General features: G+C 39.0%; 60 protein-coding genes, 2 pseudogenes and 2 riboswitches (1 of these 64 only partly in view). Of the genes and pseudogenes, 19 read left to right on the plus strand and 43 right to left on the minus strand.

Annotation, left to right across the window (positions count from 1 at the left end; all coding sequences use genetic code 11):
* Window positions 1-170 precede the first annotated feature (170 nt).
* Window positions 171-249, minus strand: a riboswitch (ZMP/ZTP riboswitch).
* A gap of 99 nt (window positions 250-348) precedes the next feature.
* From BDR01S_RS10170 to BDR01S_RS10180, 3 genes are read right to left on the minus strand one after another with little or no spacing between them, the layout of a single operon-like run.
* A complete protein-coding gene (locus tag BDR01S_RS10170; protein ID WP_066253829.1) occupies window positions 349-1374 on the minus strand; it encodes a threonine aldolase family protein in 1026 nt (341 codons plus the stop codon).
* Between the two features lie 46 nt (window positions 1375-1420).
* Entirely contained in the window at window positions 1421-2242 is an 822-nt protein-coding gene (locus BDR01S_RS10175; protein ID WP_066253826.1) for a class I SAM-dependent methyltransferase, read from the minus strand.
* A 1-nt stretch (window position 2243) separates the two neighbouring features.
* The gene (locus BDR01S_RS10180) at window positions 2244-2675 is read right to left on the minus strand and encodes a MarR family winged helix-turn-helix transcriptional regulator (protein ID WP_066253823.1); all 432 of its coding nucleotides are present in this window, start codon (window positions 2673-2675) and stop codon (window positions 2244-2246) included.
* 228 nt (window positions 2676-2903) lie between these two features.
* On the opposite strand from BDR01S_RS10180, the gene acpP reads away from it, so the two are divergent.
* Window positions 2904-3134, plus strand: a complete 231-nt coding sequence (acpP, locus tag BDR01S_RS10185) for an acyl carrier protein (RefSeq protein ID WP_066253820.1) — start codon at window positions 2904-2906, stop codon at window positions 3132-3134.
* A gap of 234 nt (window positions 3135-3368) precedes the next feature.
* Here the strand turns inward: acpP and htpG are convergent, their stop codons facing one another.
* The gene (gene htpG, locus BDR01S_RS10190; RefSeq protein WP_066253818.1) at window positions 3369-5249 is read right to left on the minus strand and encodes a molecular chaperone HtpG; all 1881 of its coding nucleotides are present in this window, start codon (window positions 5247-5249) and stop codon (window positions 3369-3371) included.
* A 288-nt stretch (window positions 5250-5537) separates the two neighbouring features.
* On the opposite strand from htpG, the gene BDR01S_RS10195 reads away from it, so the two are divergent.
* Entirely contained in the window at window positions 5538-5723 is a 186-nt protein-coding gene (locus tag BDR01S_RS10195; RefSeq protein WP_066253812.1) for a hypothetical protein, read from the plus strand.
* Between the two features lie 96 nt (window positions 5724-5819).
* On the opposite strand, the gene BDR01S_RS10200 is transcribed toward BDR01S_RS10195, so the two are convergent.
* The 5 genes from BDR01S_RS10200 to BDR01S_RS10220 form a co-directional block, all read right to left on the minus strand.
* Window positions 5820-6251, minus strand: a complete 432-nt coding sequence (locus tag BDR01S_RS10200; RefSeq protein ID WP_066253809.1) for a GtrA family protein — start codon at window positions 6249-6251, stop codon at window positions 5820-5822.
* Between the two features lie 9 nt (window positions 6252-6260).
* A complete protein-coding gene (locus BDR01S_RS10205; RefSeq protein WP_066253808.1) occupies window positions 6261-7253 on the minus strand; it encodes a glycosyltransferase family 2 protein in 993 nt (330 codons plus the stop codon).
* A 22-nt stretch (window positions 7254-7275) separates the two neighbouring features.
* On the minus strand, window positions 7276-8964 hold the full coding sequence (locus BDR01S_RS10210) for a DUF6044 family protein (protein ID WP_066253804.1): 1689 nt from the start codon (window positions 8962-8964) through the stop codon (window positions 7276-7278).
* Between the two features lie 392 nt (window positions 8965-9356).
* A complete protein-coding gene (locus BDR01S_RS10215; RefSeq protein WP_066253802.1) occupies window positions 9357-9599 on the minus strand; it encodes a hypothetical protein in 243 nt (80 codons plus the stop codon).
* 206 nt (window positions 9600-9805) lie between these two features.
* Window positions 9806-11326, minus strand: coding sequence for an amino acid permease (locus BDR01S_RS10220; RefSeq protein WP_082797380.1), 1521 nt, complete (start codon window positions 11324-11326; stop codon window positions 9806-9808).
* 252 nt (window positions 11327-11578) lie between these two features.
* Between BDR01S_RS10220 and BDR01S_RS10225 the strand changes: the two genes are divergently transcribed.
* The 3 genes from BDR01S_RS10225 to BDR01S_RS10235 all read left to right on the plus strand — a co-directional run bounded on the left by BDR01S_RS10225 (window position 11579) and on the right by BDR01S_RS10235 (window position 14190).
* The gene (locus BDR01S_RS10225; RefSeq protein ID WP_066259946.1) at window positions 11579-12433 is read left to right on the plus strand and encodes an MBL fold metallo-hydrolase; all 855 of its coding nucleotides are present in this window, start codon (window positions 11579-11581) and stop codon (window positions 12431-12433) included.
* A 119-nt stretch (window positions 12434-12552) separates the two neighbouring features.
* Entirely contained in the window at window positions 12553-13233 is a 681-nt protein-coding gene (locus tag BDR01S_RS10230) for a YhcN/YlaJ family sporulation lipoprotein (RefSeq protein WP_218007869.1), read from the plus strand.
* A gap of 138 nt (window positions 13234-13371) precedes the next feature.
* Complete coding sequence (locus tag BDR01S_RS10235; protein WP_066253797.1) at window positions 13372-14190, plus strand: GDSL-type esterase/lipase family protein; 819 nt, start codon at window positions 13372-13374, stop codon at window positions 14188-14190.
* Between the two features lie 197 nt (window positions 14191-14387).
* Here the strand turns inward: BDR01S_RS10235 and BDR01S_RS10240 are convergent, their stop codons facing one another.
* Both BDR01S_RS10240 and BDR01S_RS10245 read right to left on the minus strand, forming a co-directional pair.
* Window positions 14388-15206 (minus strand): histidinol-phosphatase, encoded by an 819-nt coding sequence (locus BDR01S_RS10240; protein ID WP_066259943.1) that lies wholly within the window; start codon window positions 15204-15206, stop codon window positions 14388-14390.
* A gap of 114 nt (window positions 15207-15320) precedes the next feature.
* Window positions 15321-15884 carry a DUF2062 domain-containing protein gene (locus BDR01S_RS10245; RefSeq protein WP_066253794.1) on the minus strand — a complete coding sequence of 188 codons (564 nt, stop codon included), beginning with the start codon at window positions 15882-15884 and terminating at the stop codon, window positions 15321-15323.
* A 184-nt stretch (window positions 15885-16068) separates the two neighbouring features.
* Between BDR01S_RS10245 and BDR01S_RS10250 the strand changes: the two genes are divergently transcribed.
* Window positions 16069-17331, plus strand: coding sequence for an MFS transporter (locus BDR01S_RS10250; protein ID WP_066253791.1), 1263 nt, complete (start codon window positions 16069-16071; stop codon window positions 17329-17331).
* 66 nt (window positions 17332-17397) lie between these two features.
* On the opposite strand, the gene BDR01S_RS10255 is transcribed toward BDR01S_RS10250, so the two are convergent.
* Complete coding sequence (locus BDR01S_RS10255) at window positions 17398-17910, minus strand: hypothetical protein (RefSeq protein ID WP_066253788.1); 513 nt, start codon at window positions 17908-17910, stop codon at window positions 17398-17400.
* Window positions 17911-18315: 405 nt separating this feature from the next.
* Here BDR01S_RS10255 and BDR01S_RS10260 point away from each other — a divergent pair, with 405 nt between their 5' ends.
* From BDR01S_RS10260 to BDR01S_RS10270, 3 genes are all read left to right on the plus strand, one after another.
* The gene (locus BDR01S_RS10260; RefSeq protein WP_066253785.1) at window positions 18316-19053 is read left to right on the plus strand and encodes a metallophosphoesterase family protein; all 738 of its coding nucleotides are present in this window, start codon (window positions 18316-18318) and stop codon (window positions 19051-19053) included.
* Window positions 19054-19236: 183 nt separating this feature from the next.
* The gene (locus BDR01S_RS10265) at window positions 19237-19554 is read left to right on the plus strand and encodes a hypothetical protein (protein WP_066253783.1); all 318 of its coding nucleotides are present in this window, start codon (window positions 19237-19239) and stop codon (window positions 19552-19554) included.
* A gap of 25 nt (window positions 19555-19579) precedes the next feature.
* On the plus strand, window positions 19580-19801 hold the full coding sequence (locus BDR01S_RS10270) for a hypothetical protein (protein ID WP_066253780.1): 222 nt from the start codon (window positions 19580-19582) through the stop codon (window positions 19799-19801).
* A 146-nt stretch (window positions 19802-19947) separates the two neighbouring features.
* On the opposite strand, the pseudogene BDR01S_RS24870 reads toward BDR01S_RS10270, so the two are convergent.
* The 3 genes and pseudogenes from BDR01S_RS24870 to BDR01S_RS10280 all read right to left on the minus strand — a co-directional run.
* Window positions 19948-20171 (minus strand): annotated as a pseudogene (locus BDR01S_RS24870) (EamA family transporter); the annotation flags it as partial.
* A 149-nt stretch (window positions 20172-20320) separates the two neighbouring features.
* Window positions 20321-21595 carry an RNA-guided endonuclease InsQ/TnpB family protein gene (locus BDR01S_RS10275; RefSeq protein ID WP_066253777.1) on the minus strand — a complete coding sequence of 425 codons (1275 nt, stop codon included), beginning with the start codon at window positions 21593-21595 and terminating at the stop codon, window positions 20321-20323.
* Window positions 21596-21731: 136 nt separating this feature from the next.
* Window positions 21732-22063: pseudogene (locus BDR01S_RS10280) on the minus strand (EamA family transporter); the annotation flags it as partial.
* Window positions 22064-22285: 222 nt separating this feature from the next.
* Between BDR01S_RS10280 and BDR01S_RS10285 the strand changes: the two are divergent.
* Entirely contained in the window at window positions 22286-22504 is a 219-nt protein-coding gene (locus BDR01S_RS10285) for a hypothetical protein (RefSeq protein ID WP_066253775.1), read from the plus strand.
* 158 nt (window positions 22505-22662) lie between these two features.
* Here the strand turns inward: BDR01S_RS10285 and BDR01S_RS25320 are convergent, their stop codons facing one another.
* Window positions 22663-22878, minus strand: a complete 216-nt coding sequence (locus tag BDR01S_RS25320) for a hypothetical protein (protein WP_066253773.1) — start codon at window positions 22876-22878, stop codon at window positions 22663-22665.
* Between the two features lie 313 nt (window positions 22879-23191).
* Here BDR01S_RS25320 and BDR01S_RS10295 point away from each other — a divergent pair, with 313 nt between their 5' ends.
* Window positions 23192-23512: a BC1872 family protein gene (locus tag BDR01S_RS10295; RefSeq protein ID WP_066253770.1), complete on the plus strand. Its 321-nt coding sequence runs from the start codon at window positions 23192-23194 to the stop codon at window positions 23510-23512.
* 73 nt (window positions 23513-23585) lie between these two features.
* Here the strand turns inward: BDR01S_RS10295 and BDR01S_RS10300 are convergent, their stop codons facing one another.
* Window positions 23586-23975, minus strand: a complete 390-nt coding sequence (locus tag BDR01S_RS10300) for a YybH family protein (RefSeq protein WP_066253767.1) — start codon at window positions 23973-23975, stop codon at window positions 23586-23588.
* Window positions 23976-24148: 173 nt separating this feature from the next.
* On the opposite strand from BDR01S_RS10300, the gene BDR01S_RS10305 reads away from it, so the two are divergent.
* Window positions 24149-24346 (plus strand): hypothetical protein, encoded by a 198-nt coding sequence (locus tag BDR01S_RS10305; protein ID WP_066253763.1) that lies wholly within the window; start codon window positions 24149-24151, stop codon window positions 24344-24346.
* Between the two features lie 118 nt (window positions 24347-24464).
* Complete coding sequence (locus BDR01S_RS10310; protein WP_066253759.1) at window positions 24465-24662, plus strand: hypothetical protein; 198 nt, start codon at window positions 24465-24467, stop codon at window positions 24660-24662.
* A gap of 33 nt (window positions 24663-24695) precedes the next feature.
* Here BDR01S_RS10310 and BDR01S_RS10315 read toward each other — a convergent pair whose 3' ends face one another.
* The 4 genes from BDR01S_RS10315 to BDR01S_RS10330 form a co-directional block, all read right to left on the minus strand.
* Window positions 24696-25064 carry a hypothetical protein gene (locus tag BDR01S_RS10315; protein ID WP_066253757.1) on the minus strand — a complete coding sequence of 123 codons (369 nt, stop codon included), beginning with the start codon at window positions 25062-25064 and terminating at the stop codon, window positions 24696-24698.
* A gap of 80 nt (window positions 25065-25144) precedes the next feature.
* On the minus strand, window positions 25145-26506 hold the full coding sequence (locus tag BDR01S_RS10320) for an MATE family efflux transporter (protein ID WP_066253754.1): 1362 nt from the start codon (window positions 26504-26506) through the stop codon (window positions 25145-25147).
* Window positions 26507-26811: 305 nt separating this feature from the next.
* Window positions 26812-27642 carry a hypothetical protein gene (locus BDR01S_RS10325; protein ID WP_066253752.1) on the minus strand — a complete coding sequence of 277 codons (831 nt, stop codon included), beginning with the start codon at window positions 27640-27642 and terminating at the stop codon, window positions 26812-26814.
* 160 nt (window positions 27643-27802) lie between these two features.
* Entirely contained in the window at window positions 27803-28003 is a 201-nt protein-coding gene (locus BDR01S_RS10330) for a cold-shock protein (RefSeq protein WP_066253749.1), read from the minus strand.
* A 390-nt stretch (window positions 28004-28393) separates the two neighbouring features.
* Here BDR01S_RS10330 and BDR01S_RS10335 point away from each other — a divergent pair, with 390 nt between their 5' ends.
* Complete coding sequence (locus tag BDR01S_RS10335) at window positions 28394-29614, plus strand: MFS transporter (protein ID WP_066253747.1); 1221 nt, start codon at window positions 28394-28396, stop codon at window positions 29612-29614.
* An 82-nt stretch (window positions 29615-29696) separates the two neighbouring features.
* Window positions 29697-30446 (plus strand): spore coat transglutaminase TGL, encoded by a 750-nt coding sequence (gene tgl, locus BDR01S_RS10340; protein WP_235846540.1) that lies wholly within the window; start codon window positions 29697-29699, stop codon window positions 30444-30446.
* A 126-nt stretch (window positions 30447-30572) separates the two neighbouring features.
* Here tgl and BDR01S_RS10345 read toward each other — a convergent pair whose 3' ends face one another.
* The 14 genes from BDR01S_RS10345 to BDR01S_RS10410 all read right to left on the minus strand — a co-directional run bounded on the left by BDR01S_RS10345 (window position 30573) and on the right by BDR01S_RS10410 (window position 44147).
* Window positions 30573-31568: an ABC transporter substrate-binding protein gene (locus BDR01S_RS10345; RefSeq protein ID WP_066253745.1), complete on the minus strand. Its 996-nt coding sequence runs from the start codon at window positions 31566-31568 to the stop codon at window positions 30573-30575.
* 189 nt (window positions 31569-31757) lie between these two features.
* A complete protein-coding gene (locus BDR01S_RS10350) occupies window positions 31758-32537 on the minus strand; it encodes an ABC transporter permease (protein WP_066253744.1) in 780 nt (259 codons plus the stop codon).
* Window positions 32527-33261: an ABC transporter ATP-binding protein gene (locus tag BDR01S_RS10355; protein WP_082797386.1), complete on the minus strand. Its 735-nt coding sequence runs from the start codon at window positions 33259-33261 to the stop codon at window positions 32527-32529. Before BDR01S_RS10355 ends, BDR01S_RS10350 begins: the two co-directional genes overlap by 11 nt.
* 7 nt (window positions 33262-33268) lie before the next feature.
* Entirely contained in the window at window positions 33269-33940 is a 672-nt protein-coding gene (tenA, locus tag BDR01S_RS10360; RefSeq protein ID WP_066253739.1) for a thiaminase II, read from the minus strand.
* A 122-nt stretch (window positions 33941-34062) separates the two neighbouring features.
* Window positions 34063-34722, minus strand: coding sequence for a thiamine phosphate synthase (gene thiE / locus BDR01S_RS10365; protein ID WP_066253736.1), 660 nt, complete (start codon window positions 34720-34722; stop codon window positions 34063-34065).
* Window positions 34719-35537, minus strand: a complete 819-nt coding sequence (gene thiD / locus BDR01S_RS10370; RefSeq protein ID WP_082797382.1) for a bifunctional hydroxymethylpyrimidine kinase/phosphomethylpyrimidine kinase — start codon at window positions 35535-35537, stop codon at window positions 34719-34721. Before thiD ends, thiE begins: the two co-directional genes overlap by 4 nt.
* A gap of 15 nt (window positions 35538-35552) precedes the next feature.
* The gene (gene thiM / locus BDR01S_RS10375; RefSeq protein WP_066253732.1) at window positions 35553-36368 is read right to left on the minus strand and encodes a hydroxyethylthiazole kinase; all 816 of its coding nucleotides are present in this window, start codon (window positions 36366-36368) and stop codon (window positions 35553-35555) included.
* An 83-nt stretch (window positions 36369-36451) separates the two neighbouring features.
* Window positions 36452-36560: riboswitch (TPP riboswitch) on the minus strand.
* Window positions 36561-36629: 69 nt separating this feature from the next.
* Window positions 36630-36869, minus strand: coding sequence for a glutaredoxin family protein (locus BDR01S_RS10380; RefSeq protein WP_066253729.1), 240 nt, complete (start codon window positions 36867-36869; stop codon window positions 36630-36632).
* Between the two features lie 320 nt (window positions 36870-37189).
* Window positions 37190-38185: an agmatinase family protein gene (locus tag BDR01S_RS10385; RefSeq protein ID WP_066253727.1), complete on the minus strand. Its 996-nt coding sequence runs from the start codon at window positions 38183-38185 to the stop codon at window positions 37190-37192.
* Window positions 38163-39455, minus strand: a complete 1293-nt coding sequence (gene hutI / locus BDR01S_RS10390) for an imidazolonepropionase (RefSeq protein ID WP_066253725.1) — start codon at window positions 39453-39455, stop codon at window positions 38163-38165. The genes BDR01S_RS10385 and hutI overlap by 23 nt, the downstream gene beginning before the upstream one ends.
* Before the next feature lie 21 nt (window positions 39456-39476).
* Entirely contained in the window at window positions 39477-41150 is a 1674-nt protein-coding gene (gene hutU / locus BDR01S_RS10395; protein ID WP_066253722.1) for a urocanate hydratase, read from the minus strand.
* Between the two features lie 293 nt (window positions 41151-41443).
* Complete coding sequence (locus BDR01S_RS10400) at window positions 41444-42949, minus strand: helix-turn-helix domain-containing protein (RefSeq protein ID WP_066253720.1); 1506 nt, start codon at window positions 42947-42949, stop codon at window positions 41444-41446.
* Between the two features lie 78 nt (window positions 42950-43027).
* Complete coding sequence (locus tag BDR01S_RS10405; protein WP_066253718.1) at window positions 43028-43423, minus strand: hypothetical protein; 396 nt, start codon at window positions 43421-43423, stop codon at window positions 43028-43030.
* Between the two features lie 142 nt (window positions 43424-43565).
* On the minus strand, window positions 43566-44147 hold the full coding sequence (locus BDR01S_RS10410) for a TerD family protein (protein ID WP_066253715.1): 582 nt from the start codon (window positions 44145-44147) through the stop codon (window positions 43566-43568).
* Window positions 44148-44424: 277 nt separating this feature from the next.
* Between BDR01S_RS10410 and BDR01S_RS10415 the strand changes: the two genes are divergently transcribed.
* Window positions 44425-44799: a nucleotide excision repair endonuclease gene (locus BDR01S_RS10415; protein WP_066253712.1), complete on the plus strand. Its 375-nt coding sequence runs from the start codon at window positions 44425-44427 to the stop codon at window positions 44797-44799.
* A 44-nt stretch (window positions 44800-44843) separates the two neighbouring features.
* On the opposite strand, the gene BDR01S_RS10420 is transcribed toward BDR01S_RS10415, so the two are convergent.
* A complete protein-coding gene (locus BDR01S_RS10420; RefSeq protein ID WP_066253709.1) occupies window positions 44844-45875 on the minus strand; it encodes an ATP-grasp domain-containing protein in 1032 nt (343 codons plus the stop codon).
* A gap of 196 nt (window positions 45876-46071) precedes the next feature.
* Window positions 46072-46566 (minus strand): flavodoxin domain-containing protein, encoded by a 495-nt coding sequence (locus BDR01S_RS10425; RefSeq protein WP_066253706.1) that lies wholly within the window; start codon window positions 46564-46566, stop codon window positions 46072-46074.
* A 204-nt stretch (window positions 46567-46770) separates the two neighbouring features.
* On the opposite strand from BDR01S_RS10425, the gene BDR01S_RS10430 reads away from it, so the two are divergent.
* Window positions 46771-48849, plus strand: a complete 2079-nt coding sequence (locus BDR01S_RS10430) for a metallophosphoesterase family protein (protein ID WP_066253702.1) — start codon at window positions 46771-46773, stop codon at window positions 48847-48849.
* 28 nt (window positions 48850-48877) lie between these two features.
* Here the strand turns inward: BDR01S_RS10430 and BDR01S_RS10435 are convergent, their stop codons facing one another.
* The 6 genes from BDR01S_RS10435 to BDR01S_RS10460 all read right to left on the minus strand — a co-directional run bounded on the left by BDR01S_RS10435 (window position 48878) and on the right by BDR01S_RS10460 (window position 55527).
* On the minus strand, window positions 48878-49606 hold the full coding sequence (locus tag BDR01S_RS10435) for a response regulator (RefSeq protein ID WP_066253700.1): 729 nt from the start codon (window positions 49604-49606) through the stop codon (window positions 48878-48880).
* Window positions 49569-51194, minus strand: coding sequence for an ATP-binding protein (locus tag BDR01S_RS10440; protein WP_066253697.1), 1626 nt, complete (start codon window positions 51192-51194; stop codon window positions 49569-49571). The genes BDR01S_RS10435 and BDR01S_RS10440 overlap by 38 nt, the downstream gene beginning before the upstream one ends.
* Before the next feature lie 81 nt (window positions 51195-51275).
* Window positions 51276-52802 (minus strand): tripartite tricarboxylate transporter permease, encoded by a 1527-nt coding sequence (locus tag BDR01S_RS10445; RefSeq protein WP_066253696.1) that lies wholly within the window; start codon window positions 52800-52802, stop codon window positions 51276-51278.
* A gap of 57 nt (window positions 52803-52859) precedes the next feature.
* The gene (locus BDR01S_RS10450; RefSeq protein ID WP_066253692.1) at window positions 52860-53312 is read right to left on the minus strand and encodes a tripartite tricarboxylate transporter TctB family protein; all 453 of its coding nucleotides are present in this window, start codon (window positions 53310-53312) and stop codon (window positions 52860-52862) included.
* A 76-nt stretch (window positions 53313-53388) separates the two neighbouring features.
* Window positions 53389-54417 carry a Bug family tripartite tricarboxylate transporter substrate binding protein gene (locus BDR01S_RS10455; RefSeq protein ID WP_066253689.1) on the minus strand — a complete coding sequence of 343 codons (1029 nt, stop codon included), beginning with the start codon at window positions 54415-54417 and terminating at the stop codon, window positions 53389-53391.
* 192 nt (window positions 54418-54609) lie between these two features.
* Complete coding sequence (locus BDR01S_RS10460; RefSeq protein ID WP_066253686.1) at window positions 54610-55527, minus strand: alpha/beta hydrolase; 918 nt, start codon at window positions 55525-55527, stop codon at window positions 54610-54612.
* Between the two features lie 170 nt (window positions 55528-55697).
* Here BDR01S_RS10460 and BDR01S_RS10465 point away from each other — a divergent pair, with 170 nt between their 5' ends.
* On the plus strand, window positions 55698-57023 hold the full coding sequence (locus BDR01S_RS10465) for an alkaline phosphatase family protein (protein ID WP_066253682.1): 1326 nt from the start codon (window positions 55698-55700) through the stop codon (window positions 57021-57023).
* Window positions 57020-57671: the 5' portion of an MFS transporter gene (locus tag BDR01S_RS10470; protein WP_066253678.1), read on the plus strand. The gene runs 623 nt beyond the window's last position; the window shows 652 of its 1275 coding nt (coding positions 1-652); it begins with the start codon at window positions 57020-57022; its stop codon lies off the right edge, out of view. Before BDR01S_RS10465 ends, BDR01S_RS10470 begins: the two co-directional genes overlap by 4 nt.

Genomic DNA, 57671 nt, shown 5'->3' on the forward strand with positions numbered 1-57671 from the left:
TCCTCTATTCTTTTAGGATTGTTTGAAATTTCAAAAATTTTAAACGGGGACATGATCAAATTTTCTCAATATCGGCATCTACTAATATATGAAATATAAAGTAGTCTCGGCTACAAGCCAATTAATCTATCCCCTCCTAATATACAGAAAGAGGTAAGGAACAATTCCCTTACCTCTGCCCAGGCGAACGGCTTCGACATTATGTGCTCCCTCACGGTACTCCGTGTTTCGCCAGTTACACATCGTCTTTTCATTTATCTTACAATATCAAATTTTCTAAAAATATTCAAGCGCTAAGTGTCATAAAAAAAGCTTTTTTAAAATATAATTTTCGGCATTTCTTTCTTCCTACTTAAACTTTTTAAAATCCTCAATAAATGCTAATACCTCTTCCTCTTTTGTTGCCCAAGAGGTTACCAGGCGAATAGCTGAGTGATCTGAATCCACCTTTTCCCAAAGATGAAACAAATACTTTTTCTCCAGCTCCGTAATCAGCGCATTCGGTAGAATCGGAAAGATTTGGTTCGATGGAGAATGGGTTAGAAATGGAATATTTTCTTTGCCGATTTCATGTCTGAGTGTGGCTGCCATCTTATTGGCATGCGCGGCCAACTCAAAGAACAAATTGTCTCGGAACAGTTCAAGAAACTGAGTACCCAGCAGCCTGCCTTTTGCAAGCAGAGCACCCTTTTGCTTCATATGGTATCGAAAATCCTCTTTCAGAGAATCATTGCAAATCACTAAGGCCTCACCAAGAAGCGCCCCATTTTTTGTTCCCCCAATATAGAATGCATCGACAAGTCCAGGGAGATCGCTTAACTGAAGGTCATTCCCTTCCGAACAAAGGGCGGAACCTAGTCTTGCACCATCCATATACAAAAAGAGTTGGTTCTTTTTACAATAATCACTTAACTGGATGAGCTCGCTCCGGTTATAAATGGAACCTATTTCGGTGGAGTTAGATATGTACACCAGCTTCGGTTTGACCATATGCTCATCAGGATGACCTTCAAGGACCGCTTTCACGTCAGATGGCGTTAGCTTCCCGTTCTTAGCTTCAATCGATAGAACTTTATGTCCAGTGGCTTCGATTGCACCTGTTTCATGACCCAAAATATGACCGGTACTGGCAGCCATTGCTGCTTCATGAGGTCTTAAGAAAGCTGAAATGGCAATTAGATTGGTTTGTGTTCCGCCTGATAATAAATGAATATCTACATCTGGGCGTCCCAATTTTTCCTTTAGCAGGTCAACTGCTTTTCGTGAAAATTGGTCCTCCCCATATCCATCCGCCTGAATAAGGTTGGATTCCAATAATGCATTCAAAATTCTAGGATGTGCGCCTTCGCTGTAATCGTTTTTAAAGCTGTACATCAGATTTCCCCCGTCTACTTTTTTAAATTGTAACTACATGTCCATCCTAACATATTTTTTCAAAACGCAAATGAACAAACTTCATCAGCTTAAATAAATCAACAACCTTCATCATTAGCTGAGTTCCACTTTCCCACAACTTATTTGTGGGCATTCCTTTAAAATATGGTTCACTGGAAAGTACCTTGATTCTTGTCGACCAGCCTTCAAGAACTTTGGGATTGTTGACGTAGAAATACATTTTCGCGCCTTTGTTCCCCGTTTTTTCCACCGTACGATTGGAAGTCTTTAACATTAATTTGGATTCCGCATCGAAGAAAAGCTCTCCTCCTGGAAAGCGAAGCGCCATCTCCTGAAATACTTCTCTTAGCTGATTCTCCTGAAAATAGTAGAAAACACCGGCAGAAATAAAAAGAATGCCATCTCCCTCATTAAAGATCACGTCATCAAACCAAGAAACATCAAAGAATGATTTGGCAATACTGAAGTTCCTAGGTGAGTCCGGAATAAGGCTTTGCCGGAAAGCAATCGCATCAGGTAGATCCAGGTTGTACCAGTTTAGTGTGCCATTATCCACCCTTGAAAAACTCGTATCTAGTCCAGCACCGATGTTTACAATTGTGGCCCGAGGGTGTTTTTCTATAAACGCTCGTATAGTATCATCGATCTTTCGTGCTCGAACGATATAGCTAATCCCGCCGTATTCACCAAATGTCTTAGCTATTTCCGTAAAATCAAAATCACAACCTTTAATGATCTCGATCGCTTCATTGTCATTCAGTATTTCCGGATTCTTCTCACTTGCAGTTGCGCGTCCCCAAAGAGGAATTAACATGGTGCCTTGAACGGATTGTAAATTTAATGACATCTTAGCTTTCCTCCATTTTTTTTAGTAGATAGTTCACTTTATGCAAAGCATAGCGAAGATCGAGTTGCTCTTCATGATTTAATTTTGTTAGGTCATTGATGAAATTCTGATAAATTTTCGTCCATTTTTCTTGTTGAGAAAATTTGCCTTGCTCTGTTAATTCAATTACAAACGACCTCTTATCTACCCTATTTTGACTTTTAGTAATATAACCTTGATCCATTAATCGCTTAATCAAGTCGGTCATTTGCTGCTTGGGTACATTTAAGGCTTCGCTTATTTGCTTGATTGTCAGAGGTTGCTGATTCATAAACAAAAATTCTAAGATTTGATTCTGCAGGTGCGTTAAGCAACTAGATTTTTGATTAAGCCGTTGAAAATTTTTAAACAAATTAGGGATTAACTCGATATATTCCTTACTAATTTCAGACATAGTGTTTGCTCAACTCCTAATATAGTAATAAATTATATACCAAATTCCCTAAAATTCAAGCTGATTATTGGATTTAGTAAATAAATTATATACTATATTTAAATTTACTTATTTTTATAAAAACAAAATCTCTGGGTATGTTCGCAGAGAATTGGCAATACTTTTATGTTTTACGTTCCAAAATAGGTTGTTATAATGGTGGGTATGAAATATTAGGAGGATGTTACAATGACTACATTTGAAAAGTTAAAGCCTATTATTGCAGACCAACTAGGTGTCAAAATGGACCATATCAAACCTGAAGCATCATTCAAAGATGACTTTGAAGCTGATTCACTTGATATGGTGAACCTGACGATGGAAATAGAAGATGAATTTGCGATCGAAATTAGTGAAAAAGTTGCAGAGACTCTTCAAACCGTCGCTGATGTTGTAAACTTTATTGAAAATTCTCGTTAATTAATAAAGTGTATCTCCCCTTAAAATTAAAATGAAGCAAAATGGCATTGCAGTAGATGAAATGTTGCGCTTACCATTCGGAAATATGTTCAACTTTAAAGACCAGGATGGTAATGATTATTTAATTAGAGAGGATAAATAAGGATACATATTCAGATTTCACGCATTAATGAAAGAAGAGTTATTTTGAATTAATATCAAAATAACTCTTCTTTTTTTATCTCATCAAAAAAGTTACACCATTATTTTACAGATATCATTTGTAAATTCTACAGGATCCTGGATTGGTAATCCTTCAATTAATAGTGCTTGATTGTATAGTAACTTGGTGTATAGATCCAATTTACCTTTATCATTTTCAAAAGCCTCTTTTAGTGTTTGGAAAACCTCGTGATTATTATTGATTTCTAAAACCTTATCCGCTTTTACATTTTGGTTATTCGGCATCATCGCAAGAATTTTTTCCATTTCAATCGATATTTCCCCTTCAGTTGCCAAGCAAACCGGGTGGGATTTTAATCGTTTTGAAATCCTAACATCCTTTACTTTATCCGCTAAAATATTTTTCATAAAGTCAAAAAGTTCTTTGTTTTCCTTCTCTGTTGTTTCGGATTCGTCTTTAGTGTCTTCTCCTTCGATTCCTAAATCGCCGCTTGAGATGGATTTGAATTCTTTTTCTTTGTAGTTCATTAACATTTTGATCGCGAACTCATCGATATCCTCTGTGAAATAAAGAATTTCGTAGCCCTTTTCAGAGACGAATTCTGCCTGAGGCAATTTTTCAATACGATCAATCGATTCACCTGAAGCGTAATAAATATATTTTTGGTCTTCAGGCATTCCAGACACATATTCATCTAGGGTAACCAGTTTCTTCTCTTTAGATGAATAGAACATGATTAAATCTTGTAATAATTCTTTATTTGCCCCGAAGTCATTATAAACTCCGTACTTTAACTGACGACCAAACGATTGATAAAATTCTTCATACTTTTCTCGTTCTTTCCTTTGAAGGCTCAGTAATTCGCTTTTGATATTCTTATTAATATTTTTCGCGATCAGCTTCAATTGGCGATCATGCTGAAGCATTTCTCTTGAAATGTTAAGCGATAAATCTTCAGAATCGACCATCCCTTTTACGAAACTGAAATGGTCCGGAAGCAGGTCAGCACATTTTTCCATAATCAGAACTCCATTGGAATAGAGTTCTAAGCCCTTTTCAAATTCTTTCGAATAGAAATCAAACGGCGTTTTTTCAGGGATATATAGGATTGCATTATATCTAATCGACCCTTCAACGCTGATATGAATATGTTTAATTGGTTTGTCAAAACCGTATCGTTTTTCGCTATAGAAGTTCTCATAATCGGCATCGGTTAGTTCGCTCTTATTCTTTTTCCATATCGGAACCATGCTATTGATGATCTGTTCTTCTTGATAATCCTCGTATTCGGACTCACTGCCTTCTTTCAGCCTATTGCTAGTGACATCCATTTTGATAGGATAACGAATGAAATCCGAGTATTTCTTAATAATCGACTTCAAGCGATATTCTTGTAAATACTCATCATAATTTTCATCTTCGGTATTCTCTTTAATTTTTAAAATAACTTCAGTGCCAACTGAATCTTTTTCTACCGGCTCAATCGTATACCCATCAGCACCTGTCGATTCCCATTTATAGGCTTCATCACTGCCTAATGCTTTACTAATCACAGTTACCACGTCAGCTACCATGAATGCAGCATAAAAACCTACCCCGAACTGACCGATAATGTCATAGCCATCTTTAATCTCATTTTCCTTTTTAAATGCCAGGGACCCACTTTTGGCAATCGTCCCAAGGTTATTTTCCAATTCTTCTTTCGTCATTCCGATTCCAGTGTCCAGAATCTTCAATGATCTGTTTGCTTGGTCTGGGATCAATTTAATGAAATAGTTGTCTTTGTTGAAACTTAAAGCATCGTCCGTTAACGCTTTATAATAAATTTTATCAATGGCATCGCTGGCATTCGAAAGTAACTCTCTTAAAAATACCTCTTTGTGTGTATAAATGGAGTTAATCATCATTTCTAGCAATCGTTTAGATTCTGCTTTAAACTGTTTCTTCGACATGAAAAATCCCCTTTCTATCCTTAATATGTAAGAACTGATTTAGATTGTCTAAATCGTAAATCAGCAATTCTTAGCACTCTAACCACAAGAGTGCTAATCCATATATTTAAATATCATATTCTTAGTCATCCTGTCAATATGTAGACGGATTTCAGCCTCGAAAACAATCGTTGGAAAAATAAAAACCTTACCTCTTCTCTAGTGTTAGATTAAATTTTTACACAACTGTCATATTCGTAACAATATTGACATATATTTTATCAATCGCATAGGAAGGAGGGTGAACCAATGGATAATCGAATTTTCTTATTTCTTGCTACGATATTATCTGGTTTTGCACTTATTAGAGTTCCTTTAGCTGATTCATTTCTTGAAAGCGTTTCCCCAGTCACTGATATTATCGGCATACTAACTATTCTCATCTTCTCACTCGTGTTAATTTATAAAGGAGTAAAAAGTTTGTTCACAAAGTAAATACAATATGAAAAGCACTCTTTTAGAGTGCTTTTCTCTTTTGAATAGTGGTATAGATGGAGTGTTTGGAATTTAAAATTCCCCTATTTTTCTTATTTATTTTGAATCAGCGCTATCTAGGGCTGAATGCTTTTTTGAAAACACAAACCGCTTTTGCCCAAAATAGTTTAACAGCGTGTATAAACAGGTACCTATCAGGACGGAGATATCGGTTTTAACAACTGGACTGAAGAACTCATAATTCTTTAGAATCCAATCAACAAAGCTTCTTCCAATTTCATAAGAAATGAAATAGCAGCTTAAGATCACAACAATAAAGCGGACAGCACTCTTTGAAACTGAATCTTTACTTTTAAATGTAAAATTTCTATTCAACAGAAAACTGACACATGCCCCTATCGAATTGCCTAAGAAAGTAGCTATCCAATAGGATTGTCCAAGAGCATGTAAAAGGAGATACATGACCGATAACCCAACGACAGTATTAACAACTCCTACCATAATAAATCGAACGAATGAATATCTCATAACCGACTCCTACTTTAACACTGCTTCACTCTGTTGCTTTACTTCTAATAAATTTGTGTACAAATCTTTTTCAACAGCATATCTTGGCCGTCTTTTAACCTCATGATAGATTTTACCGATATACTCCCCAATTATACCGATACCCAACATTTGTAACCCCCCAACAAACCAAATGGAAATAATTAAAGAAGTCCATCCGGATTCGGTGTGACCTAATAAGTCTTGGGTTAACGCATAGCCTCCTGCTATGGCACTTATTAACACAGCCAAAAATCCAATAAATGTGACAAATCGAATAGGGGCGACACTAAAGGATGTCATTCCATCAAATGCGAAAGCAAGCATTTTCTTAAGTGGGTATTTGGACTCTCCGGCAAACCTCTCTTTTCTGTCATAGTAGACCTTTGTAGATTTAAAACCTACAAGTGGTACAAGCCCACGAAGAAATAAGTTAGTTTCTTTATATTTTAATAGCTCATCTAAAGCACGTTTACTCATCAGGCGAAAATCTGCATGGTTTGGGACAAGCTTAATCCCGATTCTTTCCATGATGCGATAAAATCCTAAAGCAGTTGTTCGCTTAAAATAAGTATCCGTCTCTCGGCTATCCCTAACACCATAGACAATATCCTGTCCTTCCCAGAACTTTTCAATAAATTGATGGATCACCGTTATGTCATCCTGCAAATCTGCATCGATTGAAATGACACAATCTGAATGTTTAGCGGCTATTTCTAATCCGGCTAGGAGTGCATTTTGATGTCCAACATTTCTAGCAAGCTTCAATCCTCTTATATTTGGATTTCTTTCAATCTCCACTTCAATTAATTCCCAGGTCCGATCCCTACTGCCATCGTCCACAAAGAGGACCTTACTGTCTAAAGAAATCAGCAACTCCTCCATTAATTCACTTAAAACAGAAGATAATTGTGCCGACGTTTCAGCTAATACTTCCTCTTCATTAAAACAAGGGACCACAATCGTTAATAACGGTTTATTCATATGGAATCACTCCTTTACAACATTATTTGACTTGGTAAAGGTAAATTTTCCAAGCAGAATCTCTATGCTCAAAGGTTTTTTTGAATACAAGCCCATTTTCGTCTGCATTTAAGATAGGGACTGCTGAGATGATATATTGTCCGCCCATCTTTTTAAGTACATTTGTATTAATTTCTAAATGGTCAAGCTTTACCTTTGAATCTTTTTTGAAATCATATTTTTTCCCTAATTTTGCGACAAAAAGATAACATCTGCCGCCCCATTTATCGAAGTATTCCTTCAATGCAGGACTTTTATCTAATTCTTTCGAAATAATTTTTCGAAACTCTTGTTTATAAGCTAAGGGATAGAAATTATTATACGTATCAAGTGTATAAAAACCATTGTATTGGGCAATTGCCGGATGGAGTCCGATACTTGCCACCCTGTAACTACTTTGGGGTTTACCGATATATTTTTCAATTTCATGAAATTGGCTTGTCGCATAGAATTGCTTTACAGAGGGCTTTCCGGCTACTCTGTAGACAATTTCATCATTTGCTGCAAACAAGACTAAAATTTGAAGAATGAGACATATTTTAACAAATTTCCGCCAGTTCTTTCCTAACCTCCAAAGTAAATAGGAACCAACTGCAAAGATGAGATAAATGATTAACGGTCTCAGGAAATGAAATCTTGCAAAGTTGAATGTATTTAGGAGAGAAACACGCTCCTTTAGCGGCTCCCAACCTTTATAAAACCAAAAAGCATACCAAACTGATAAAACGATATTAAACATGAAAAGATAAAGATAGCGCTTTTCTAACCAGTCTCTCTTTCTATTTTTCAACATCCATAAAACCAGAAAAGAAAGAGGGACAATTACAAAGGTGTGAAGTGTTAATACATGTGTATGTCCTAAAAAATAGTTTTTAAAAACTAACCGGATGGTGTGCCAAAAGCTAAGTTTTGAACTAACAAATTCATTTCTGCTGGTTGGTGCATCTGGAAACACTAACGAGTAAACTAGGCGATACTCAATCAGTAAATAAATACCTGTCATTAGTGCGATACTGAAAAAGAAGCACCAATTGCTTTTTCTTTTCACAAAAAAATCTCTTAGCCACAATAACCCCATGAAACATAAAAAAAAGAAAAATCCTAACACAAAACTCGAATAGAAAGGTAACAATATAAGAGTGAGCCATTCTTTCCAGGTATGACTACCCTCTCTTATATTCAAAAATGCCCATAAGGCGAGTGGCATTCCCAGCGTACTTAGCATACCTGACGGCCAAAAAGGGGTAAGGGCAAAAGCCACCGATACCCATACACGGATAAGGTACGCTTCATCATCTCTTACAAAATGTTTCTTAAGGAGGATATACATACCTAGAAAGGCAAACACTCTGGTAATTGCTTGACTTACAGAATACGCGAGCATGGATGGAAACAAGTTATGTAACCACTCGATCCCGCTGAACTCAGTTCCAAAAGCATTTCGCGGCAGACCATTAATAATTTGCGGGAGTGTACTGTTAATCCCGCCAAATAATTGACCGCTATTTTTCAACACTTTGTACCAGGCAATGTTAGAATCTAAATTATCATGAACCCTTATATGTGCGTTTTCCCCTAAAATAAATAAGGGCGAAACGTATACGATCAATAGAAGTGTTGCAAAGTATAAATTCTTTTTCTCTTGATTAGCGTTTTTCCAAAAATTAAACATTTTTTCACCGCATTATATAAATTTCTTTATAAACTACTTTCTACATTAATCTATTTTCTACACAACTATTTATAAACACATTGTGGATTTCTTTTTGATTACTCCTTTACTCTATATTTTTCTAAAAATGCAAAATCTCTTAACAAACAGTTTCAATATAATGAGTACAGGTAAAGTATAGCGTAACAACCTAAAAATAGTATGAATGAAATATTAAAAATTAGTTAAAAAATCCATTTTGTACTCTTTTTATGAAAGTGTTCATTTTTGAGGAAAATTCTCAAGTATATCCTATGGAAAAGTGTCGGATCTCGAATTGTCTAATGAATTCCATAATTGCCTTAACCATTGTTTCAACAACAAAAAAAATCGTGAATAATAAGAATTCACGATTACGCGTACTTTATGCCAGCAAGCTTAATATTATTTTTATCGTGTGACCCACAAGGTGTGACCACATAAGTCATTTCACAGCTTGGGCAGTTCATAATAACTGTTTCTAATGTAAAGGTCTCTCCGCATTCACAACGAATCACGTGTGCAACTGTAGGAGCGATATGATCTTTCCCTTTACTTTTCACATGATCAACCAATTCTTTCCCATCTTTTATATCCGGATTACAACCACAGCTCATTGAATACCCCTCCAGAAATATCATCATCTAAATAAAGAATAGCATAAAAACATATCCATCCATGTCTCTAAAAGTAAACATATTATGAACGAAATTGTTATAACCCCTTCATTTACCGTAGATGCTTATTTTTTATTTCTCAGCTGCTTATAAAAAGGAAAGGCGATGCTTCTCCAATTGAAGCATCGCATCCCGGACATTTCCTATCATCCATCGTAACGTTCTCTTTTTCTCTCTTCTTCTTCAAACATTTCGTCATTGTCCTTGATTGGATTGCGTTTGAGCACATCCTGTGATTGGTTTGATTGGTTATTTTTGTCCAGTTCCTCTGAGAATTCAGTCAAAAAACTCGGTTGATTTTTCATCATAGGATTTCCTTTTCTTAATGTATTTTGCACTTTGGTCCTTGAGGTGATTCTCATCACATAATAAATCAACGAATATACCACTACCATTACAATCCCTGCTACCAGCCCTACTCCCTGCCCGGGAATAAACGGCATACACATGAGGACAATAATCATGCTGATTAATGCAGTCCAAGAAGTGTACGGATACCCGCGCATTTGACAAACACCATCGGGAGGACAGCCGTTTCTTTTGCGGAAGCGAATATGACTCGCCATAATCACGGCGTAAGTAAAGATCAATGCGAAGCCGCCAGTCGTGATAAGCACCAAATACACTCTTGGAAACAAAAGGCCAAATCCGAGTCCAACAAGCATCGCAAATCCAGAAAAAAGAATGCCGCGATACGGTACATCCGTTTTATCCCTTAGCACATTTGGCGCATGCCCCTCGTCACTAAGCGACCTAATCATTCTCCCAAGCCCAAACATACAAGCAAGCATAGCGGATAGGATGGCAGATATTAACACAATATTTATCGCTTTCCCTGCCCAGCCAATTCCCCATCTTTCCAAGGAAGCCACCATAGGACTTACGTTTTCGTTAAGAGTTGCTGTAGGAATCAGTGGTAAAAGAACGGCAGCATAAAGGATGTATAATCCAACAAGTGAAAACACTGTGTATCGAATCGCTTTAGGAATCGTATCCCGTGGATTCTCAGCTTCAGAGGCCGCAAGTCCGATGATTTCAAAACCTGCATAGGCAAAAATCACCAGCAGCATACTTCCAGCGATCCCCTTTATCCCACCTGGCATGATCGGCTCAGTTTTTAACTCACCCGCACCGATGGGCGGATTTCCCGGGAGCACGCCAATAATTAATACAATAGCAGTGATGATGAAAAAAATAATTGCGAATATTTTTATTGCTGATAAGCCGCTTGCCAGCTTGCCAATTTTATCAGCACCTAATAGGTTAAGGAGTGTAACACCGATAATAATCGCACTTCCCAATAACCCAATGGATACATTCGGAAACCACTCACGGATTAGAATGGAGATAGCTGTCGCTTCACTCGACATGGACAAAACGGTTCCTGTCCAATAAAGCCAACCCACAACAAATCCCGTTCCCTCACCAAGTTCTCGAGCAGCAAAAGTACTAAAGGATCCTGTGGTTGGACTAGCGACGGTCATTTCAGATAAGGCATAAAGAATTAAATATACTAATCCACCTGCCAAAATGTAGGATATTAAAATGGATGGCCCTGCTGCATGTATTGCGACGGATGAACCTAGGAAAAAGGACCCTCCAATTACACTTCCTAAGGCCATCATGGTTAACTGCCATGCGGAAAGCCCTTTCCGTATTTTCTCCATTTATATAGTTCTCCCATATCAGTTATTTTGTAATATGACATTACTCGTATTATTCACTCGTCACTTCAAAATGATTCTGACAAGAACAAAAGTACTCACCTCATTTGATGATATTATTTTTTTTAAACACTAAATCATGCTATTCTGTACTAAACTATTCAGTAATATTGGTTGAGCAGAAAATCAGGGGGAGTATTATTGAAGATCTATACGAATTTGGATAATATCACAAGCTACAAAACGTTTAAGGATATGAGGAAATGGCAGAAGGAACGCAGAAAGAAAGTGAAAGATTTAACCGTAAACATTGAACAGTGTCCTTCTAAAATGGTCCGAGAACTAAATGAAAACAGAAGTAAGACTTCCTATACATGGGTTGGTCATTCCACCTTTTTCATTCAAATGAAAGGGATCAATATCCTAACTGACCCTGTTTGGGCCAAGCGGATGGGACTAGAAAAAAGGTTAACGGAACCTGGCCTCTCGTTAGCAGAATTGCCCGAAATTGATGTGGTTGTGATTTCGCACGGCCATTACGATCACTTGGATTTCCCAACTCTTAAAAAATTACCAGGGAATCCGCAATTCTTTGTTCCCGCTGGTATGAAGTCCCTTTTTAACAAAAAGGGCTATCAAAAGGTAATTGAAATGAATTGGTGGGAAAGTGCTGAATACGGGGGAATTACCTTTCACTTTGTCCCTGCTCAGCATTGGACAAGAAGGTCGCTAAAAGATATAAATACCTCACATTGGGGTGGCTGGATTTTTCAAACCCCTGAAGAAACATTGTATTTTGTCGGGGATACCGGCTATTTTAGCGGCTTTAAACAAATTGCCGAACGTTTCACGATTGATACGGTGTTTATGCCCATTGGCGCCTTTGAGCCAGAATGGTTTATGGCACCGGCCCATATTTCACCGGAAAACAGTGTGAAAGCCTTCAGTGAATTAAAAGCAAGATATTTTGTTCCGATGCATTATGGCACATACCGATTAGCTGATGATACAGGACCAGAAGCGTTGGAACGATTAATTCATGAATGGGGAAAGCAGCAACTTCCTAAAGAACAATTAAAAGTACTGCTACTTGGAGAAACGGTATTTTAGTCCCCCTACATCCATTCAAAATTTACCTGTTCGTTTCTTCGAATACATTCTCTTAAAAAGGTGACGATATATTTGTAAGACTTTTTAAGGGAGTGATTATATTGGTGAAAAAAAGCTTGATGACCTTTGTAATAGCAACAAGCCTTTTTGGATTAACCGGCTGTACAGGGAATAAAAACAATGTGGCCACTGACAATAATGCAGGCAATATGGGTGTCAACAATGTTAGAAACAATACCATTAATGATATGAATGTCAGGAATGTTTCTAACCAAAATTTACGTGTTTCTGCCCGTGCCATTCGGAACGTGGAAAGCTTAAAAGACGTAGACCAAGCAAATGTTATCATTCGAAATAATGATGCCTATGTGGCCGTCCGATTAGTGGGTACTCAAAATGGAACTCGCGCCGGTGGCAGTACAACGGGAACGGGTCCAAATATGAATGCCACTTACGGGAATGGCTATAACTCCGGCACCACAGGGACCAATGGATCTACCAACCTGAATGCTAATACAGGTAATCCCTACAACGCTAACATTACTGGAACCACTGGAACAAGTACGAATGCACGTATTAATCGTGCCAATGATCTTAATGCACGCGGCACCACTTCACTGGACCGAAAAATCAAAAATCAAGTTCGTGCAGCTGACCGCAGTATTGATAACGTATATATTTCTTACGATACCAATACTTTCGGTCGAATGACCAACTATTCAAATGATATTCGTACTGGAACAAACCGAGATGGCCTATGGAACGATTTTACGAATTCTGTTAATAGGATGTTTAGATAAGAAAGCAGCTGCCGGATAATTTTCCGGCAGCCTTTTTATGTATAGACCTCTTCTCACTTCAAAGTCTGGAAATCACTTCCTACTTATTTCATTCCTTGAATATTCTTGTTATAATAGAATATTCAAGGAGTGGATAATATGAAATTAGTTAAATATCTGTCCGTTTTCGTATTGCTCATTGGCCTTGGTGTTTCTGCATGGTTTTTTTATCCACAGTACCAAATTCACCAGATGAAAAAACACGCGGTTGCAGTAAGCAAGAGCGATGACCAAATCTCTTATCTAAAATATTATCGAACCTCTAAAACATCTCCGCTTCACCATTTGGCGCTCGGGGATTCAATCATACGTGGTGCAGGTGCAGGGAAGAATGAAAATTTTATCAGTCTGTTTTCTAGTAAATTGGCAGAACAAACCGATAAAAGGATAGAATTTAAAAATCAAGGAATTAACGGAATTACGAGCGGTGAACTAAACAACCTGGTTCAAAATGGTCGATTTGATAAATTGATCAAGGATGCCGATATTATCACAATTAATGTAGGCGGCAATGACATCCTTCGAATGGCAAACGGACAAAACTTTCGTACAGTATTTCAAAGTTATGACCAATTACAAACCACGTTCTCGAACAATTTGTCAGACATTACGGCGAAAATTACTTCGCTAAATCCCAAAGCTACGATTGTATTCTTAGAATTGTACAATCCATTACCACCCGATGAACAGATGTATTCATTGGCGGATAAAATGCTGCCGAAATGGAATCTTAATATCTATGAAGTTGCTAATAAAGTCCCGGGGTCGATGGTCATCGAAACGACGAAGGTTATTAACGGGGATCATCTGCAGAACCTTTCACCTGATGGCATCCATCCCAATTTGGCTGGTTATACTGCCATCTCCGAGCAGATGATGTATCAATTTAAACATCAATTAAGAAAAAGTTCGGTATAAAACCGAAGGGAGATTCATTTCCTTCGGTTTTTTCTACTTTTCTACTTATTTTTATTTTTGGTAAAAACGCGTTTAAAGGTCAAAAGTGAAATCTTTACTGGCATAAGCAATTAAGCACCCTCCACGATTCAATTATGGCTAATTGTATGTGGACGGGTGTTTTTTGTATCAAGAATACTACATAAAGCGTAATTATGCTAAATCCTTAAATTCATTCTTTCTTTGTTTTTAAAATAAACCATTTCCTTAAATCCGATTTCCTTCAGTCGCTGCTGAACCAATTCAAACTCGTCCCCTACTCGATGCGGATCATGGGCATCTGATCCAAAGGTTACTTTCACACCATAATGCAGGGCCATTTCTAAAATTTCATCCGAAGGATACCAGCCGCCGACGTCTTTGGTTTTTCCAGATGTGTTGATTTCAATCGCGATATCATTTTCACCAATGACCCTTAATGTATTTTCAACCGCTGCTGTTTGAATCGATGAAAAAGCTGGATAAAATCCTTTCATGGCATCAATATGACCGAGGATTTGAAACATCCCGCTTCGCGCGGATTGTTCAATAAGTAAATAGTAATTTTCCTTCGTGCTAATTTTTTCTTGCTCCGTTAGCCCGTTCCAACGTTTTTTATTAAAGATACTCACTCCATCGACATTGTGAACAGAACCAATAATATAATCAAAAGGATAAGGCTCAAAACAGGAGCGATAAATCTCTACCTGCTCCGGGAAAAAATCGGACTCCACGCCGAGAAGAACTTCGATTTTCCCGCTATAGGTTTCTTTCAGTTCCAGCACTTCATTGATGTATTCTGGAAACATACTTTTTGCCATGGCGATCTTCGGATGGAGCTGATCCAAGTCACTACCAAAGTATGGAGAATGATCAGCAATACCAATTACACTTAGACCTCGTTCAATCGCCGCTTCAATATAATCACGAATTCTTCCTCGTGCATGTCCACAACGATCATGATGTGTATGTAAATCAAATTTGGGATTCGAATTCATCATGTTCAAAAATTTTCACCTCCCCTATTAATATGTACAATTATCCTAAAAAAAAGAAAACACCTTCCTCAAGTTCAAATGAACTTTATGAAGACGTTTTCTTTCCGTGGTCAATTATATATAGTTCTGTTTTACTGATTTGAGAGGCAGCTCATGTTTATTGCGTCGTCTTTTTAGTCTTTTCGCTTTTTCTTTTTCATAAAAATGGTAGACAATAAAGTAAGAGCATGTGCCTAGAATCATCCCGAAAATGGTCATTCCTATTAAAGTATGGAACCCTCCATGGAGGACACTGACTAAACTATGAAAATCACCGTGAATTAACTTTTGAAAAGAAAATGACGATTTGTGCCCAAAATTGACTTTCATTGGAAAAATCAATTTCCCAAGTGTTTTGGCAAACGGTAATAAAATAACTGGAAGCAAGGTTAATTTTCCGATGACATTCCCAATAATCGATGCAGGTAAGGAACCTTTCGCTAATCGAACAATCGGAACAAATAATATATAAATAAGTGAACCAGTTGAAAGAACTAACATTTCCAACCCTAGTCCAAGCGCAAATCCTAATGATACTTTTCTAGCTCCACCAGGAGACCGAAGAAGTTTAGTAATATTAAACTTAAAAGCACGTCCAAATCGTTGAAAAAAATTATACTTTTTTGGTTTTATGCTCATACAGGTGTCTCCTTACTACAATTTATAAGTTTATTATACTATTTATAAGCCGAAACTACTATTCTAAAGAGGGAAAAAAATTTCCCAATATTTTTGTAAGGCTGACTCTCCAGTATCTCTAAAGTCCATTATTTATTTTTATATAGTATAATAAGAAAATTATATCAAACAGGAGTAGAGATCATTGGAAAAACAAACAAGCAAGTATCGATGGGTCGTTTTTGTATCGATATTATTTACTTACTTATTAATTGTAAGTCAAAGAACAGCACCGGGATTAATATCCGATCAATTGATGAAGGATTTCAACATTTCAGCCGCTACCATTGGATTACTAACAAGTATTCAATTTTTTGCTTATGCTGGATTACAAATTCCCATTGGGATTTTATCGGATCGGTTTGGTCCTAATTTTTTTCTAGTAATCGGTGCACTTCTTAATGGTATAGGTACATTATTTTATAGTTTAGCCTCGAATGAAGTGGTATTTCTTTTCGCAAGATTATTGGTAGGTATCGGTGATGCGGCCATTTGGGTAAATTTAGTACTGATCTTAAGTCAATGGTTTAAAGTGAGAGAATTTATCGGATTACTCGGCATAGCTGGGATGGCCGGCAGTTTAGGATTTTTGCTCGCGACTGTACCTTTTTCCGCATGGATTACTGTATCAGGCTGGAGAGTTCCCTTTTTTACAACAGGTGTTATGTTAATTCTCACTAGCGTCCTCCTTTATTTTGTACTTGTAAAAAAACCGAAATCTTTTGTTTGGAACCAAACTCACACGAAGAAACCGAAAAAGCCTCGTGAAAAAACGGTGGTTATGTTGCGTCGTATTTTTTCCAGCCGTCAAGCTTGGGCTGCTTTCTTTTGCCACTTTGGAACGGTCGGGACCTATGTCGGCTTTATTGGTTCATGGGCGGTCCCCTATGGAATGCATGTGTATGGATTATCTCGATCAGATTCAAGTCAGCTTATTATGGTCGGTCTTGTGGGGGCAATGATTGGCGCTCCATTAACCAGCTGGATCTCAAGCCGCATCGACTCCATCAAGCGTCCATACATTATGGTTCACATCTTTGTATTTTTAAGCTGGGCCTCCTTCCTTCTAATGAATGGAAAGCCGCCAATCTATTTTCTACTGATTATCTTCTTTATAACCGGTTATGGTAATGGAGCGAGTGCCTTAACCTTTGCCATTGTTAGAAAATCCTTTGATATCAAAGAAGTCGGAGTTGTTTCCGGCTTTGCGAATATGGGTGGTTTTTTAAGTGCAGTCCTATTGCCAAGTATTTTTGGGAAAGTGTTAGACCACTTCCATTCCTCAGCAAGTAGTGTTGGCTATCATTATGGTTTTATCATTCCGGTCCTTTTCTCCTTACTCGGGTTATTAGGCGGGACGATTATTGTCGAGAAAAGTAAGAAAGCTGTGCAAGAACAGGCAATTTAGGATTTTGTTATAAATTAACAAAAAAACTAGGAGACTCAGGTGCAGCCCTCCTAGTTTTTTATAATTTTATTCGATTTTGTAATCCATTACCCATTCAGTGTTTGGCAAATAGTTAATAAAAAACCGTCTCCCATCCATATTCTTTTCTATGGGGTAGTGTGGATTTGGAGCAATGCTCAGGCGTTTATTATTGATTATGACGGTAATCAGCCCACCGATTTCACCTTTTGCAGGTTGCTCATAAACAATTTTTGAAGGAATCCCTTCTATCTTCGTGTAATTTTTTTTTATGTAAGCGGGTGAGTCTGCCCAATAGCTTGAGGCGCTGAATAATGCCAGAGCTCCAAGCCCTAAAATTCCTAGGCGAGAAACCCTTGTGACGGATGATCCGATATATGGTAATTCTTGTACCCTGTTGAATCCCTTCCAGTCGTTATTGACTTTTAAACTCAACAAAATAAACGACAAACCAGCACCAGTTAGCCCAATTGCGCAGAATGGAAAGTTATTTGTATAAACGCCAAGTGGGACTAATAATAAGAAGGTAATACCAAGTCCTAATATAAATGGTGCTTTCATATATTACTCTCCTTTTCAGATATACTTTCCCTTATATTATGTGTAATTCAATCCAAAATTAGTTCACTCGAAAGCTCCATTTTAGATAAAATTTCCACCATATGTTAAAATAATCATATAAAAATACACAAGGATCGTGTTCACTTGCATAACGAAAATTAAAATTATTTAGTTAGAAGGGTTCGGCTTGATCAAATTTGCTGGTGACGACAATAGATCAGTTATACTGGCCCCGGACCATTCGGGATACAGGTATAGTAATTACTTTGCCGTTCCACCGAATCTGCGCTGGATCCTTAAAGTTGGGATGAGAAGGACAGCGAAGACTCAATAGGTTCCGCGTAATAAATATTTGCATGTAATTGATGACAAATAGTTAAACTATGAGAAAAACGGAGAATTAAAATGAACGAGAAAATAGCAATCATAACTGATATTCATGGTAATTACTCTGCCTTAAAGGCTGTTTTAGACGATATTGAAGGTGATCAAGAAATAAAGCATACCTATTGTTTAGGGGATTTGGTCGGTATTGGCTATGAAACGAACAAGGTTCTTCAGCTACTAAGTTCACGTGCTGAAATTTCCTTTGTGATGGGAAACCACGATGAAGCTATTTTGGATATTATTGCGGGTAGAGAGCCTTATAGCAGGGGTAGTGAAAAGATACATCATCAATGGATTGCATCCCATCTTGACAGGAAATTTCTACCCTTCTTGAAAGAGATTCCCGTCACTTTAGAATCGGTATACAATAATAAAAAGCTGTATTTTGTCCATTACCATCTAAGTGAACAAAATGATTTTAGCCCACTAGATAAAGAACCATCTGAAAAGAAGCTTGATGAACATTACCGAACATCTTCTGCTGACATCGTTTGTTTTGGCCACCATCATGTAATTCACCACTTTAAGTCCAAGGAGCGACTCTATCTCAACCCGAGTTCTTTAGGTTGCAATTATAAGCCCTTGGCACCCTACGCAGTTGTGATGATTGGTGAACAAGGAGATATTTCTGTTTCATTTAAAGAAGTGCCCTATAACAATAAAGCATTCTTGTTAGGTTTTAAAAGTCAGAATGTCCCTGACGCTGATTATATTTTGAAAATTTTTTATGGGGATCAACATTTGAAGTATATGTAGGTAAGGAAGACTTCTCCTTATAAATGAGCTGAGTAAAATGTCCATCGGTCATGTTCCGATGGACAAAACGATGAATTCACCATTTTTTCAAAAGTTTCTTAAATAGGTACAAAGACTAAGGAAAATAGATGGATTTACTTTCCTCATTCATCTCGTAAAATACTTAGAAGGAGGTTGTGAAAAATGTTCAAACGAGTAATCATCCTTTTGGTGCTCTCATCAGTTTTAATTACATTAGTATTAGTTAAAGATCATGCTTCCGCTCCTGTTAACCATACGATAACGAAAAGCAATGGTTCCAATAATTACACTAAGGTAGAATACAAGATTAGCAAAATAAAAGGAAATCAATATTATGGAAAAGGTCAGGACGGGACAGATATTATTTTTTCAGCAAAGAACATCCTTTCAAGTGACAAAATAAGGGTTCATGATGTGGTCATCTGCTATTTTGAAAAAGATAATTTAGGTAAGGGCTTAGTGAAAGTTGAAAAGAAATAATTTTTAACAGAAAGGAAAAAAAGTTTTGAAAGAATTTACTATTTGCTATACGTTTGATAACGATATAATAACCGAAAAAATGACAAAAGATTTAGATGTAAAACAAGAAGATGTCGAACAAGAAGTACTTGAAATGATGGATCATAACAAATATTTTATTGTGAAAAATGACCAAGGGAATTATATCGTCAATTCATATCTAGTTCGTTTTGTACAGATTATTAATGAAAGAATATTAGTTAAGTAAGATAGGAGAATTAGTTTCAATAACTCCCCTCCTATTTTACTTTTTACTTTTCTTTTTCCTTCTCACAAAAAAAGTAAAGCCACCAATGATGGCGGCTTTCCATTCAACTATTCGATTTGTAGTGGGCTCTTCATATATTACTTGATCTATGCAGTTTCTCTTTTTTGAAATGTTACTATGATTACCCCAACAAAAATTAACAGTGCTCCAATAAAAAAATTTGCTCCGATTTTCTCCTTTAAAAATAACCATCCTAAAAAGGTCCCGACCAAAGGTTGAAAAAAGAAAAAGAGTGAACCTATTCCCGCATCCATTAACTCCAAACCTTTATTCCATAGAAAAAAGCTCCAGCAGTAGATACTATTCCTAAATTTGACTTCTCCCCATGGATAAATCCAGGGGATTCTTTTTTAAACCTTCATCAAAGACGCCTTTCAGCCGGGACTTCCAGGTCTTACTACTTCTCCAGTTCATTGCGACATGGAGTAAAAAATACATATCGCAGCCCAATCATAGGCTCTACGCCACTGCCCTTTTAGACTTATTGTGCGAGACAATAGGTGCTAAAAGGACTCGGCGATACTTTGTATCTTCTATTTTCGGTAGTTCCCTATTTTTCGTTATCTGTTTATTGACAGACTTGTCCAAAATATTCATGGCACCTACTACATCCCGGTGTCCTTCCGCGCCGCACTGACAGTCGAAGTTTCGATTCCTTTGCTTGCGGAATTCACCACATGACGGGCACGTGCCGGAAGTATAGGACTCTTCCTCCAGTTGGACTTTAACTCCTCGTAGTTTTAGTTTGTATTTTATTTTTTCGATTAATTGCCCAAAACTCCAATTAGACAATTGTTGACGAATTTCTTTACGGGTTTTCTTTTTCTTTTTCGTATTCTTTTGAACGCCATCTGGTGTTCCGATATAGAGTGTTTTAATTTGGTTTTCCACACACCAATCCGTGACCATTTTCGAAGTCGAATGCAATAGATACTCCATTCTCCGTTCCAGTTTTTCTAAAAAACGGCGTTTACGCAGAATGAGTTTTTTCCTTCTATTTGAACCTGGCTTTTTCCTGCTAATCAGCTGCTGAAATTCTTTCAACCTTTTGTTTCGGTAGCGCTGTAATGAACTAAGCTCTCTTCCTGTTATAATCAAGTGACTTTTTCCGTCGCTTAAAACGGCCGCATGAATGATCCCTAAATCACAGCCCGCTTCCTTTTTACCTTGAACCTGTTGTTGTTTTGGTACTTCCACAGCTAGATGCATCCAGTATTGATTTTTGTGCCAAACGATTTCGGCACTTTTTATGGTATGGAAATCAATGTGCTTTGGTTGAGGAATCACTAAGGGGGATTGTTGTTTTCCATTGCTAAACCTGAGCTTTTTATCGGACCATGTAATCGCGGTCTTTTTATATTTAACGGAAAAGAACTTTTTGTATTTCCAAGGGTAACGCCACTGTTTCTCACCTCTTGCCCGTAGCTCCCTTGTTCTTTTGCAGGTTTCTTCATGTAGCTCAATGATCGATTGAATCGTTTGCGAGTGTAATTTATGGGTGGTGGCATTGTACCATTTCTTTTTTTCAGATGCACTTGTCCAAACCTGATAAGCATCATATAGCCACCAATGAAGATCTAAGCAGTCATTCCACAGATTCGCGGCTTCCTTACGTAAAGTATCGACTAATCTTCTCTCCTCGTCGGTTAAACGGAGCGGAAATTTCCGAATGACAATATCTCCTTTCATTTCTTTTTTCTTCTGTTCTTTCATGTTCTTTTTATGGGGTTCCATTTCTTTTTCCACCTACCTAACGGAACATTTGTTCTATATATTTATTATACTACTAGGGAATCGTAATTGATAGTTAAAAAGAAAAAAATATTGCTTATATCCCCATTTCTGAAAAGGGGGTTTGACGCCACTATTTGATAAAAGCCGGGGTTGCCGAGGTAATTAAGGATCCCGTATGGGCATCTGATAACAATGTCCCGATAAATTGAAAAGCGATCGAGATAAAATAGCCAATGAAACCAATCCAGGCTATAGCAAATCCCTTTTATTGAGTTTCTCTTGTTTCCCACTACGTTTTTGAACGGCTTTTAAAATGGCAAATAAAAAAACAAAAGCAATGATATAGCGCTGCCAAACTAACGTAAATGGCGGAATATAATCAAGGACATACTTACTAACAACATACATCCCGCCCCAGATACTTGAAGCTAAAGATAAAAATAATGCACCCAGTAATGTTTGTTTCATAATTTCTTATCCCATCCTACTGTTATTTCAATACCTATTTTCACCATAATTATATATTAATAGTTAATACCATAGTGACGTTCTTATATAATTTTCCTTGGAGTTAAGGTAATATTCTTTTTCAAAATTTTTTCTATTAGTCATTTGGTCTAAATCTACCTCATATATTTTATATGAGCATTTTTTATGTATCACATCCCCTAAGAAATAGGTGAGACCAAAATGTTTGCTGTTCATTTTATTGAAAAAAATAACGTTTTATTAACTCAACTGTTAAATAAACTGCCAACCGAGGGTGAAGAATTAAAAATTAAAGGCCGAAAAGCGAAGGTATCAAGTGTTAAGAGAGTTGATGAACTAAATGTTCATGTACTTGTTACCATAGAGGTCGTTACTAAAAGTAAGTTTGTTGTCGATAATTCAAAAAAGAAAAAGCGTTAGAAATTGCTTATCCCTTATTTAAGGGATCTTTTTATGCTTAATTCCAGCCTAAATACTGTTGAAATATGTCCATCAAAGCATCTTATGCATAAGCTATTTAGAATTAATTATAAAGTAGGTGAAATGAATGACTCATGGGCATGGTCAACAACCCTCTTTTATGCCTTGGGAACAGTGGCACCAGCACAATCCTCAGGGTAACTGGCAACAATGGCACCAACACCATCCTTATATGCCTTGGCAGCAGTGGCATCAGCACTATCCACATGGTTCTCACCATCAGTGGCAACAACAATTTCCTTGGGTACCTTGGCAACAGTGGCATCACCAACATCCACATGGTACACATCAGCAATGGCAGCAAATGTATCCACATAGACAGGACTAACTTTATCCGGAATCGATGGCGAGGTGAATTATTCACCTCTTTTTTAATTAGAAAGGAAAATGAATATTTACCCATATTTTAACATTTACTACAATTATTTGAATTTTTTACTTATAAATAATAGTAAAGCGTAAAATAAGCTCGGCTCCCCCTTTTGAAATATTTTTTAAAAATTCAAATAAATAGTAGCCGAAATTCAAAATGTGTTATACAATATATTTATTATCAACATTCTGTTACATAACAGAACGAACAAACATGAAAATGAATCTAAAAAAAAGGAAAAAGGGGAATTTACGATGAACAAAACTGATTCGATTGCACGTAGAATACTAGGTTGGAAGTTAAATCGATGGGATCGCTGGTATGATTATGAAAAGGCTACCTTCATCCACGAATCTGATTTTCAGCCCGAGAAAAATCTTGACCATGCCATGCTAATCGTGAACAGATTAAAGGAATTTGGCTATACGTTTACAACCCATGGAGAATCTGAGGCAAGCTTTAATGACGTCCGTGCAACGGGAATAACCCTATCACAAGCCATTACAAATGCTGCCTATACCATCATTGAAAATAACGTGGAAGATAGGTCGACCATCTGGGCACAATTGTGCTAAAACTAATAACAAAAGGAGTTGATTACCTCACGTATGGTAGGTAAGCAACTCCTTATTTTTTTGACTGTGCTATCTATTGATTGATTAATTCTGTACCATATGAGTTATCGATTGCACAATGCCATTGACCTTGTGAATTTTTCTTAAACACATAGGTCGCCTTTCGATCCATCGAATATTCAGAATCCTTTTTATCGGAAGTGAGTAGTGTCTTGGAAAGGACTAACGCCGTATCACCAGCTTCTAGAATTATCATTTCACCCTGTGTTGGTGCAACGCTGTTATTGAAATAGTTGGCTATGGCAATAAATGCTTTCTTGATTTCCCCTTTTCCCCGTGCAATCATCCCTGGCTTTACTACCAAAATGGCTTCATCGGTATAATAATTCATCAGCGTATCAAAATCTTCCTGTTTGATCGCAATATCACACTTCTTAATGATCTCTTTTAATTCGTGGTCCATTCTCAATTCCCTCCCATACTTATATAATCCTTAATTGTTGCTCCCATTATATTCAATTTTAACCAATGGAGAAGAAATTTAGATGATTTTTGGAAAAAATAATGATGGACTATTTTTATAAGCCTGATATAATCCATATAAGAAACAATAATTCATTTTTAAAGGTGGACATTATGGCGAACACTTGTAGATATGTTGTCAACGCACTTGGTAAAGGCGGGGAAACATATTATACGCTTTGCAAAGATAAACAAGAATTACAGAATTGGATTACAACCAATCAAGAAAAATTGATTATGGAAGAATTAAAGGTAACTGATAAAAATCAAACTTTGTTCTCTAAACTATTTAACTTAAAAAAATTATATTAATTTTTCAGACGCCATTCTTAATAGAATGGCGTCATTATTTTTGTAGATTAATAGTCGATCATAACAATTTGGAATTTTTTGTAAATAAAATTATATTTAATATAGGGGGTGCTTGTTTGTGAAGGAATTGAAAGAATATAATAATCAACCGGGTGCCAATAACAACAAAAATGATGTCAGAGTAAATAATAATTTCACTTTGCCCATTAACCTTGGAGATTCCTTAAATTTATTTGCACTGATTGGCAGCATTTGTGTAGTTAAGCGATTGGTAAAAAAACGTAAATCCAAACGTAAAAAAATGCAATGGCCTTAAACCATTACATTTTTTTCTTTTTCCGAGTACTTTTCAATCTTCTAATTCTCTTAATTTCTTTCTTAATTCAATCATTACGGCCCTTGGATTTTCAATTTCAAAAATGACATATTTATATTTTCCGAAATTCTCAAGCTCTATATGGACTAGTGGCACCTTATGTTCAGAAGATAGGAAATACCATTCATTACCAAACTTAAAACTGCCTTCGTAAATATTAAGTGGTGCGATGGCAGTACCGGGCATGCGAAGCATCCACATTGGCGGGTCAAAGTCATCAATATGAACATTTTTAATCGCTTTGTAAGGAATTTTCAATTGCCACTTTAATGCAAAAATGCTTAATATTCCTGTTAACTTCAGTACGAATTCTTCCTCTTTAAAGTGCACTTCCCTTCCCATAAGGGGTCACCTCACTTGCAGATTTGAAACATACCATCATCTATATTTTACCATTGGAAGATTCCGGAAGCCAATCATTTTTAAAAATTCTCTACACTGACAAATTTCCGCTTTTGAATGTAGATGAGTCTGATGGATAGGGCTATTCCGGCTGCGAGCAGGCCGATGGTTAAGCCGATCCAGTATCCTCTTGCACCCAAACTGGTGTAATTGGCAAGCAGATAACCCGATGGAAGACAGATGAGCCAATAGGCGATTAATGACATGATAAAGGCAAGGTTAACATCCTTATACCCTCTTAAGGCGGCTTGTGCTGTCGCCTGAATGGCATCACAAATTTGGAAAAACAGCGCAAAAATTAGAAAATTAGCTGTTAAGTTAATAACGGCCGTTTCATTCGAATAAAAACCAGCGACTTGATAGCGAAAGATAACTACCAATACCCCAGTCACAACGGCAATAAGAATGGCCAGATAAACGCCTAACCAGCTGTATTGCTTTGCATCTTTATAACGCCTTGCCCCCACTTCATAACCGACAAGGACTGTCAGTGCCGTGGAAATACTAATCGGGATCATGTACAGAAACGAAACAATATTTAAGGCAGATTGGTAGGCAGCAATAGTAGTAACGTTAAATTTACTTAATAGAATAGTGACCAACGCAAACATACTCGTTTCAAAGAATGTGGAAAGGCCCATCGGCACACCAATCTTTAATATCTCTTTACATTTATCCCAAGAAAACTCTTTAATATCGGCAAAAATCGGGTACGAAGAGAAAGGTTCTTGTGTTCTGACGATGAAGACCGTCATTAGCATAATGGCCAAATACGTGAATGATGTCGCATATCCTGCCCCTGCACCCCCAAGCTCCGGAAAACCCAATTTTCCAAAGATGAGCACATAGTTCAAAAAGAAATTAGCAGGTAATGATAATAACATGATGATCATGATGACCCTTGTTTTTCCAAGGGCATAAATAAAGGATCTTAACACATTAAAAATAAATAAAGGAAGAATTCCATAGCTGAGTCCAACTAGATAATCAAAGGCAGTATCTTGAACACCTGTCGGGAGTTTCATTTTATCTAGGAGCGGGTCTAACAAAAAGCATCCACAAATGATCACCAATGCTGCAATCATAATGGAAAGATAGATTCCATGCTTCACAATTGATGCCACTTCATTGCTCTTTTTTTCACCAAAGCGTTGGGCGGCAATAGGTGAAACAGCAAGGAGTATCCCGCTGATCCCCGTAAATATCGGACTCCAAATCGACGAGCCAATCGCAACTCCGGCTAATGCAGTGGAATTGAACTTCCCTGACATAATCGTATTAAAAAACACCATTGAAAACATCCCTAGCTGAGTAATTAAGATAGGAATTAACAAGATCAATATTTGCTTTGTTTTTTCCTTTAAGGTAAAGGTTTGATTCATAGATAGGTTCTCCTTGATAAATAAAAATCCGAAACTTCATTATACTCTATATTGGATGAATATTCCTCAATTATATCGGAGAACAGTAAATGTTGTTGACTTAAGATAAAAGACTCGTTTATGCTCCGCTCCGAATTCAAATGGAAATACAAATGGAAATACCTTAACCATTTCATTGAAAAATTATGGTACTGTTGCGAGAAACAATGATTTTCAAAATTATTATCTATTAAGAATGGGAGAGGCACGGTTAGAGGTTTTATTTCCCCTAAATAGAATAAAAATAGGACCTCCATGAGAGCGTCCTATTTCTTTACAATTTTTGACGGGTTATTGATTTTATATAGTACAGGCACATCTACCAAAAATTCTTCGTCCACATCTTTTCCTTTACCAAGCTTCTTAGCAGCCACTTTTCCATCGAATTCCAATGAATCCCCTAACGCCAGCTCAAACTTTTTGAGTGTCTTGCTATGACTACACCAAGCCAGTCCGATTTCAAGTGGATTTTCCTCGTGGACGACCTGTACATTTTCTAAGACAACTACTTCATCATTTTCTTCATTAAATGGATTGTAGACGAGCGCAAACTGTTTGACACTTGCAGTAAAATGGACTTTATCAATCGGAAGTTCGAGTTTTGGTGCCTTCTCCTTTTTAGGTTTCGGTTCCTTTGCTTTTGGTGGCTTAGCTGCTTCCTTTTTGGCAGGTTTTTCGACAGGTTCAGATTTGACCTCAGCAATTATTGGGTCATTTTCATCACTTGTCACAACTTCGGGAGCAGTGGTTTCCTTTTCATCAAAAGTTAACAGGCTTTCTTTTCCAAAGCTCGATTGTTGCATTTCCTTTAAATAGGCCGGGTGGATGCAGGTGAGATTTCCGTCTTGGAATTCAATCACTAGCGTATTAATATCCAACGCGCTCCCGTAAGTTTCATACCCTTTAATGGTCACAAGGCGCTGATAGTTTCGGTCCTTATACCAGAATTCCTTTTTCGCCTCTCGTGCCGAGGATAAACCCCATTCCTTGAGCTTCTCTCTATAATGATCAACATCACGAAACGTTTCATAATCACCTTTTGGCGGAATATATTTCGTCAACTCTGACTGTTCCAATTGCGGACGTTGAATTATCATCCTAACACTTCCTTCTACTATGTATGTGATTTAATTATATTTCAACTTAGACAAATAAAAAAGGGGGAAGAGCTAATCCTCTCCCCCCTCCATTCTCTATATTGAAATTAAAAAAAGGCTCTACGAGAGAGCCTTTTCCTTCACATTTATGTGGTTTAGATTATGCTTTACGAACGTTAGTAGCTTGTGGTCCACGTTGACCTTGTTCTACTTCAAAAGTCACTGCTTGACCTTCGTCTAAAGATTTGAAACCTTCGCCTTGGATAGCAGAGAAGTGTACGAATACGTCGTCTCCAGCTTCGCGCTCGATGAATCCAAAACCTTTTTCTGCATTAAACCATTTTACTTTACCTTGTTCCATTTGTGTTTCCTCCTGCTGTGTGCTTTGCACACATAAAATTACTATCCTTGCTCAGTTCGATCTTTTAGACAAAAAGCAGTATACCCTTTTTTCATCCTTACCGACTAACAAAAATAATTCTCCCTAACTATAACAGATGGTCCAACATAATGCAAATGTATCTGAGGAATTTATTAATTCTATTGTAAAAATACTGTAGTAATTCCGATGTTTTTCAATTCTTGATTAGCATTACTACTTCAAACTAGTAGGTTTAACATTTACGAATTCAACTTACTTTTTTTCGTCGATCGCATAAAAGTTATTTTAAAAAATTATTATTTTTTAAAAAAATTGCAGTATTCTTGATGTATAATGACTATAGAATTTTTATGAAAATGGTGGGTGGACATGCGCACATACAACGAAAAAGTAAGTATCTATCATGGAATGGTGTCGACCATTGCTGTGAACCTTGCCAGTAACTTTTTTCCTATTTTCGCCATATCTATTCTCGGCGCAAGCAACTATCAAGTGGGGCTAATCAGCTCCCTACCGCCCTTGGTTGCACTTATCATGACCATTCCTGCTGCAATCCTTTTAAATCGCTTAGAGCAGCAAAAGAAGACCGTAGCCATGTCTGTTTTATGGGCTCGAATCTTGTTTGCCCTTTTAGCTGGAGTACTTTTCATAAGCTCAGCTTATCAAGCTTGGGCATTTTTAATCATTGTAGCTTTAATGAATGTTCCGGGAACGATAGCAAATATTGGCTGGCAAACACTGATTAGTGGAATGATTAAAGAAGACCGAAGAGGAGCGTTTTTCAGTGACAGGAACCGCCTGTTAACGATTGTCGGGATGATCACTACGTTGATCATTGGAGTCATCATGAAAAATCAAACCGACAATGCCGTTGCCTACCAGTATTTATTTCTTATCGCTTTTATTTTTGGATTATTAGAAGTCTTTTTCTTAATGAAGCATAAAGAAACAGTCCAACCGAATACAACTAAGCAGCAAAAGAATTCGTCCATGGACTGGTCCATTTTTAAGGATAATGGATACAAGTGGTTTTTAATAACTGCCCTCTGCTTTAACTTCTCATGGCAAATGGCCTGGGGATTATTCAATATTTATAATGTAAAATATGCTCATGCTACGATTCTTTGGATTAGTATTTTCTCAGTAGCCAATCAATTAGTACAAATTTTCACCTTCCCATTATGGAAAAAATGGGCCGATCAAAAATCCACTACCCTAGTACTCGTTTGGGTGGCAGTCGGTATGGCAACCGCACCGTTCTTGACCGTTTTGTCTACTAATCTAGTCTATTTGACATTTGTATCAATGACTTCCGGGTTCTTTGTTTCCGGTACGATGCTGCTATTGTTCAACCTGCTTTTGGAGCAATCACCAAAGGAAAAAAGAACGTATTGTATAACAACATATAATGTTCTATTATCCTTTGTTGCCTTCATCGCACCACAAATCGGGATTTGGCTTCTCGAAATAACCGGCATGCAAAAATCCATGGCCATCATATCCATCCTAAGATTCATCAGCGCCATCGTCTTCTTCTTGATGTACGTTAGATTTATGAGAAATAGAAAGCCAGCCTTGCAAGAAAGTTAATGGTGTCAGGCCCGATATAAATAGTTTGGAATAAAGGAACTTTTAGTGTAAAAGTTTCATACTTTTTTAGAAGGAGTGGTTGTTGAAGGAAGCAGGTGCGAAAATGATTAAAATAAATCAGCAAACGATTCAACTGGACGATCTTAGTGATTATCTAACAACAAAAGAACAGAAAGATATCGTTACGAAAATGGTGAAATCACGAGAAGTTTTTTCTTTTCAGACGTTGAGTCAATTTGAATTTGAGCTGCTGTTCAGAACAAAGACACTTAAGGCTGCACGTGATCTTAATAATAGTAAAGTACAGTTTACTACCTTTACGTATGCGTTTTGCAATAGAAGGTATTGGGATCGTCTAAGCAATGGCGGTTTTCTCCTTAAACCAAATGTTAGAGCCTCGGTCGCCATTCTTGATATCTTAAAAAATGGTTCGCTTTATGCCTTTGACTGTTCCACAGGAATTGCGATTGTCCTATATCTTGCGACCCTTTATTCGATTGGAAGCAGAAGGTTTGATCTCCTTTTTAATCGACTGTTCTTGTATGATTGGCAATTTAATAATCCACTAAGTCTTACTCAGAAGTATGGCGATGACTTCATACCAGGTGATATCGTGCATTTCAATAATCCGGATGTCAACCCGAAAGAATCGTATTGGCGGGCAGAAAATGTGATTTTTATGAGTGATGACCAATACTATGGACATGGAGTAGGCATCAAAAAGGCTAGCACGATTCTTGCCTTCCTTGATAAAAAAAGAAGGCCCAATCCGCGAATCCCTGCTTATCTCATGAACCTTATCACGAGACCCGTTTATCAAGACTTTTTATAAAAGACGAAGACCGCTGCCATTCAAAGAAAGCAGCGGTCTTTCCCATGATGTTCACAAGCAAACCGTCCACCCACAGCGGACAGTTTGCTTGTATTGTCTTTTTGTGGTGCCTGACACCAATATGGTTTAAAAATTTATAAATGCATCTTCAGCTTTGACGGTTTGTTTAATGACTTTTTTGTCTTTTAGCCACTGGGCCGTGTTTTTCCATGTTTCGGGGTCTTGGTAGCCGAATGGTTTTTCTTTTGCGTCCATCAGCGGGAGGAGGATTTCTAAGCTTTTTGTTTCGACATCCTTCTCTAGTGGTGACGTTTTATCTTCATGACTCATTAATATTGAAAGGCCATCTTCGGGATGAGCCTGGACGTATTTTTGACCTTCTGTAATTGCCGCCATGAACTTTTTAAATACTGCTGGCTTTTCCTTTAATCCCTTCTCACTAGCGACCAATACTAATTCATAATAATCAGGGACTCCATAATCCGCAGGATTTAAGATTCTCATCGGGTGCCCTTCTTTTTCGAGCAATAATTTCTCATGGTTAATAAAACCGCCGATTAGGGCATCTGTTTTTTCCGTTGCCATCGCAGGGATTAGATCCCAGCCAACATCAACCATTTTAATCTTCTCAGCATCTCCGCCGTCCGCTTTTACCATGGTTTGAACAATCGCTTCATCCAACGGAATCGATGGATAACCAATCGTTTTTCCTGCTAAATCCTTAGGGGATTGGACCGGACCATCGGCTTGCACCATTAATTGATTTAGCGGATGACGGACAATAGCACCAAATGATTGCACAGGAATATCTTCACTCCGTGCGACGAGTACCTGTGGTTGATAGCTCAAGGCCATATCAATTTGATTCGCTGCGACAAGTTTGAGAGGATCATTTGTATCTGCAGGCATTTGGATATCGACATCTAAGCCTTGTTGTTTAAAGTATCCTTTTTCCTCTGCTACAAACAGAAATGAATGGACCGCATTCGGGTACCAATCCAGCATTAAGCTTACTTTCTGAAGCTTCTCGTTCGAACCACCCTTTTTTTCAACTGCTTCTTTCCCGCAAGCACTTAATAAAAGTAGCAATAGACTGACCATAATCAAAAAGCTCTTTTTCATTTTTACGTTCTTCCTCTCTTAGTTGAAGCGATTTCTATTTATTTTAGCTTTCTTAAACTGCCTGTTAATTTCCGCTCCAGGCGCTTCGCTTTCCGCGGGCGGTCCGGCGAGCCTCCTCGTCGCTGCGCTCCTGCGGGGTCTCCCGCAGGAGTCTTCGCGCCTTCCACTCCAATTAACAGGGTGCCAAAATCAACAAGAAGCCTTAAAATAGTCTTTTTTTAATACCTGTTTTTCCAATAATCCAATCAATAAAAATAACACGATTCCAAGCATGGATAGTAGGAATATCGATGCAAACACGGAGTCCGCCTGTAAGTTACCCGACATTCTTCGACTGAAATATCCTAAGCCTTCACTTGCCCCCAGCCATTCACCAATCGTCGCACCGACGACGCAATAAACAACCGATAATTTCAATCCTGAAAAAATCGCAGGCAACGCCATCGGCAGTTGAATTTTATTAAAAATGTCCCAACGATTGGCGCCCATTGTTAACAGTAATTCACGATATTCAAGACTACCTGTTTTTAGCCCATCATAGGTACTGACAACGATTGGAAAAAATGCAGTTAAAATGGTGACGGCAATTTTGCTCCAAATTGAATACCCGAACCACATGATAAAAATCGGTGAAATGGCAATGAGCGGCACTGTTTGGGAGATGACTAGAAACGGATAAAGAACTTTTTCTAATGAACGAGAAAAATGCATCCCTACACCCATGATTAACCCACCGATTACAGACAGCCCGAACCCAATCAGAACTTCCTTTAAAGTCGCGGGTAAATGTACTTCAAACAACAGTTGTCTATTTTCGAGCAATGCTCCCCAAATAGCTGAAGGAGCAGGCAAAATAAATGATGGAATCATTCCCTGCCTGACTACCCACTCCCATCCACTGACGAGAAGGAGGACAACTAATAAAAACAAACCGTACTGTTCTGCCCATTTTTTCAACCTAGTTTTCATGGTTAATCAGCCACTCCAGTTCTTTTCTCATCGTAATAAACTCAGATTGATAGATTAGCTGCGAACTTCTGGGCCGCGGCAGGGTGACCTTCATTTCTTTAATTCCTTTATTGTGGAGCACAAAAACTCTGTCGCTTAACAAAATAGCCTCCTCCAGGTCATGGGTAATGAACAATACCGTCTTTTGTAATTCTCCCCACAGCCCTAGCAACCATTGATGCATGTTTCGTTTTGTCAGCGAATCAAGTGCGCCAAACGGTTCATCTAATAATAGAAGTTCCTTTCCCGTCATCAGTGTCCTTAAAAAGGCGACGCGTTGCTTCATTCCTCCCGAAAGTTCTTTGGGATAGGTATTTTCATAGTCTGCTAATCCAAAGCGCGCTAACCACTCTTTTATTTCAGGTATTTTCGCTTGCTTACGCTCCTTAGTAACTTCAAGGGGTAATAACACATTTTCTAACACCGTTCGCCATGGTAACAGCAAATCTTTTTGCGGCATATAGCCAACACTTCCTAATCGCTTTCCAGTCCGTTGACCATCAATCAGGATGTCCCCCTGATCTGGTTCAAGTAAGCCGGTTACCAATTTGAAAAGCGTACTTTTCCCCGATCCGCTCGCACCAATAACAGAAACAAATTCTCCGCGCTTAACATCAAAGGTAAGTCCTTGGAAGATTGGCTTTTCCTCCTCAAAAGAATAGGAGAGTTCTTGGATTGATAACATCATCGAGTTAGACAGGCCACTCGCCTCCCTGGTAAACCATATCCCAAAACATATATTCAAACCGAGATGTTGTCAGGAAATGTTCTTCCAAAATGGCTAACTCCCGCTCAGGTTTACCTTCTGTCAATCGATCCAACAAATCGATAAGCCAGGTTGCCAGTGAACCAAACTCATTAGATGAATACATTTTCACCCATTCCCCGTAAAGTAGATGCTCACTAGCACCAGGATAGTTAGTTGCTAGCATCGTGCTAATCTCCCGGTAGCTCCACATACAAGGCAAGAGAGCAGAGACTAATTCCGCAAGCGACCCATTCTGTGCGACATTCAACATGTACCGTGTATAAGCTAAGTTGATCGGCATTGGTTTTGTATCTTCCAGCTGTTGATCTGTAATCCCAAATCTCTCAGCGTACTGTCGGTGAAGGTCCATTTCACCATGTAATGTCTCATCCAGAAGCTTAGCAAAAGCGGCCATCGTCTCAATGTCACTTGCTTTAATGGCCCCTGCCGCAAACAACTTGGAGTAGTCAATTAAAAACACATAGTCCTGTTTCATATAGCGGATAAATGATTCGACGGGCAGCTCCCCTGTTCCTATCCCGACAACAAATGGATGTTGATGGGTTTTCTCCCAAATATCACTTACTTTTTCAAAAAGTCTTTCGGTAAATCTCATATCACTACTGCTCCTTTCTCGTGTTGCACCACTCAAGATTACTTCCTGATTGTTGAATCATTTTCACTCACAATGAACACTTTTTTCCTTTAAAAAAACAGTTAGTAAAGTATGGGTTTTTATCACGATTCAAACAATCCTTTAAGAATGACACTATTTCTTAATGCCCGGGCTGCTTCTAGCGGTGAGTCTGCCTTACTAATCGCTGTTATCACTGAAACCCCATCAGCTCCCGCCTCAATAACGGAAGCTGCATTTTCACTCGTGATACCTCCGATTCCAACAATCGGTGTCTCGCAGCCATCTTTACGTAGTTTTTCAATCAATGTCGTTCCTCCTGAGGGCTTGGCATCCGCCTTTGTTTTGGTCGGAAAAACAGGTCCAATCCCAAAATAATTCGCTCCATCTCGGATTGCTGTTAGGGCTTCTTCTGTAGAATGAACGGAAACCCCAAGGATTTTATCAGCGCCAATTTTCGCCCGAACCGTTTTCACCGTTTCATCCTCTTGACCGATATGAACACCATCTGCATCAATCGCCATTGCCAACTCGATGTCATCATTAACCATGAATGGAATCTGATGTTCTCGACAAATGGTCTGAAGCTTTTGAGCCAGTGCAATTTTTTCAGTTCCAGTTAATGCCCCTTCCCCTTTTTCACGGAATTGAAAAAGGGTAATTCCACCAGAGATCGCCTCATTTAACACATCTGCTGGGTTTTTCACACAGTTGGTGCTTCCCATAATAAAATAAACACGTAATGCCTCACGTAAATCGATCATGATCTTGTCAGCTCCCCCGCGATGTTTCTTTTTCGATATGCCCAATGGTTGGTTGGCCCATGTCCCTGACCAATCTCTAGTTGATCCTCAATTGCCGCCTGAATAAAATCCTTCGCTTTCAAAACGGCTTCATAAACAGCCGCCCCTTTGGCCAGCTCAGCTGTGATCACAGCGGAAAAAGTACAGCCGGTTCCGTGTGTGTTCTTTGTTTCGATTCGCTGACTTGTAAAGGTGAAAAATTCCTTTCCATCAAATAACACATCTGTGGACTCAGACTCGTTTTCATCGTGACCGCCTTTGATTACGACATTTTTTACTCCATAATCATGGAGCCTTTTAGCAGCATCCTGTTTATCTTGGATGCTTTGAATCACCATGCCCGTTAGCACCTCCGCCTCAGGAATGTTTGGTGTGATTACTTTGGAACGTGGTAATAAGTATTTCTTCAGAGCCGAAATGGCTTCCAATTGCAGCAAAGACGCGCCGCCTTTGGCAATCATAACTGGATCAACCACTAAGTTCTCCCAACCATAAAACTTCAGTTGAGCAGCAACAGCCTCGATAATTTCCGCATTGAACAGCATCCCTGTTTTTACTGCATCTGCACCAATATCCTCGCCAATCGCTTCAATCTGCTTTATAACTGCCTCTGCAGACATTGGATAGACCGCATGAACCCCTAGTGTATTTTGGGCCGTTACAGCCGTCAACGCTGACATCCCGAATACCTCTAATTCCTGAAACGTCTTTAAGTCGGCTTGAATTCCGGCACCGCCGCCGCTATCTGAACCTGCGATTGTTAATGCTTTTTTCATTAAAATTACCCCCTCTTATCGATTCACTTTTGTAAATGAAGCATGTGAAATTATATCTTCCGAAGAAACTAAAGATAATTGGTTTAAAAATTCAATTTGGAAACTTCCCGGTCCCATTTCAGCTGTCAGTACCGCCGCTTTTTCAGCAGCAATCTCATAGAACGTTAATGCAGACACCGTAGCTTGAATTAGATCCTTTTCTACCCCTGCAAATGCCCCAATCACTGAGGTTAATAGACACCCCATTCCCGTCACCTTTGTCATAATCGGATGTCCATTGCAAACAAGATAGGTTGTTTCACCGTCCGAGACGACATCCTCTTTACCAGTAATGACGACAACACAATTCCATGCTTGGGCCGCTTTGATCGCGAGGGTAACAGTATCCCCGTTTGCTGTCGTACCTGCATCGACGCCCTTAATTTCCCATTTCTCCCCGATAACATTAGCTATCTCCGCTGCGTTACCCCGAATCACAGAGACTTTTACTTCGCTCATTATTCTTTGCGCGGTTTCGGTTCGGTAGGACGTGGCGCCGGCACCAACCGGATCAAATATGACTGGTACAGCAGATTCATTGGCCGCTTTACCGGCAATGATCATCGATTCTACTGTTTGTGGGTTTAAAGTACCAATATTCAAAACTAGTGAACTCGCAATCTTAGCCATGTCAGCAACTTCTTCGGCAGCATACGCCATAACAGGTGAGGCACCTAAGGCGAGAAGCCCATTTGCAGTGAAATTTGTGACAACCACATTGGTGATATTATGTACAAGCGGGTTAACCTTTCTTACTTTTTCCAACGTTTCAAATAAGCTGTTTTTTTCCATTCCAAACTCCCCTTTTCTTTTTTAAAAAATAAAAAAACCAGATCCATAAACGGACCTGGTTAGTTAGTCAGAGAAAAAACAAAACATTCACTTGGCTACTTTCCTACGCTGGTATTACCCAGATCAGGTCCGAAGGGTTAAAAACTAATCGTTTTCTCTCAGCCTGATTACAGGGCACCCCTAGTAGATCTTGTATTTAATTAATTACATGATATTCCTATGATACTAGAATGTAAAGGAAAAGGATTAATGAACTTCCCCTTAACTTTTTGCTATTTCTATTAGATCCTTTAGTTCATTGGTAAATCCTTTAACAGCTCGATTATCAACGACTGTCACGGGAACACCGAGAAAACCGAATTTTCCCACTTCCTCCTGATATTCAGGGTTCGCCAATACGTCCCTGGATTCAAAAGCAATTCCTTCCTCAGTTAGGACTTTTTTGACCATCGTGCACTCGATACAGTCTTTGGTTGTATAAACAATTACTTGTTTGCTCATTGTTCATTTTCCCCTTTTATACAATTTCAGAAGTTTACATTCACCGTTTAACTTAAGTATAACCCAAAAGAATTGCCTTTTCATTTGAGACGCTTTGGTTAATAAAACAGGTTTCATTTTATTTGGGAAATAATCAGCGTTTTTTCTTTAAAAAAAGTATCGATAATTGTCTAATCATGCGCTTTCCCGAGGAATAATTCACGTTTATTTCCGTAAAATTAAGTACTAGAGATTCGCTGATTAAAGTTAATAATTTACTGATAGACGAGAAAAATCCGCCGATAGGGTGTAATTTTACACTAATATCAATCACTATAAAACTATCGAACCATGACCCCCGTCAGGAAGGTTAGGAATACGTGTGTGCCAAGTTTAACAGTGGGTTGGGCGAATGTATCCTTTTGTGGATCCAGACAGACGATGTCCATCGCTTTTATTTTTGGATGTTTGGCAGCAGCCAGTACCCCTTCGAGCAGTTCTGCCGTAGTCATGCCCCCCGGTGTTGAGGCCGGTACCCCTGGAGCATAGGCAATATCAAGCACATCCATATCGACTGTTAAATAAATGGTATCTACCTTTGCAGCAAGCTCTTCTAAACAAGCCACCACCGTTTCTTTGATCCCTGTTTTTCGTGTTTCACGAAGTGTAAAATAATTGACGCCTTGTTCATCCGCATACTTCTTCAAGTCTTTTGTGTTAAAAAATCCATGCAGGCCGATATTGTACATATTACTTCCCTCAACTATTCCGCTCTCAATTAAGTTACGCATTGGAGTCCCGTTGGAGGGGCCGTTATCAGTCATGTCTCGTAAATCAAAATGGGTATCAAACTGTAGAATTCCAATTTTCTCATCGGGCCTCGCTTGATGAAGTCCCTTTACCATCATCGCTGTAATCGAATGATCGCCGCCAATTGCACATACTTTGGAAGTTTCAAAATGCTGATGGAGTGCAGTAGACGCTGCGATGATATTGTCATGGCAGCGCCTGATATCGGTAACATGCATCGGTACATCACCAACATCCAAGGCTGTCATTTCCGACAAATCGATTTCTTCGTCAAGATTATACGTTGTGAACCCTTTCCAAGCACGGCGGAATGCATCAGGAAATTCAGAAGCACCCGAAGCGCTAATCGATGAGCGAGACAGTGGAACACCAACAACTACAAAGTCGGCGTCCTTACTTTTCTCAGGATCAGAAGAAGCCGAAAGCGGCTGAATCCACTCGTGCACCTTTGCAACCTCGGCCCCTTCATCTGGTCTTACCCATGTAAAACTCGGCGGATTCAGTTTAGGATAGAGAAAGCTCTTCAACTAACTGACCTCCCCTGACAACCACTTGACCATTTTTCACTACCGTATCCGTATGATTCACACCATAGGAATATTGCAGTTTCATATAATTCCCAACGTTAAAAATCGTGACATCACCTTTTTTACCGACTTCTAAGCTGCCAATTTCACGCCCGCGATTAATCGCATGGGCAGCATTAATTGTCGTTGCAGTAATTACTTCTGCAGGTGTCATTCCCATTTTTAAACAGCCAAGATTCATAATAAATGGCAGTGAAACCGTAGGTGATGAGCCTGGATTACAATCGGTTGAAAGTGCCACAGGTACACCCAAATCTACCATTTTGCGACCATTCGCAGACTCTGCCATTAAAAAGTATGCCGTTCCAGGCAGCAACACACCGACAACTCCTTTATCAGCCATTGCTTTCATGCCTTTTTCTGATGCTTTTAAGAGATGGTCCGCCGAAATGGCCCCAACTTCTGCCGCTAATTCTGCCCCTTCATAGGGCTCAATTTCATCCGCATGTATCTTCGGAATCAAGCCATAGCGCAGGCCTGCTTCAAGAATCTGTTTCGATTGCTCTGGTGTAAACACACCATGTTCACAGAAGACATCATTGAATTCAGCCAGGCCGAGCTCTGCCACCTTTGGAATCATTTCATCAATCAGCAATCTTACAAACTCATCTGGATTTTGTTTGTATTCCTTCGGAACGGCATGAGCTCCCATGAAGGTTGAAACCACATCCATCACATGCTTGTCGTTTAGCTGTTTGGACACTTCTAGCTGCTTTAATTCGGTTTTCCATTCCATCCCGTAGCCGCTCTTCGCTTCAACCGTTGTGACGCCGTGGCGGAGAAATTGATTCAAACGCTCATAGCCTTCTTGAAAAAGCTCTTCATGTGTTGCCGACTGCGTCCTTCTAGTCGTTGCATAAATCCCGCCGCCGCTATTCATGATTTCCATATAGGTGGCACCTTGAAGTCGCATATTAAACTCATTTTCTCTGCTGCCGGCAAATACAAGATGGGTGTGCGGGTCAATTAGCCCTGGAGTTACCAGCTTTCCAGTTGCATCCACTACATCCGCTTCACCCAATCGCTTCGCATATTTTTCCGCCAGCTCCACATCTGTACCAACAGCCTGAATCACTCCGTCTTCAATCCAAATACTGCCATTCTCAATAATGCCAAGCTCAGACATCTCGCCCTTTAAACGGGGAGCATCGGAACTCCCCTGTAATGTCACAAGCTGAGAGGCATTTCTGATAAAAATTGGTGAACTCATTAATCTATCATCCTCTCATTCTTAGTCTTGCTGAAGCATTGGCATTTTGATGCCCTTTTCTTTAGCAGTTTTAATCGCAAGCTCATAGCCTGCATCGGCATGACGGACAACACCCATGCCGGGGTCAGTTGTTAATACCCGTTCTAAACGTACTTCCGCATCCTTTGAACCGTCCGCTACAATTACCATGCCCGAATGCTGCGAATAACCCATACCGACGCCGCCGCCGTGATGTAATGAAACCCAGCTCGCTCCGCCAACCGCATTAATCATCGCATTTAAGATCGGCCAGTCGGAAACTGCATCGCTTCCGTCTCTCATTGCTTCTGTTTCACGATTTGGCGATGCTACTGAACCGGCATCTAAGTGATCGCGGCCAATAACGATTGGTGCCGATACTTCTCCGGACGCAACCATATCATTGATCACTTTACCAAAACGGGCACGATTGCCATAGCCAAGCCAGCAAATCCGGGCAGGAAGGCCTTGGAAGCTGATTTTTTCTTGAGCCATTTTTACCCATTTGCAGAGATGTTCGTCATCTTTGAATTCGCGAAGCAAGGCTTCATCAATTTTACGAATATCTTCAGGATCTCCTGAAAGTGCTGCCCAGCGGAAAGGACCTTTTCCTTCGCAGAATAATGGACGGATATAGGCGGGAACAAAACCTGGGAAATCAAATGCATTTTCCACACCTTGATCCTTCGCTATTTGACGAATGTTGTTACCATAGTCGAACGTTACCGCACCTTTTTGTTGCATTGTAAGCATTGCCTTTACATGCACAGCCATGCCTTGTTTTGAAAGTTCTACATACTTAGTAGGATTTTCTTTTCGTAAGGCAGCCGCTTGTTCTAATGTAAAACCAAGTGGAACATAGCCATTTAGCGGGTCGTGTGCAGAAGTTTGATCCGTTAAAACATCCGGATTAAAGCCTTTTTCAATCATAATTGGTAAAATTTCTGCTGCATTACCTAATAACCCAATCGATAATGCTTTACCTGCGATCTTCGCTTCATGTGCCATTTTTAATGCTATCTCAAGATCATTTGTTTTCACATCAAGGTAAGCGGTTTCAATCCGGCGGTCAATTCTTGTTTCATCCACATCGATTGCGATACATACCCCATCGTTCATTGTTACCGATAACGGCTGTGCACCACCCATGCCTCCGAGTCCTGCTGTTAGAGTGATCGTGTGTTTTAATGTTCCTCCGAATTCCTGACGAGCAAGCTCGGCAAACGTTTCATACGTTCCTTGGACAATTCCTTGGCTGCCGATATAAATCCAACTGCCTGCGGTCATTTGCCCGTACATCATCAAGCCCTTTTTATCTAACTCATGGAAATGTTCCCAATTCGCCCAAGCAGGAACCAGGTTGGAGTTGGCAAGCAACACGCGCGGTGCATCCTTATGAGATTTCCAAACAGCCACTGGCTTACCAGATTGAATCATTAACGTTTCGTCATTCTCCAATTCAAGGAGCGTTTTCACGATCGCATCATAGGACTCCCAGTTACGAGCAGCCTTACCAATTCCACCGTAAACGACTAAATCCTCTGGTCTTTCAGCCACCTCTTGATCCAGATTATTCATCAGCATACGCAGTGCCGCCTCCTGAATCCAGCCCTTTGCATGTAATTCCGTCCCTTTATAGTTTTTAATGACTCTTGGTTTCGCAGTGTTCGTCTCCATCGATTCCACTCCCTTTTCTTTACTAATCTACTATTATTATAAAAATAAAATCTTCTGAAAAACACAAAGGGAACCTTAGAAAACAGAAAATATTTTTAGTTCTATTGTTATTTTTTTAGATAGTTTGTCTTATTAACTATAATATCTTTATAAATAAGATATTATTTTTAGGCGCAATTTTATAAAAAATGACCCAATCATTTTCCTGACGGGTCGACTATCTTCATTATTTTAACGAACACAAACATAGATCTTCATTTTTCATTATATCTCCCAAAATAAATGACTAAAAATCAGTCGGTCTCCTTCTCGCTTTTAAACATTTTCACTTTATTCATGCGAAATTCTCTTGGAGAAGTACCTGTTAATTCCTTAAACATCCGGCTAAAATAATTAGAATTTTGATAGCCTGTAAGGTTTGAAATTTCATTAATTGATTTGTTCGTTTCAATCAGTAAGCGTTTTGCTTCCTTCATTCTTATTGCCGTCAATAATTCTGTAAAGCTTGAACCGGTTTTAGTATTTATCATATGGCTGAAATAGGAGGGATTTCGGTCAACATACAGGGCCACATCTTCGAGCCTGAGTGAACTATTGGAAAAATGAGTCTCCATAAAGGATATGCCGCGTTCAATCGGATCTTGTTTATGTCTTGTGCTATTCGCGGCACCTATAAACAATTTTTGGATAAATAAGATGAGATTTTGAACCGTACGGTAAAGTACCTTGTCGTACAAAATTGAATTGAAAATATAGCGGTACTCCAGTTCATAGCTTTGGCTCTCGTCTAAGTTATTGGTCTTCATAAATCTTCTAACCTGCGCGAGAATACTCGTAAGCTGAATTCTTACTAATCCTGGATCCGGAAATGGTTCTTGCAATTGCAAAAATTCCTCGTATAGCCACTTTTTTATTTTTTCTAAATCGGCATTTGTTAGCATGTCGACCCATACTCTCTGTTCTGGAGGTGCTAAAAAAGGGTCAATATGAATCCATTCCGGTGATTGTTCGAATTCAACTACTTGGCGATAGCCTTTATAATAGGTGAAATCCAGCATTTTTCGGGCCTGAAGGTATTTTTGATTCAAGCCCATTGCCACAGAATTTCCTTTATGGACAACGATGGCAAGCGGGTCAGAAAATTCCTCCTCCCATTTTCTCATTGCCTTTTGACACTGCTCTGTTAAATGACCCGTTTCCTTAAACAAACTTACGACCATATCGTCGATTGCAAAAATACCCTGGACTCCCTTGAAAGGAAATTCTTTTAAGAAAGAATGCAATGATTTTATCTTTCCGTTACTTTCCGTTTGAAAAGCCGCGATATGAAAATTTGCTGAGTCAGAAGGTTGCGAAATAAATAACGCTTCATATGATATGTCCTTATATGTATTGGGAATGAGTATTCCGTCTGCTGGATTTTTTGTTCCAAGTTTTCTTGAGGCTTTATGGAAAGCTGATGTAACCTTAGTCGGCGCTAAAGGTTTAATCATTAAATCTAACGCTTGCATGTCAATGGCGAGGCGAGCTTTTTCAAAGGTTCCCTCTGCGGAAGTTAACAGTAATACCGGATTATAGATGTGAATTAGGTCACGGAAAGTGGACCAATCCTCCTTAGAGATCATATCAAGTTCGATTAAGACAACGTCCGGCCTTTCTTGTTCAAATCTAACGACAAATTCTCGGTAATTAGAAGCCACTCCTATATTTGTGACAGGTATCGAAGACGTTTTTAACAGCCATTTTAATCCCTCACGTTCATTCAAATCGCGATCGGCTATCAGCCACTTTCCTTCCATCGTCCTGTCCCACTTTCTTTCCCATTTCTTTTAAAAAGATAATATGTATTCACTAAATTTATATCTTCGCTGCCGATTCTACGCCTTATTTTGCCGATTGGAGAAAATTATCCCGAAAACCATGCTGATTAAAATAGCCATTAAATAAATAGTTCCTGTGGAAATCGCCAGGAAATTGATGATCATTCCGAAGCTTTTATTAACCAGACTTAACATAATCCCCTTAAAAACAGGTGTGTAAATGATGAGATAAGGGATGAGCACTAAAGGAACAGCCAGCCAATTATGACCGATTATACTTTTGGTCAATAGAAAAGAAATGATTGCTAGCAACACAGCCAATCCGTAAACAAACCAATTGATGTATTGAAGAGCACGTTCCGGCTGGTCGAAGAACGCTAATATATTGAGACATATAACCCAAATGATTGCAAGAAAAATCGCGAGAACCTGTGTTTTAAACAAAATTTTCATATTAAATCCATCCTCAAATCAAAATAAAATAATTATCTCCACCATACCCCAAACCAAAATCCCTGTCCATTTTAGATTTTCTAAACAAAGAAAAAGGACAAAAGGGTCAATCGACCTTTTTTGTCCTTTTGTTTTTACCATCTTAACCTACGTTTAGACCAAAGTCTGTTGCGATGCGTGCTAATCCGCCTTGGTAACCCGAGCCGACGGCAGAGAATTTCCACTCGCCATTATGGCGGTATAATTCTCCTACAACGATGGCAGTTTCAATCGAGAAGTCCTCCCCTAAATCATAACGAATGAGTTCCTGGTTAGTTTCTTCATTTACGATTCGGCAGAATGCATTAGATACCTGTCCAAAATTCTGACCGCGCGCTTCTCCATCATGAATCGTAATAACAAAAGAGATTTTCTCCACTTGAGTAGGAACTGCACTAAGATTTACTTTTACCTGCTCATCATCCCCGTCACCTTCTCCTGTGCGGTTATCACCTGTATGTACCACGGAACCATTTCCGCCTTCAAGCTGGTTGTAAAACACAAAGTCCTTTTCAGAAGTAACCTTTCCATTAGCTCCTAATAAGAAAATACTCGCATCTAAATCGAAGTCATTTCCACCATCATAACGATTGGTATCCCAGCCTAGACCTACTACCACTTTCGATAAACCAGGATTTGTTTTCGTTAAATCAACCTTTTGACCTTTAGACAATGAAATAGCCATAAAAAAACACCCTTTCACTCTTAAATTTTATGTCCCCTTCTATTATAAATAGAAAGTTACTAAAAATCGAACTCTACGAAAGATTATTTTACTTAAAAGGAATAATTTTCTACCATTATTTACACACATTTAATTCAAAGAGTTAGTTTTCACCGGTTTTGAGTAATGAAAAATGGTTAAAATAAGATTGTCAAATATTATTGAGGTAGTTTGTGCTATAATGAACTGTTAGCAAAACGGGGACACCGTTTATTTTACGCAAGGAGCGATTTTCTTAATGATAAAAATTGAAATACCTAATCCTGATATAGTGATTACAAAGAAAAATCAAGTTGGAGAAAAAGTGGAGGCACCAATAAGCAGCGTTTATGGATTTACTGATTATAATAAAATCCCCAGAGACAAAGGTGGGATTATTTTATTTTCAAACGCAAATGATGAACTATTATTTGTAGGTAAAGCCAGGAAATTGCGCCCGCGCGTCAAGAAACATTTTGAAGATACCGTTTCGCCAATTAAGCTACATCGAGATGAAGTTTATCGGATTGCAGTATGTGTTGTGGAAGATCCAGTGGAAAGAGAAATTTACGAAACTTATATTATCAATACATTACAGGCAAAATATAACGTCGATAAAGTTTTTTATAAATAAAATAGGGAAAAGAGCGGGTTGGAAAAAGCCAACCTGCTCTTTTTTTAACTAATATCCCCATATCTTAGAATCATTTCTTTTTCAATATGACTTGCCCGAATGCCAAACCTTGGCTGGACCAGTTCTACCTCTTCGCCAAGTAAAATCTTAATGGCCTGGTAAGGAATGTTAATTCCAGACAAACAACTAATGTGCATTCCACCGCTCATTCGCGGATTAATTTCCAATAATTTTGGCACACCATGGTTGTTGTATTTCACCTGAATATTGAATACATATGGCAACCTAAACTCCTGATGAAAATCGTGAGCTAATTTAATGAGTTCCGCCTGTTCCACAAGCTCCCTCACTCTTCCATCCCCCTTCATCCGAGGAATCGCAGCATACAATTTTTCATGGGAAGATAGGCAATCAATACTATATTCTCTTCCTTCAAGGTATTCCAACACCATTAAATCAGGAAATGTATCTTGCTGGCTCAAAATTTCGCAGGCATGGGCATAGGGAATACGGAAACCAATTCCATGATTGAAAAACTGGTCAATGGAAACGATTTGGTCGATTATGACCCGAAATCCGTTGGCACCTTCGCCTATCACCGGTTTAAAACAAACCGTATGGCCTTTTTCCTTAAGTTTTCTATATGCCATCTTAAAATCATCAATATTATTAACGACATAATAATCTGGTATTAGAGAATTGGCTGTCCCGCTTGAAAAAATTTGATAGGTATCTGCTTTATTATCCATTGTCTCCATAAGCTTTGCATCCGGACAAACTAGCACTTTAACACCCAAAGCCTCAAACTCACTTAGCCTTTTTGAAATGAGGACATTTTCTTTCCGTGGGACAAAAATATCGATTCCGTGCTTCTGACAAAAATCAAGACAAAAATCAATATATTCCTCACCGGATATATCTGGCTCCACAAAGGCGTAATCACAATTTTGTAAATATAGGGCATCTTTGTTCGGATGTGTCCCATAAATGATAAATTTGCGGTTATCTTCATTGACCCGAATCATATCAATGTAATGGGAAACCGTTGTAAACCATCTGTTAAACCAAATCTTCATTTGAATCCTCTTCCTTGTTGTATTAAGACCTTTTTCATTATTATCCAACTTGTTCTTTTTTATAAGCAAAATTTGACAAATAAATCCACCCAAGCGGGTGACTCGTCGAAAAATAGATAAAAGTCCTGTAGGTGAACACAAAAAAACGTCCTGCAAAAGCAGCAACGTTTAATACGTATAAGCCTCAATCTAATCTCTATACAACGCTTTTAATATGATTTAATTTGGATGCAAATTCCTTGATGGCCTCATAATCTAAATTAGATTGATCGATGGTTGCACCGCTCACTTTTTTGACAATTTGTTTTTCTAGAAAATTCATTTCTGATAAGAGAAATTCTCCGCCAAATAATCCCATTGCGGCGGAATTTTTGCGCAATTCTTGTGGAAAGGCATTGTTAAATTGCTCAATCGCGCTCTCACCATCATGCATGCAGCAAAGAAAAAGACCAACGTCCTTCTCCAAAAGAGTGTCCAAATTGTTCTTGATAAACTGTTTTATTTTCCGTTGAATATTCCCTGCATGAATCGAACCGCCAATAATAACGGTATCAAATTTAGCCAGATCAAACTTTTCTTTGTCCCGCTTCAAATCCACCGCTAAAACTTTTCCTTCAAGACCTTCAGTTAAAAAACTAACTGCTTTTTCTGTAGTCCCATGGGATGAGCAATACACAATTAAACATTTCATGTTCTATACCCCTCCTTCATAATCCATTACAAAAAAACCGGCACATTTACTTGCAATCGTGCCGAGTATGAAGATTTACTCTCATTATATAACTAAACTAAAACTCGCCCCGTGTAAATATTAGCAATATTATTACAATTCACATTGGTGTCAAGCACCAATTCCTTGAATAAAATGGAAGGAATTAATAGATGAGGTGGAGATATGAATCTTTTTGAGTTTCCTTTGATCTTATCCGGTCCTATTTTACGAAGAGTTGAACCGACACGTATTTATATTTGGATTGCGACTAGCAAACCGTATCAGATAAATGCTGAATTATATAAAATTGATAACATCAGCGGGGATCAGGATTATCATTATCACACTCTCGAGACTGTTAATGAATTGACCACGATAAAGCTGGGAAAACAACTATATATAAATCTCGTAAAAGTCACGCCGATGAACGGAACCTTTCCCTTAGATACTCTTCTTGGTTACAACTTACAGTTCGAACGCAATTCTGAGTTGCATGATTTAGAGAGTCTACAACTTCTTACCCCTGATCATCCCGAATCAATTGTATATGGTACCTTTAAATACCCTACTTTTCATATAAAAAGCGGGGAAACGAAGAGCAATATCCTATATGGCTCTTGTCGAAAACTCCATGGTGCTGGTGAAGATACTCTCGCCCTTGCCGATACTATTCTTAAGCAAGAATATGAAAATATTAATAATCGTCCTGACTCTCTATTTCTCATGGGAGATCAAATATATGCCGATGATGTTGCCAATCCAATCATTAGGATAATTTCCAGTTTAGGTGATGCATTAATAGGACAAACGGAACCCCTTCACCAAGTCGACAGCCGTCTTGATCGAGAACCTTTCCGCACAGCACTCACCCAGATTAACGGCAGACAATATATCATTGAAAACTTATGCCAATTTACTTCCTCACAATCACAAAACCATCTAATGAAACTGGGCGAATTTTCTGCCATGTATTTATTATCCTGGAGTCCTGTGCTCTGGGAGGCAGCACAGGAGCAGCATTTATTTCAATCTTTTGACGAAGCGAAAAATGACAATTTGATCCATTTTGTCTTTCCGAATGAAGAGCGGAATCGAAAGGAATATAAGACGGATCAAAATCAACTCAAGTCTCGCTATCTCGAACAAGAGGAAACATTGATAACCACTCCTCCATCCCTTTATTCGGTTCGAAGGCTGCTCGCCAATATCCCAACCTACATGATCTTTGATGACCACGACATTACCGATGATTGGAACATAACAGCCAACTGGAAAACCAATGTCTTTAATGCACTTTTAGGCCGGCATGTAATTGCCAATGGGCTCACCGCTTACTGGGCCTTTCAAGGCTGGGGGAACGATCCGGATACCTTTGAAGATGACTTTCTTCAACTCATGAAGTCCTATTTGAAAACATTACGGAATGGGAACATCCTAACTTCAAAACATGAAAAATGGGTTATAAACCTATGGAACTTCAATTCTTGGCATTTTGTCGCACCTACCCACCCTAAAGCGGTTTTTCTAGACACACGAACACAACGGGAGTATGATTTAGAGCCCCAGCCAGTGAAATTCGGTCAAATCATTGAAGAAACAACCAGTACACCACAGCTTCTTAGTGAAATTGGCTGGTCACATGTAACAAACAAGTTACTCACCAGCGACTGGAATAGGAAAACTCCACTGATTGTTGTCTCAGCGACACCCGTTTATGGCATGGGTCTAATCGAGTCCTTCCTGCACGATTTTGTTTATCCTTTTAAAGTTCTAGGGGTAGATGTGCAAACATCCTTTGATTTCGAAGCGTGGAAATATAACGGCAGAGGCTTCACCGAATTACTCAACCAAGTGGCGGAGTGGAATCCCTCACAGTGTATTTTTCTATCAGGTGACGTCCATTATGCCTCCGCCGTCAAAGCCACAGTAACATTTGCCGATGGCCGAGAGCTGGATGTCCACCAGTTTACGAGCAGCCCTTTTAAAAATATGAGTTTTTCCGGTATTTGGGGTTCAATGATGAAAACGGTGATTACCGTCAATTCTATGAAAAGAAAGAAGAAGGATATCCACCGCATTTGTGACCCTTCTTATACGATTACACATGTGGACGAGGAGGATGTTTCTAGACCATTTTTATGGAAGGATCAATTAAGGTACCAGTTTTTGAGAAATAGCTCAATAATCGAAACCAACAACAATCTTGGACTTTTGTCGATATCAGCAGAGCAAATTTCCAATAATCTCCACTCTAAACGTTAAGAAGGCTCCATTTGAGCCTTCTTTGTTTTTAATGATTATGTTGTTTGGATGCGCCTTTTACCAAATAAACCCGTTCAGGACGACCCACGGTTCCATAGGATAAATCCGCGGCAATTTTCTCCTCGGCCATTAGATGTTCTAGATATCTTCTGGCTGTTGTTCGGCTGGCACCTATTTCTTTGGCCACCCATTCCGCCGTTAACCCGCAATCAACCTTTGAAAGGACCTCCAAAACCTTTTCAAGTGTAAGCGGATCAATCCCCTTCGGCAGGTATGGTTTTTCACTTAGAGATGGTTCTATTTCTTTTCGCAGCAGCTTGTCCACCTGCCGTTGGGTAACATCGAGATTTTCACTCCTCATTTCCACTAGCTTTGTATAATATTCCTGATACCTCAGCAGCGATTGTTTGAATCTCTCAAAAACGACCGGTTTAATAATATAATCAAACACACCAATGCTGATCGCCTCTTGAACCTTATCAATCTCTTTTGTGGCGGTAATCATGATGACATCCATTTGTTTACTTTGCTGCTTTGTTTCCTTAAGCAAATCAATACCATTCATGTCTGGAAAATATACATCCAACAAAATAAGGTCTGGTTGTAATAAATCAAGATAAGTCTTTGCTTCTAGATAACTAGCTGCAATACCGACTGTTTGGAAACCAGCAATCTGTTCAATAAATCGTTTTTGAATTTCTGCAATCCGTAAGTCATCCTCAACTATTAACACTTCGATATCCGAATTCCGCTTCATTCAAACACCCCCTGTGTTTTGGTATCGCTACTGTGAAGATTGTCCCTTCACCTTCTTGACAGGAAAAAGTAATATATCCGCCTAATCCCCTTATCGACTCCTTAACAAGACTTAACCCGATTCCGGCATTGCTGTGATGACTTTTGGTCGAAAAGCCAGCTTGAAAAATTTGTTCACCCATGCTCGTGTCAATACCTTTCCCGTTATCCTCAATTTCGATAATTAGGTCTTTTCCTAAGTCTGTTAGAAACAAAGAAACTTTCTTTTGTTCCTTCTCATTCTCTCTGACAGCTTCAAAAGCATTATTAACAAGGTTACCGATTATTGTCACTAACGCATCTCTACTGATTTCCGCTGGAATATCCTTAAAGCTGCTCTCGCGGTCGATAGTAAAATTAATTTTTAACTCACTGGATAAACTAGCTTTACCTAAAATAAATCCTGCAATGATAGGGTCAGGAATTTCCTTCATTAAGAAGCTTATGAAACCCTGTGTGACATCCACTTCCTTGGAAATGAAATCAATCGCTTCTTTATAGGATCCAAGCTGAATCAAGCCAAGAAGTGTGTACAAACGGTTTGAATATTCATGTGTCTGAGCGCGTAAGCCTTCTGCATATGCCTTCACATGGGACAATTCCTGCATTAGATTGGAGAGCTCCGATTTATTTCTGAAGCTGGCAACAGCCCCAATTACTTCTTCCTTTTTATTAAAAATAGGAATACGATTCACCAAGAAGACCTCGTCTGAAATGGTCAATTCCCGATCATACTCCGCTTGCTCCGTCCGAACCACCTCATAAAGATGCGTATTTTCAAGTACATCATCAATCCTTTTGCCACGGAGCAGCACGTCATTCGGTACCTTGAGAATTTTATGTGCGGTTTCATTGACGACTGTAATTCGCCCGTCCGTATCAATGGCGATAATCCCCTCATGGATGGATTCTAAGATGGCATGTTTCTCCTGGTACATCCAAGCGATTTCTTTTGGTTCCAGTCCGAAAATCGCTCGTTTAATATTTAAAGAGATTAATAGTGCAGCTAGTAATCCTCCAAGTAAAATAATCATCGTTGTAATAAAAATTTTACTTCTAATCTTTGCAACTTCTTTTTCAATATCCGTTTGAAGATATCCTACTGAAACGACACCAATTATTTTGCCAGCACTAATAATAGGAGCTTTTCCCCGTAGAGAGGGCCCAAGGGTTCCAATCGATTCAGAGATGACCGATTCTCCTTTAAATACTCGGGCATTATCCCCGCCAACCATTTTTTGTCCAATTCGGTTAGGCTCTGGATGAGAATAGCGTATTTCGTTTCGATTTCCGATAACAATAAATTCCGCACCAACCTGTTTTCTTATTTTTTCTGCTAGCGGTTGAATAATGGCAGCCGGGTCGGAACTAGAAAAAGCTTTTTGAATCTCTGGCATATTGGAGATGGACTGTGCCACAGATAAGGCTTTCGTTCCTTTTTCGTGTTTAAGATTGGATTCCATAATATTTTTAAAAGTTATTTCAAAAATCCCGCCGATAAGGATGATTAATATAAAAATACCCAACATTAATTTTGTATGTAATCGCATACAAGCACCTCTACTTACATCATATAGAAAAAAACTCCTTAGAAAAAGGAGTTTTTTGTAATAATCTGAAATTTACATTATTTAAGCTTCTTCATTTATAACGACACTTTTTCCTCTCATTTTCATAATGACCGGAATAACTAGCCAAAGAACGGTCATAATTAAGAAACCTAAAGAAATTGGGCGGGTGAAAAACGGTCCAAAATCTCCATTTGAAATCGTTAAGGCCCTGCGCAGATTATTCTCAATCATTGGACCCAGTACAAGTCCTAACACCAATGGGGCGATTGGGTAATCATGTTTATTTAGAAAATAGCCAACTAAACCGCAACCTACTAGTAGTAACAGATCATTAACCGAAACTTGAACCGCATAAACACCGAAAATAGAAATGGCAATAATAATTGGAATCAAATATTGCTTGGGTGTCTGAATGATTTTTGCAAACACCTTAACGAGCGGAAGGTTGAGAATTAACAACATGATATTTCCAATAAACATACTAGCAATCAACCCCCATGCTACCTGGGGATGATCTTCAAACAATAACGGTCCGGGCTGAACATTATACATCATCAGTGCCCCCATCAGGATCGCAGTAGTACCTGATCCAGGGATACCTAATGTTAATAATGGGATCATTGCTCCTCCTGAGGCGGCATTATTCGCAGATTCTGGTGCTGCCACACCGGCAATTGCTCCTTTTCCAAATTTCGATGGGTCTTTGGAAATCTTTTTTTCTAAAATATAAGAAAAAAAGGATGCGAGAGTTGCGCCTGCACCGGGTAAAATCCCGATAAAGAATCCTAAGATCGACCCTCTGGCAATCGGTCCGGCAGACTCTTTCAACTCTTCTTTAGAAGGCAGCAAATTATTAATCTTTGCCATTTGTGTATCTTCTTCCTCTTTTTCTAAGATGGTTTTGAAAACTTCCCCAAGGGCAAATAATCCTACGGCAATCGTCAAGAATTCAATTCCTTGGTATAACCAGGGAATATCAAAAGTGAAACGGCCGATCCCTGAAACATTATCAATACCGATCGTAGCTAGCAGCAGCCCACTTACGGTCATAATTAATGCTTTTGTAACAGACTTTCCAGCCAACCCACTAACAGCTCCGAGTCCTAGGAGCATAAGCGAGAAATATTCAGCAGGTCCAAATTTTAGCGCTAGATCTGATAAAGGTTTCGCTAAGGCAATAAGCGCGATCAACGTAACAATTCCAGCCACAAACGAACCGATCGCAGCAATCGATAATGCACTCCCTGCTCGTCCCTTCTTAGCCATCTGATATCCATCCAATGTTGTGACTACCGACGAAGACTCTCCCGGCGTATTTAATAGAATAGAAGTAGTTGAACCTCCATACATGGCTCCGTAGTAGACACCGGCAAGGAGAATAATGGCACTAGTTGCCGCTTGCTCCGGGGGAAGCCCTCCCGTAATGGAAGCGGTAACAGGAATAAGCAACGCAACTCCGCTCATCGGACCAATCCCGGGTAATACCCCGACAGCGGTCCCAATCAAAACTCCAACAAAAGCAAAAAGTAAATTATACCAAATAAGTGCCGTACCGAAACCGTGCAGCAAATAATCAAGAGTATTCAATCCATTTCCCCCTTTCATTCGAAAAAAACATGGTGCCTGACACCATCATTACCTCGACTAAAACCAAATGGGCCACCCTGGAAGTGTTCCTTTTAATACTTCGACAAAGATGAAATAGACAAGTCCAGAAAAACAGCCGGCGATGATTAGTGAGGTCAGCCATTTTGCTCGTTCCATTGTCTGAAAGCAGACAAAGAGAAATACAAAGGTTGTAATTACATAGCCAACAGATTCTAGTGTTAAAATATAAACCAATGTGGCGATCAAGACGATGAGAAAAGGCTTATACTGCAATTTTTCATTTTTCTTTTCCTGCTTTTTTCCGTTAAATGTTTCATAAAATAATCGAATGCTTAAGATTGCTAACATTATTCCGAGAAAAAACGGAAAAATATCCGGGCCAACGACACTTCCATAGGAAGAACTTGCAATACTTCTGCTTCCGATAATAAATAAAACGGCTACAGCCAGAAACAATATCGCAGCGATGCGATCAAATTTAATGTCCATCCACGATTCTCCCCCATCCAACTTTTTCAAAAAAATATAAAGGAAGGAGAAAGCCGTTCCTTCCCTCTTGGATTACCTACTTCTGCATTCCTAATGCTTCTAATAATTGCTGTACTTGTGTTTCCTGATCAGCTAAGAACTTTTTAAAATCTGCCCCATTTTTATACTCTAACTCCCAGCCTTGTGTCTCAACTTCTTTTTTCCATTCCGGGGATTGAACTAACTTATCAATGGCTTTTTCCCAATAAGCTTTTGCTTCTGCAGACATTTTTTCTGGGCCAAATACACCGCGCCAAATCGTAAATTCCGCTTCTACACCTTGTTCCTTGGCAGTAGGAACATCTTTAAAATCGCCTGACAAACGTTCCGCTGAGGTAATTGCCAGCACTCGAACCTTTCCAGCTTTAAGGAATTCTTTTACACTCGATGCATCAGTTCCAATAACATCTGCGTTTCCTCCAAGTAAGGCCGTAATCGCTTCGCCACCGCCGTCATAAGAAACATATTTAATTTTGGTTGGGTCAACCCCATATTTAAAGGCTGGTAGAATGGAAACTAAGTGGTCCATCGAGCCTGGTGCGGAGCCACCGGCAAACGTTAACTTCGTTGAATCCTTCTTCACTTCTTCAAGGACTGATTTTAGATCTTTAAATTTTGAATCAGTTTTAACAACAATTGCACCGTAGTCTTTCGTAAGCTGTGCTAATGGCGTTGTATTCTTATACCCGTATGGGCTATTTCCTTCCTTCTTTAAATTGTTAATAATAATCGGCGGCGAATTGACAAAGAGCATGTCGTTATTTTCCACCTGCTGGGTTGCATATTCAGCCATAAAAACCGCTCCACCGCCGCCAGGCTTATTCTCAACTGTTAACGGCTGCTTGACTAGCTTGGTTTCACTTAATACTTTTGTGAACGAGCGAGCAGTTAAATCCCAGCCTCCACCAGCTCCAGATGGAGCAACAACGCTAATGGCTTTTGTTGGATAACCGGTTCCTTCCTCTTTTTTACTTGTACTTGCTGTCTCTTTACTGCTGCAAGCCCCCAAACTTAATGCCAAAGCACCTGCACACATTACTGCTGAAATTCTTTTGATCGAAAACATTTCATTTCCCCCTTTGTAAACGTTTTCTTAATTTTACAAAAATTCCGAGGATTTAATAGATTATTCATTTAAACAGCATTAAAAACTTAACTACCATTTTGTTCATAATGTTCATGGCGGTAAATAGTGTCTACATAACGTAAAAAACTCCTGCATCATAACGTAACGTTGCGATGCAGGAGTTTTTGGTTTTCAAATATTGAAGACTTTCTTTATATAATCACCCATCTCATTGATAGCTTTTTTCGCCTCAGGTAATCTAGGACCACTAATCTGCCAAACATGCCACATTCCATCCCAAACTTTTAAGGAAACCTTCACACCTGTCTTACGTGCTTGGCGGGCGAGCAATTCCGCGTCGCTTTGCAATATTTCATGATTCCCTGCCTGAATATATATAGGCGGTAAGCCAGTCAGATCGGCAAAGACAGGGGAAATGAGCGGATGATCGAGGGGGTTCTCCTTCCCCGCATACATCCGTGCTGCATCTTTTACGCCAGGTAGTGTTAAATACGGATCCACTTCACTGTTCTTCCGGTAGCTTTCCCCGCTGCTTGTTAAGTCGACCCAAGGTGAGAGACAAACAATCGCACGAGGGAGCGGTTCATTTTGATCTCTTAAAACCAACGTGGCAGCCACGCTTAACCCTCCTCCTGCAGAATCACCGACAAAAATAATATTAGAAGGTTGATAACCTTGACGCAAGAGCCAACGATACACATTGACAGCGTCGTCAATGGCAGTTGGAAATGGATGTTCCGGCGCCAGACGGTATTCTGGAAAAAGGACTTTTACTCTAGCCGCTTTTCCAATGCTTGCTGCCAGTGGTCTGTGCGTATTAGCTGAACAAAATGCATAACCTCCCCCGTGTAAATATAGGATTACCTTGTCCTCCACTAAGTTTTCGGAAGAAAGCCACTCAGCGTATAAGCCTTCAATCTGAAGCTTCTCCACCTTGCAGTTTTTCGGGAGTTTTCCTAATTTTCTTGCCACCGTGTCGAGCATCTGCCGCTGTTCATCCATCGCCCGATTAGAAATACCCTTCCTCAGCGCTCTTTTTACCGATAGTTTAATTCCATTTTCGAAGAAATAACTTCGAATACTTGGCATCTCCACACCTCCATTATCCAAAATTTTCTAATATCATTATACTAGAAAAACCTTTTGATAAATCTATGCTTTTAAAAAATTTTGTAAATATTCTGTAACAAATCTCCCATTTCCTCCTGCCTGTAGTACAATTATAGTAACTGGCAGATATTTTCGGAGGTATTCATTTTATGAATCGATTGACCGACCATTTAATTATCATTTCCTTTGATTGCCTTTCAGCCTTAGATATTCCCATCTTAAAAGAACTTCCCCACTTTCAGACCCTATTAAAAAACGGAGCTTATGTAGAAAGTGTTGAATCTATATATCCTTCGGTCACCTATCCATGTCATGCCACGATCGTGACAGGTAATTATCCAAACCGACATGGAGTAATTAATAATACTCTTCTGCAGCCAGGCATGGCATCTCCCGATTGGAATTGGTACAGAGATCGTATTCGTTGTACGACTTTATATGACGAAGTAAAAAAAGCAAATATGACGACAGCCGCCCTATTATGGCCAGTTACAGCAAAAGCAAAGATTGACTATAATATGCCCGAAATTTTTGCAAACCGCCCTTGGCATAATCAGATTCTTGTTTCGCTGCTGAGTGGCAGTCCCCGCTTTCAGTGGGAGCTAAATAAACGCTACGGTCATATTCGGAAAGGCCTTAACCAGCCGTCATTAGATGATTTCGTCTTGGAATCAACTGTTGACACGATTAAGTCAAAGAAACCGAATTTATTGATGGTCCACTTTACCGATTTAGATACACAGCGCCATTATCATGGCTTTTCATCTGAAGAAGCAATCGCAGCCATTCATCGCCACAACCTGCGACTCGGGAGAATTCTTGAAGCGTTAAAGGAAAGCGGAATCTACGAAAACTCCACGATAGTGGCCTTAGGAGATCATAGTGCGTTAGATGAAAATAAAGCAGTCAACCTTAATGTTCTTTTCCATGAGCAAAATCTAATCACCTCTAATGGAAAAGGGACAATAATTAATTGGAAGGCTTATTGTAAAAGTTGTGATGGCTCTGCATATATTTACATTAAAGATCCACACGACTTAGCAACATATGAAAAAGTAAAACGATTACTAGAATCTTTATGTAATGATCCTAAAAATGGAATTGAAAGCGTTATTATTGGCGAACAGGCTGCTGAAAGAGGAGCCGATGGAACATGTGCCTTTATGGTCGAGGCCCAAAAAGGATTTTACTTTTTAGAAGACTTTGAGGGGGAATTTATCAAAACCATCACAAAGGAGGACGTAATCACTGATCATAAATACACGTTAGCTTGTCATGGCTATTCACCCGAGAAAGAAAATTATGGGACTATTTTTATCGCAGCAGGAAAAGGGATAAAATCTATCACCCTGCCTTCTATCCGCCTCATTGATGAAGGTCCAACCTTTGCTAGGCTTCTAGGAGTTAATTTAGGCCAGACAGATGGAAGGGCTATTGAAGAAATCTTGGAAATTAAAAAGGGGGAAAATCTATGAGTCGGATGTCAAAGGAAGAAAAAGGCTGGGTGTTCTATGATTGGGCTAACTCTGCTTATTCAATCCTAATCACAACAGCCATCTTCCCTTTGTATTTTAAGGCGGCGGCGAGTCAAGCAGGACTTGAAGGCTCCACTTCGACTGCTTATTGGGGATATGCTAATTCGTTTGCCACCCTGCTTATTTCCCTTTGTGCCCCAATATTAGGAAGTATCGGGGATTTCAAAGGATTTAAGAAACGGTTTTTCACTTTTTTCTTTGCATTAGGGATTATCTTTACCTTACTGCTTGCGGTTGTCCCTACAAATCAATGGCTATTATTATTAATTTGTTACATGATTACCGTTATCGGTTTTGGGGGAACCAATATTTTTTACGATGCCTTTCTTGTCGACGTAACAACGGAAGATAAGATGAATCAGATTTCTTCACGAGGCTATGCAATGGGTTACATCGGAAGCACCATCCCGTTCATCATCAGTATTGCCCTAATAATATTATCGCAGCAAAACATTCTCCCCTTCTCCGTTACAGTCGCAAGTAAGGCTGCATTTGCGATTACCGCCTTATGGTGGGGCTTATTCACGATACCGATGCTGAAAAATGTCAAGCAGGTTTATTATAAGGATCCGGTACCAAATCCTATTT

Origin of the sequence: Neobacillus drentensis NBRC 102427, assembly GCF_001591445.1 — a bacterium.
Taxonomy (GTDB): Bacteria; Bacillota; Bacilli; order Bacillales; family Cytobacillaceae; genus Neobacillus; species Neobacillus drentensis.

Bases quoted from the DNA above. Each gene is read 5' to 3' on its own strand.
- BDR01S_RS10170 (WP_066253829.1), bottom strand. From the start codon at position 1,374: ATGTACAGCTTTAAAAACGATTACAGCGAAGGCGCACATCCTAGAATT.
- BDR01S_RS10175 (WP_066253826.1), bottom strand. From the start codon at position 2,242: ATGTCATTAAATTTACAATCCGTTCAAGGCACCATGTTAATTCCTCTT.
- BDR01S_RS10180 (WP_066253823.1), bottom strand. From the start codon at position 2,675: ATGTCTGAAATTAGTAAGGAATATATCGAGTTAATCCCTAATTTGTTT.
- acpP (WP_066253820.1), top strand. From the start codon at position 2,904: ATGACTACATTTGAAAAGTTAAAGCCTATTATTGCAGACCAACTAGGT.
- htpG (WP_066253818.1), bottom strand. From the start codon at position 5,249: ATGTCGAAGAAACAGTTTAAAGCAGAATCTAAACGATTGCTAGAAATG.
- BDR01S_RS10195 (WP_066253812.1), top strand. From the start codon at position 5,538: ATGGATAATCGAATTTTCTTATTTCTTGCTACGATATTATCTGGTTTT.
- BDR01S_RS10200 (WP_066253809.1), bottom strand. From the start codon at position 6,251: ATGAGATATTCATTCGTTCGATTTATTATGGTAGGAGTTGTTAATACT.
- BDR01S_RS10205 (WP_066253808.1), bottom strand. From the start codon at position 7,253: ATGAATAAACCGTTATTAACGATTGTGGTCCCTTGTTTTAATGAAGAG.
- BDR01S_RS10210 (WP_066253804.1), bottom strand. From the start codon at position 8,964: ATGTTTAATTTTTGGAAAAACGCTAATCAAGAGAAAAAGAATTTATAC.
- BDR01S_RS10215 (WP_066253802.1), bottom strand. From the start codon at position 9,599: ATGAGCTGTGGTTGTAATCCGGATATAAAAGATGGGAAAGAATTGGTT.
- BDR01S_RS10220 (WP_082797380.1), bottom strand. From the start codon at position 11,326: ATGGAGAAAATACGGAAAGGGCTTTCCGCATGGCAGTTAACCATGATG.
- BDR01S_RS10225 (WP_066259946.1), top strand. From the start codon at position 11,579: ATGAGGAAATGGCAGAAGGAACGCAGAAAGAAAGTGAAAGATTTAACC.
- BDR01S_RS10230 (WP_218007869.1), top strand. From the start codon at position 12,553: ATGACCTTTGTAATAGCAACAAGCCTTTTTGGATTAACCGGCTGTACA.
- BDR01S_RS10235 (WP_066253797.1), top strand. From the start codon at position 13,372: ATGAAATTAGTTAAATATCTGTCCGTTTTCGTATTGCTCATTGGCCTT.
- BDR01S_RS10240 (WP_066259943.1), bottom strand. From the start codon at position 15,206: ATGAATTCGAATCCCAAATTTGATTTACATACACATCATGATCGTTGT.
- BDR01S_RS10245 (WP_066253794.1), bottom strand. From the start codon at position 15,884: ATGAGCATAAAACCAAAAAAGTATAATTTTTTTCAACGATTTGGACGT.
- BDR01S_RS10255 (WP_066253788.1), bottom strand. From the start codon at position 17,910: ATGAAAGCACCATTTATATTAGGACTTGGTATTACCTTCTTATTATTA.
- BDR01S_RS10260 (WP_066253785.1), top strand. From the start codon at position 18,316: ATGAACGAGAAAATAGCAATCATAACTGATATTCATGGTAATTACTCT.
- BDR01S_RS10265 (WP_066253783.1), top strand. From the start codon at position 19,237: ATGTTCAAACGAGTAATCATCCTTTTGGTGCTCTCATCAGTTTTAATT.
- BDR01S_RS10275 (WP_066253777.1), bottom strand. From the start codon at position 21,595: ATGGAACCCCATAAAAAGAACATGAAAGAACAGAAGAAAAAAGAAATG.
- BDR01S_RS10285 (WP_066253775.1), top strand. From the start codon at position 22,286: ATGTTTGCTGTTCATTTTATTGAAAAAAATAACGTTTTATTAACTCAA.
- BDR01S_RS10295 (WP_066253770.1), top strand. From the start codon at position 23,192: ATGAACAAAACTGATTCGATTGCACGTAGAATACTAGGTTGGAAGTTA.
- BDR01S_RS10300 (WP_066253767.1), bottom strand. From the start codon at position 23,975: ATGGACCACGAATTAAAAGAGATCATTAAGAAGTGTGATATTGCGATC.
- BDR01S_RS10305 (WP_066253763.1), top strand. From the start codon at position 24,149: ATGGCGAACACTTGTAGATATGTTGTCAACGCACTTGGTAAAGGCGGG.
- BDR01S_RS10315 (WP_066253757.1), bottom strand. From the start codon at position 25,064: ATGGGAAGGGAAGTGCACTTTAAAGAGGAAGAATTCGTACTGAAGTTA.
- BDR01S_RS10320 (WP_066253754.1), bottom strand. From the start codon at position 26,506: ATGAATCAAACCTTTACCTTAAAGGAAAAAACAAAGCAAATATTGATC.
- BDR01S_RS10325 (WP_066253752.1), bottom strand. From the start codon at position 27,642: ATGATAATTCAACGTCCGCAATTGGAACAGTCAGAGTTGACGAAATAT.
- BDR01S_RS10330 (WP_066253749.1), bottom strand. From the start codon at position 28,003: ATGGAACAAGGTAAAGTAAAATGGTTTAATGCAGAAAAAGGTTTTGGA.
- BDR01S_RS10335 (WP_066253747.1), top strand. From the start codon at position 28,394: ATGCGCACATACAACGAAAAAGTAAGTATCTATCATGGAATGGTGTCG.
- BDR01S_RS10345 (WP_066253745.1), bottom strand. From the start codon at position 31,568: ATGAAAAAGAGCTTTTTGATTATGGTCAGTCTATTGCTACTTTTATTA.
- BDR01S_RS10350 (WP_066253744.1), bottom strand. From the start codon at position 32,537: ATGAAAACTAGGTTGAAAAAATGGGCAGAACAGTACGGTTTGTTTTTA.
- BDR01S_RS10355 (WP_082797386.1), bottom strand. From the start codon at position 33,261: ATGTTATCAATCCAAGAACTCTCCTATTCTTTTGAGGAGGAAAAGCCA.
- tenA (WP_066253739.1), bottom strand. From the start codon at position 33,940: ATGAGATTTACCGAAAGACTTTTTGAAAAAGTAAGTGATATTTGGGAG.
- thiE (WP_066253736.1), bottom strand. From the start codon at position 34,722: ATGATCGATTTACGTGAGGCATTACGTGTTTATTTTATTATGGGAAGC.
- thiD (WP_082797382.1), bottom strand. From the start codon at position 35,537: ATGAAAAAAGCATTAACAATCGCAGGTTCAGATAGCGGCGGCGGTGCC.
- thiM (WP_066253732.1), bottom strand. From the start codon at position 36,368: ATGGAAAAAAACAGCTTATTTGAAACGTTGGAAAAAGTAAGAAAGGTT.
- BDR01S_RS10380 (WP_066253729.1), bottom strand. From the start codon at position 36,869: ATGAGCAAACAAGTAATTGTTTATACAACCAAAGACTGTATCGAGTGC.
- hutI (WP_066253725.1), bottom strand. From the start codon at position 39,455: ATGAGTTCACCAATTTTTATCAGAAATGCCTCTCAGCTTGTGACATTA.
- hutU (WP_066253722.1), bottom strand. From the start codon at position 41,150: ATGGAGACGAACACTGCGAAACCAAGAGTCATTAAAAACTATAAAGGG.
- BDR01S_RS10400 (WP_066253720.1), bottom strand. From the start codon at position 42,949: ATGGAAGGAAAGTGGCTGATAGCCGATCGCGATTTGAATGAACGTGAG.
- BDR01S_RS10405 (WP_066253718.1), bottom strand. From the start codon at position 43,423: ATGAAAATTTTGTTTAAAACACAGGTTCTCGCGATTTTTCTTGCAATC.
- BDR01S_RS10410 (WP_066253715.1), bottom strand. From the start codon at position 44,147: ATGGCTATTTCATTGTCTAAAGGTCAAAAGGTTGATTTAACGAAAACA.
- BDR01S_RS10415 (WP_066253712.1), top strand. From the start codon at position 44,425: ATGATAAAAATTGAAATACCTAATCCTGATATAGTGATTACAAAGAAA.
- BDR01S_RS10420 (WP_066253709.1), bottom strand. From the start codon at position 45,875: ATGAAGATTTGGTTTAACAGATGGTTTACAACGGTTTCCCATTACATT.
- BDR01S_RS10425 (WP_066253706.1), bottom strand. From the start codon at position 46,566: ATGAAATGTTTAATTGTGTATTGCTCATCCCATGGGACTACAGAAAAA.
- BDR01S_RS10430 (WP_066253702.1), top strand. From the start codon at position 46,771: ATGAATCTTTTTGAGTTTCCTTTGATCTTATCCGGTCCTATTTTACGA.
- BDR01S_RS10435 (WP_066253700.1), bottom strand. From the start codon at position 49,606: ATGAAGCGGAATTCGGATATCGAAGTGTTAATAGTTGAGGATGACTTA.
- BDR01S_RS10440 (WP_066253697.1), bottom strand. From the start codon at position 51,194: ATGCGATTACATACAAAATTAATGTTGGGTATTTTTATATTAATCATC.
- BDR01S_RS10450 (WP_066253692.1), bottom strand. From the start codon at position 53,312: ATGGACATTAAATTTGATCGCATCGCTGCGATATTGTTTCTGGCTGTA.
- BDR01S_RS10455 (WP_066253689.1), bottom strand. From the start codon at position 54,417: ATGTTTTCGATCAAAAGAATTTCAGCAGTAATGTGTGCAGGTGCTTTG.
- BDR01S_RS10460 (WP_066253686.1), bottom strand. From the start codon at position 55,527: ATGCCAAGTATTCGAAGTTATTTCTTCGAAAATGGAATTAAACTATCG.
- BDR01S_RS10465 (WP_066253682.1), top strand. From the start codon at position 55,698: ATGAATCGATTGACCGACCATTTAATTATCATTTCCTTTGATTGCCTT.